The following is a 57,115-nucleotide window of genomic DNA, read 5'->3' as shown; positions in this document are numbered from 1 at the left end:
CGGGACGTTGCCTCACAGCTTCTTGCGCGACTTTTTCTGCTGCGTGACACTACGCACCATCTTGCCGAACGCTTTGTCCCGCGCGCGGGATTGAGCGATGGTTTCCGAGTTGCGCTGATCCTCGCGCCGCAACTTACGCCAACGCTCCAGCCGGGACGGGTCAAGCGTGCCGCTTTGGACCGCGACCTGAACCGCACAGCCGGGCTCGGTTTCGTGCTGGCAATCCGAGAAACGGCAATTCAGGCTCAGCTCCGTGAGGTCCGAGAAGACCTCATCGACTCCGTCCTGTGCATCCAGCAAACGCAGCGCCCGCATGCCGGGCGTATCGATCAGCCAGCCACCATTGCGCATCTGATGTAACGCGCGCGCGGTCGTGGTGTGCCGGCCCCGTGCGTCATCCTCGCGAATGCCCGCCGTGGCTTTTTCCTGCCCGGTCATGCCATTGGCCAGCGTGGTTTTACCCACTCCGGATGAGCCCAGCAGCGCACCGGTCTGACCCTTTGGGCACCACGAAAGAACCTGTTCGATCGCAGCCGGGTCCAGTGCATTGATCGCCAACACAGTCAGAAACGGATCGATGGCTTGCGCCTTTTTCACAAAGGTCTCGGGTGCATCGGAATTGTCGGCCTTGGTCAGCACGATCACCGGATAACACCCGGCCTGATGCGCAAGCGCCAGATAGCGTTCCAGCCGGGGCAGACTGAAATCGGCATTGCATGAGCTGACGATGAACAACACATCGACATTCGCGGCGATTAATTGTGCCGAAGCACCTGTGCCCGCAGCGCGACGCTGCAGCAGGCTGCGCCGGTCCAGCAGGTGGTGCACGCGTCTATCATTGTCTGCCAACACCCAGTCCCCAACCGCATAGTCGCCGGTGGGGTGGTTGGGGGTCAGCAACGGGATCTCGCCGTTGGGGCCAAGCCCGATCAACCGATCCCGATGAACGGCTGTGATGCGAAAGGGATTGCAGGTTGGGTCAGCCACGTGTTGCGCGGCAAAATGTGAGGACCATCCGAGGTCCGATAAAGAAAGAGACATTGGTCTGCCTGTTGTCAGAAACAGCGTGTCCGACAGATGGCGATCGCGCATCCGCTGGTCATGTGTTCAGGCAGTCAGAAGATCGTGTCGGATCAGAACCCGGCTGCCCGAAGGGTCATTGCTACAATCATAAAGCCCTCCTGTGGCTCAGGGGTTGATAAAGTGAGAGGCTGGACATCGACCCAAGCGGGACTCGTTGTGGCTGCTTCCTTCCGGACCTGACCAGGTTGGCGAGGCGCTCGCCCGCGCCAACCTCTCGACCCCCCATATAGGCCCGCTGCACCACATTGGCAACCCGTCAGAGGGTCAGTTGGATAGGCAGGAACCCGTCTTCGTCCAACGGCAGAACGCAGGGGTCATACTCGGCCAATTCATGCAGATAGGCACGGGCGGACGGGCCGGTGGTCAGAATTGCTCTGGCTCCGTTTGTCGGCCTTAGAATGAACGGGCGCGGCGCTTGCTCCAGCAGGTCATATGGCAGTTTGCTCGCCAGATAATCACGCAACACATCATGAATGAGCCACGCAGGCAGCGTGATCGGACAGGCATGTGGAATCGAAGGGAAATGCCCGCCGCCATTGGCGCGGTAATTGTTCGTTGCGACAATGAATTTCTGATCTGGAGTGATTGGATTGCCGCCCACCTTCAGTGAACGGATTCGGGAACAGGCCGGATTCGTCAGACGGCCAGCAGCGTCGAATCGTGCCGGTTGCGAGAGGTCGATCTCGTAAGTTGTGCCGTGCAGAACGTCGAAATTGAACCCTGCACGCTTCGGGTTGATCAGGTGCGAAGGCTGATCGGTCGAAAGCTGATTGAACACCCCAGCAGACATTTCTAGCCAGTCGCGCAGTTGCTCTCCTGTCACCTGCACCGCACGCAGCTCATTGGGAAAGACATGCAGATCGGCCACATGGCGGACCGAGATCTCGCCTGCGGGAACGTCGGTAAAATACTCCGGGCCTCCACGGCCTCCGGATTTGGCGGGTGCCGCGGCCGAGAGAATCGGAAGGCTCTCCCACTCGGTACTAGCCAGATGGAACCGTACGGCAGCAGCCTGAGCTGCCGCCAGCAACGCAAGCCCCCGATCTAAGGCGCAATAGGTGAAATAGCTGTGCAACGCCTTAGACACCGACCCCACGGGTTCAGAGACGCGTTTGCGCGCTTCCGCATGACCTATGGCAAAAAGTTGTTTCAATTCGGTGTCTTCCGGGATCGGCCCGGTTGCCGTTTTGATCGGGGTTGCACAGACCTGGCTTTCAACAATGCGCCAGCGGTGCTCAGCATCCTGTTTCAACTCAAGATCGATCACACCCAGATGCGAGCCCCCCCATCCCGGCATCACAACCGGTTTTCCATGTACCAGCCCTTGCTCGTGATCCACATGAGGCAAACCTTCATGCGCCTTGCCCGGCAGCGTCAGATGAGTGTGCCCGGCAATGAGCGCATCAATCCCCTCTATTGCGGCCAGCGGGATTACTGCGTTCTCCATCCCGGCTTCGGCTTCCACCTGATCCAACCCCGAATGGGCCAACGCCAGTACAAGATCACAGCCCTGGCAGCGGAGGTAAGATGCCGTCTGCGCCGCTGCTGTCAGAATGTCGGTGACCTCTGCCTGCTCCTGCAACATATGCGCCTCCCACCGAATGGTCTGCGGCGGCAGAACGGACAAAACACCAATACGGAGCGGAACGTCTTCGTCATCTACGGAAACCGTCCGCTGTAGGATCGCGTGAGGGACCCAGCGTTGAGGCGTGTGTGTTGTGCGCATATTGCTGCAAATCATCGGACAGGCGATCTGAGCAGCAATACGATTCACCAGATCCAGCCCGAATCCGAAATCGTGATTGCCCAACCCGATCGCGTCATATCCCAGAGCGTCGAATGCCTGTGAGAGCGGATGTATCTGGGTTGCGACGTCCGAGGCCCATTCTCCAAGCGAAGTGCCCTGCAACGAGTCACCATTGTCGAACAGTAATACCAGCGCGCCGTCGCACCGGGCCTGATCTCGGGCCGTTCGGATCAGGCTGGCGGTGCGGGTCAGGCCCCGGCTCGCCTCTGGAATGTCGGAATAATAGTCAAATGACGTCAAATGCATATGCAGGTCGGACGTGGCCAATATCCGAACCTTTGCGCAGGAATTACGCGTCTGCATTTGACGCGCCGAATTATCGTGTTTCAAAATTTCAACTTCTGACTGTCATCGTAACAGATTTTTCACCATGAGATGGACTTAGTGCAAATTCCGGGGCAATGCTGCGGTCTTTCGGCGGCAGATCAAAAATATTTTGTTTGTTCAAATTCCGTTGCACCGACAGCACAGACATGGCAGCCCTTGGCGCGGCAGGCGAGGACAACAGGCATGATACGCGCAGAACAGGTTACCTTTGGCGGCTCGGGCTTGAACCGGGCGGGACTGTTGCGGAGCGATCCAGAGAAGCTGGCGCTGGCCTACGATGATCCCAAGGCGCGTTGTTTGCTGCTGTGGCGTGGCAAGGTGCTGGTGCAGGGTGAAGCCCTGGACAAGCTGGCGCTGATCGCGATGGACCACGAGATTTTGCAAAATGGTTCGGACGGAGTGATCGAAAAGCCTATTCTGTTGGGTCTTTCGGACGATGCCGTACCTTTGTTCGCTATGGATATTTCCGGCTGGACGGCCGAAGGATTGGATTTGGCCGGTGTCGGAGAATTCGTGGATCGCAGTGAACAGCAGCACCCCGATCTGCCTGAGGGTCATGTCTTTGCCGAACTGCGTCGCATCATGACGCGCCTCAGCGCACGCGATGCAGAGCTCGCGGCGACGGCCAAGGCGGTGATCGGATGGCATGAGACGCATCGGTTCTGCGCTCGATGCGGTGCCGCCAGTGAGATCTCTCAGGGCGGATGGCAACGCAGTTGCCCCGCTTGCGGTGGCCAGCATTTCCCGCGCACCGACCCCGTGGTGATCATGCTGATCACACATGGCAATTCGGTTCTGATGGGGCGTTCTCCGGGCTGGCCGGAAGGGATGTATTCTCTGCTGGCCGGATTTGTTGAGCCCGGTGAAACACTTGAGGCGGCAGTGCGACGCGAGGTGATGGAAGAGGCCGGTGTTCCCGTCGGTGCAGTGCGTTATCTTGCCAGTCAACCCTGGCCGTTTCCCGCGTCCCTGATGTTTGGCTGCGCGGGTGAAGCTTTGTCGCCAGATATCCAGATTGACCCGGTTGAGATCGAAGACGCGATCTGGGTCAGCCGGACTGAAATGATGCAGGCTTTCGCGGGGGATCACCCGACCCTGTTACCGGCCCGCAAGGGCGCGATTGCGCATTTTTTGCTGCAACACTGGCTTGCAGACACGCTGGACTAACGAGAGACTGGCGGCGACGCGAGACAGAGAAGAACCGAGATGCAGTTTTCAGCACAGGAAGATATCGAAGTCCCGATCGACACGGTGTTTGCCATGGTGGCGGATTTCGAGCGTTTTGAGCGCATGGCCATACGCCGCGGGATCGACGTTCGGCGTACTTCCGGGTTTGCATCGCCGCATGCAGGTACGTCATGGGAGACGGTGCTGAAGATCCGCGGTAAGCCACGCCAGATTTCAATCGTGCTGAGCGAATGTGAAACGCCGTCGTTGATGCGATTTCAGGCCAGTAGCAAGGGTATGAACGGAGATACTCTTATTGAACTGCTGGCTCTGTCGCAGCGCCGGACACGGCTGAGCGTGATGACGTCGCTGAAAGCAAAGACACTGCCTGCCCGGCTACTGCTGCAATCCCTGAAACTGGGCCAGTCCCGGTTTCGCCGCCAGTTCCAGACACGTCTCAGCGACTTCGCGCGCGAGATGGAAGAACGTCACCTGCACGGGGTTTAAGGGAAAATCGATTGTATCAAACGGTGATCAGAGAGGCCCGGGAAAGCGATGCAGCGGGAATGTCAGCGGTCATGAAGGCTCGAAAAGAGCAGGAAAGCCTACTAAACCGAGTGATCCTGATTTCGCATTAAACCATTACATCAAGGCGTCAAATCGAATCCGTTGCTCGATTGCGGTGGGGAGAAATTCTGAAATTCTGGGGTTTCAGTCACTCAAATTCGCGACCGAAGGCAACCCATATGGAGCCACGGCGGGTTGGGGGATCATCGGTACTCATATCGATCCCGCTGCTGCGCGGCTCGGCATAGGGCGTGCTCTGTTCCAAGCCACTTTGGCCGCCGCGCGAGATTATGGAGTGGCAGCGATCGATGCCACGATCGGAGCCGAAAATACCGAAGGTTTGGCGTACTACGAGGCAATGGGGTTTCGCGAATACCGACGTATCGAGGGCGCTATCTGCAAAGCGTTCAGGTTGGTTTAGATAGTGGGATCTTACCCACGCGGTTGCGCCGCCGGGTATACGCCCAGCAGTTCAACATTGGTCGTGAAATGTTCCAACTCGTCCATCGCGAGTTTGACGTTATGGTCATCCGGATGACCTACGATATCGGCGTAAAACTGCGTCGCTGTGAAAGAACCATCGACCATATAGCTTTCGAGCTTGGTCATGTTGACGCCATTCGTCGCGAACCCACCCATCGCTTTGTAGAGTGCCGCCGGGATGTTGCGGACCTGGAACACGAAGCTCGTGATCATCCCGTGATTACCCCGGCGCGCAAGATCGACCTCGCGCGACATCACCAGGAACCGGGTTGTGTTGTCGCCATGATCCTCGATGTGGCGCGCCAGCACATTCAGGCCGTAGATCTCGCCGGCCAGTTCGCTGGCTAGCGCGGCCGAGTGAAGCTCACCTGCCTCTGCCACCTCGCGGGCAGCGCGGGCGTTGTCAGGGCTGACACGGCCTCGGATGTTGTGCTGTTTGAGGAACCCGGCGCATTGGGGCAGCAGAACCAGATGGGAATGGGCCTCGGTTATGTCTTCGAGCTTTGCGCCCGGAACCCCCAGCAGGTTGATATGCACCCGCACAAAGGCCTCATCTATGATGTGCAACCCGCTATGGGGTAGCAGCCGGTGGATATCCGCGACACGGCCATAAGTGGTGTTTTCGACCGGCAGCATCGCCAGATCGGCCTCGCCCGAGCGCACTGATTCGATCACATCTTCGAAAGTTCGGCAGGGCAGGGCGTCCATATCAGGGCGCGCGTTACGGCACGCCTCGTGGCTATAGGCGCCGGGTTCTCCCTGAAATGCAATGCGTTTGGTCATTTGGTCGTTTCCGTGCAACAAGTTCGCGAATTGGGCGTTTAGTCGCGGTGTCTATACCTTGCCTCTTCTCAGGGGAAGCCTTAGACACCCCCAAGACAGCTGAAATGGACACGCGATCAAAATGTTCGACACGATGACAGTTACCAAGGCCGCAGCAGGCCTGTTTGGCACCTTCCTGGTGCTTCTTCTGGCAAAATGGGGGGCGGACGTCCTCTATAGCTCTGATAGCCATTCTGCCGAAGCAGCTTACATTATCGAAACAGAAAGCGCGGGTGAAAGCGCTGACGGTGAAGAGGTCGTATTCGAAGACATGCTCGCCGCAGCCGATCCTGAGAAGGGCGCACGTGTGTTCCGCAAATGCACCGCCTGCCACAAGCTTGAGGACGGCGCCAACGGCACAGGTCCATACCTCTATGGTATCGTAGATCGCCCGGTCGCAACGGCCGAAGGCTTCACCGGCTATTCGGCTTCGATGCAGGCACATGGCGGCAACTGGACGCCGGAAGCTCTAGACGCGTTCCTCGAGCGTCCCAGCGCCTATATCTCGGGCACTTCGATGAGCTTTGCCGGCCTGAAAAAACCGCAAGAGCGCGCCGATCTGATTGCGTATCTGCAAACCATCGGCAATTGATCGACCGGTCAGAATTGAAGATTTCAAAGCCGCTGCCTGGTGCAGCGGCTTTAATTTTTTGTCTGACAAGAACTTCACAAAGCGTTCACGCATTCTAAACTTGCAACAGTAAGTGTTGGTCTTTTAGCTGGCCTGCACGACATTGAAGATCACAAATGACCCAGAGGACGAGCATAATGAAATCCCTTCTGACCGTACCGCGACCGCCAAAGTTTCAATCTTGGGCTGCGGTGCTTGGGATTTCGGCTACGGTCTTATTGTCTGGCGGAAATATTGCCGCTGCCAACGAAGAAGCAATAACGCGCAGTCATGGCTATTCTTACTTTGGCAATCTGGATTATCCGGTCGATTATCCGCACCTGAACTATGTAAATCCGGATGCGCCCAAAGGTGGTGAGCTATCGCTTGCCGGTTCGGGGACGTTCGATTCGCTGAACCCCTTCTCACGCAAGGGGCGCGCAGGCGCCCTGACGACGATCCAATATGACTCACTGATCGACAGCACTTCTGACAGTGTCGGGCAATATTATGGTCTTCTGGCCAACAGCATCGAGTATGATGAAGGCCGCAACTATGTGATCTTCCACATGCGGCCCGAGGCGACCTTCTGGGATGGAACTCCGGTCACGGCCGAGGATGTCGTCTATAGCCACCGTTTGTTCATCGAGCAGGGCCTGCCATCTTATGCCCAAGCCGTGGGGCGCATGGTCGAGAATGCCGAGGCGCTGGATGATCACACGGTGAAATTCACTTTCAACCCCGAAGTGACACGGCGCGGTCTGATCGAAACGGTAGGTTCAACGCCGGTCTTCTCAAAAGCTTGGTTCGAAGCGGATGAGAGCCGCCGTCTTGATGAACCCCGGCTGGAAGTGGCCGTGGGATCGGGCCCCTACAAGCTGGACAACTACGATATCAATCGCCGGATCGTGTACAAACGGCGTGATGACTACTGGGGTAAGGACCTGCCGATCAACGTGGGTCGGAACAACTACGATACCATCCGGATTGAATATTTTGCGGACCAGACCGCTGCGTTCGAAGGCTTCAAAGCGGGCGAATACACCATGCGCATCGAGAGCGATCCGAAGCTTTGGGCCTCCAGCTATGATTTTCCTAAGTTGAGCGAAGGCTCTGTCGTGCAGGATGAAATCGCTGACGGCAGCCCTCCGACGCCGTCGGGCTTTGTGTTCAACCTGGGCAAGCCGCAATTCGCTGACAAGAATGTGCGCAAGGCTATCGCGCTGGCATTCAACTTCGAGTGGGCCAATGAATCGCTGATGTTTGGCCTGAACTCCCCGCGCAGTTCCTTTGTGCAGGACACCCATCTTGAAGCAAAAGATGTGCCTGCAGGCGCAGAGCGTGCGTTCCTCGAAACTCTGGGCGATGTGGTGCCCGCCGCTGTTATGAACGAGCCTGCGCTGGTGGTACACGAATCCAATGCAGCCCGCCTGAATGATCGCCGTAACCTGCGCCAGGCGTCAAAGCTGCTGGATGAGGCCGGTTGGCCGGTGGGTGATGGCAATCTGCGCCGCAACGCTGAGGGGCAGACGCTGAAGGTCAATATTCCCTATGCTTCCAGCATTCCCACATCGACCGCAACGATGATTGAGACTTTTGTCCAGAACCTGCAATCCATTGGCGTAGATGCGACGGCGGAAAAGGTAGACCCGTCGCAGTTCACCCTGCGTCGGCGCGAGCGCGATTATGACATGGTGTATTCGACCCGTTACGGATCTTTCCTGTCCACGGGCGGCGGGCTGAGCCAGATGTATGGCTCGGAAGAGGCGGCGTTCAGCCTGTTTAACCCGGCGGGTCTTGCCAGCCCGCTTGTGGATGCCGTGATCGAAGCGTCATTCGACACCACAAATCAAGCCGAACAGGACGCGGCGCTTATGGCGCTGGATCGTGTGCTGCGCTATGAGTTCTTCATCATCCCGGATGGGTATGTGGCGGATTATTGGACAGCTTACTACGACATGTATGAATACCCGGAAAACCTGCCTCCGTTCACGCTGGGCTATCTCGACCTGTGGTGGGTCAACCCCGAGAAAGAGGCGGCACTGAAGGCGAAAGGCGCGCTGCGGTAACATGGGCGCCTATATTCTAAGACGTCTGTTGCTGGTCATACCGACCCTTCTGGGCATCATGATCGTCAACTTTACGCTGGTGCAGTTCGTCCCCGGCGGACCGATCGAACAGATCATCGCGCAGATCGAAGGTCAGGGTGATGTCTTTGCCGGCTTTGCAGGCGGCGGCGACGCCGGGGCAGGGGCCGAGCCCGCAGGCGGTGCCTTTGACGACAAATACGTCGGTGCCCGCGGTCTGCCGCCTGAGTTCATTGCTGAGCTTGAGAAAGAGTTCGGCTTCGACAAACCGCCACTCGAACGTTTTCTGGGCATGATGGGCAATTACCTGACACTGGATTTTGGCGAGAGCTATTTCCGCTCGATCAGCGTGATTGATCTGGTGCTGGAAAAGATGCCTGTGTCGATCTCACTGGGCTTGTGGTCGACGCTGATCGCCTATCTGGTCTCGATCCCGCTGGGTATTCGCAAGGCAATCAAGGACGGGTCGAGTTTTGATACCTGGACCAGCGGAGCCATCATTGTGGCCTATGCCATCCCCGGGTTCCTGTTTGCCATCCTTCTGCTGGTGCTCTTCGCGGGGGGCTCGTATTGGCAGATCTTCCCGCTGCGGGGGCTGACTTCGGACAATTGGGACAGCCTCAGCCTGTTCGGCAAGATCACTGACTATTTCTGGCATATCGCGCTGCCGATTATCGCGCTGACCATCTCGGCTTTTGCGACGCTAACGTTGCTGACCAAGAACTCATTTCTGGATGAGATCAAGAAGCAATACGTCATGACCGCCCGCGCCAAGGGCCTGAGCGAGGGCAAGGTCCTCTATGGCCATGTCTTCCGCAACGCGATGCTGATCGTGATCGCGGGCTTTCCGGCGGTGTTCATCGGGGTGTTCTTTGGCGGCTCGATCATCATCGAGACGATTTTCTCGCTGGATGGTCTGGGTCGATTGGGGTTCGAGGCCGCCGTGGCGCGCGACTATCCGGTGATCTTCGGCACGCTGTTCATCTTCGGTTTGATGGGGCTGGTCGTCGGAATCATCAGTGACCTGATGTATGTGCTGGTCGACCCGCGCATCGATTTCGAAAAGCGGGAGGGGTAAATGGCACTTTCTCCCCTCAACCAGCGCCGCTGGCGCAATTTCCGCCGCAACGGGCGGGCCTTCTGGTCGCTGATCATTTTCTCGATCCTGTTTGGCCTGTCGCTGTTTGCCGAGTTCATCGCCAACGACAAACCGATCCTGCTGAAATACCGGGGCGAATTCTATACACCGGTCTTCAACTTCTATGCCGAGACCGAATTCGGCGGCGATTTCCAGACCGAGGCGATCTATCGCGACCCTGAGGTTATGTGCCTGATCGACAGCGGGGGTCTGGATCAGTGTTTTGACGACCCCGAAGGGATTATTGACGAGATCAAGGCCGGCACATTCGAGGCCGAAGGCTTTGAACGCGGCTGGGCTATCTGGCCCCTGATCCCCTATTCCTTCAACACCAGCGTGGATCGTCCGGGCGCGGCACCGCTGCCGCCAAACGGCCAGAACCTGCTGGGCACGGATGACACCAAGCGCGATGTACTGGCCCGCGTGATCTATGGCTTCCGCCTGTCGATCCTGTTCACCTTGCTGGTGACCGGAGTGGCCAGTCTGATCGGGATTTTCGCCGGGGCCATTCAGGGCTTTTTCGGGGGCTGGCTGGACCTGATCTTCCAGCGCATCATCGAGATATGGTCGGCGACCCCGTCGCTATACGTCATCATCATCATGTTTGCGATTCTCGGGCGAAGTTTCTGGCTATTGGTGATTCTGATGATCCTGTTCAGTTGGACCGGGTTGGTGGGCGTTGTGCGCGCCGAATTCCTGCGGGCGCGCAATCTGGAATATGTCCGCGCCGCCCGCGCGCTAGGCGTGGGCAACATGACCATCATGTTCCGCCACATGCTGCCCAACGCGATGGTGGCCACGCTGACCTTCATGCCCTTCATCGTCACCGGCACCATCGGCGGTCTCGCTTCGCTGGACTTTCTGGGCTTTGGTCTGCCTTCGTCGGCCCCATCTTTGGGCGAGCTGACCCTGCAGGCGAAACAGAACCTGCAGGCCCCGTGGCTGGCCTTCACCGCCTTCTTCACCTTTGCCATCATGCTGTCGCTTCTGGTCTTCATCTTCGAAGGCGTGCGCGATGCGTTTGATCCTAGAAAGACCTTCTCATGAGCCTGCTGGATGTGAACAACCTCAAGGTCTCGTTCCGGCAGGATGGGCAGGTTTCGGCGGCGGTAAAAGGCGTTTCCTTCACCGTTGATCGGGGAGAAACGGTGGCGCTGGTGGGTGAATCCGGGTCAGGAAAATCCGTCACCGCGCTCAGCACCGTGTCGCTGCTGGGGGACAGCGCGATTGTCGAGGGCTCGGTCACGTATGACGGGCAAGAGATGATCGGCGCGTCCGAAGACAGGTTGATGGATGTGCGCGGCAACGACATCAGCTTCATCTTTCAGGAGCCGATGACCTCGCTCAACCCGCTGCACACGATCCAGAAACAGATGGCGGAATCGTTGGCGCTGCATCAGGGGGTGTCGGACAGCGACGCGCGGGACCGGATTGTGGAGCTGTTGACCAAGGTCGGTATCCGCGACCCGCAGGATCGTCTGGACAGCTATCCGCACCAACTGTCGGGCGGGCAGCGTCAACGTGTGATGATCGCAATGGCACTGGCCAACAAGCCGGATATCTTGATTGCGGACGAGCCTACGACAGCGCTGGACGTGACCATTCAGGCGCAGATTCTGGAGCTGCTGGCCGAACTGCAGAAATCCGAGAATATGGGGATGCTGTTCATCACCCATGACCTTGGCATCGTGCGCCGCATCGCCGACCGGGTATGCGTAATGAAGGATGGCGAGATTGTCGAAACCGGCGTGACCACCGAGATCTTCGACAATCCGCAACACCCGTATACACGCAAGCTTTTGGCCGCCGAGCCGTCGGGGCAACCCGATCCGGTGGCCTCGGATGCCGAAGAGGTCGCACGCACCGATCACCTGAAAGTCTGGTTCCCGATCCAGCGTGGCTTCCTGAAACGGACCGTGGGCTATGTGAAGGCCGTCAATGACGCGACGCTCAGCGTGCGCGCGGGTGAAACGCTTGGGATCGTGGGTGAGAGTGGGTCGGGCAAGACCACACTGGCGCTGGCGATCATGCGTTTGATCGCGTCCGAGGGTGGGATCACCTTCCGCGACCAGAACGTTCGCCGCTGGTCAACGCGCGAGTTGCGGCGGCTGCGCAAGGACATGCAGATCGTGTTTCAGGACCCGTTCGGTAGCCTCAGCCCCCGGATGACTTGCATGCAGATCATCGCCGAGGGGTTGGCCATTCACAAGATTGATCCCCACCGCGCCCCGCGAGATCTGGTGGCCGAAGTGATGACCGAGGTCGGGCTGGACCCCGCCGCGATGGACCGCTACCCGCATGAGTTTTCAGGCGGCCAACGCCAACGGATCGCCATCGCGCGCGCCATGGTGTTGCGGCCCAAGCTGCTGGTTCTGGACGAACCGACCAGCGCGCTGGATATGACCGTGCAGGTTCAGATCGTAGATCTGCTGCGCGACCTGCAGCGGAAGTATGGGCTGGCCTATCTGTTCATCAGTCACGACCTGAAGGTAGTGCGGGCGATGTCCCACAATGTCATCGTCATGCGCAACGGCGATGTGGTCGAAATGGGCGCTGCCGAGGATTTGTTCGAACATGCCCAAACCGACTACACCCGCGAACTGATTGCGGCGGCGGGCTGACGAGCAGCCCGCACCTTTGACCTCAGGCGATTTCCTTGTTCTTGGCTGACGCGGGAACGGGGCCGCGCAGCTCTTCATAGTGATCGAATTGCAGTTTCACCCAGCCGGTGCCACGGGTGGCGCTGGCGAGGGTGCGATGCAGCTCATCCTCGGCAACAGCCGGAAGTTGGGCGTTGAAGATTTCCCAGCCCGACGCGTTCGGATTGCCCTCGAAGCCCAGCACCTGACCCTGCAGGGAACTGATCGTCGGGACCAGATCGCCGACGAAGGCCGACGGCAGATGAATCTCGGCGTTCAGGATCGGTTGCAGGACAACCGGTTTTGCTTCCGGCAACGCTTCACGTACGGCGTTCTTGCCTGCCGTGCGGAAGGCATAATCAGAGCTGTCCACGTTATGGTGTTTGCCGTCACTCAGCGTCACCTTGACGTCCACGACAGGGAACCCCTCGGGGCCTTCGACCAGAGCATCCTTGGCCCCATGCTCCACCGAAGGGATATAGTTCCGCGGTACAGCTCCGCCTTTAACCACTTCTTCGAACTGGAACCCAGATCCACGTGGCAGCGGTGCGATGGATATAACGACATCGGCAAATTGCCCCGCACCACCGGATTGTTTGCGATGGCGATGGCGATGATCGACCTTCGTGCGGATGGTTTCGCGATAGGCGGTTCCGGCGGCCTCGGCCTCGATCTCGATACCGAAATCTTCGGCCAGCTTGGCGCTTACGCGCCGCATATGCTGCGGACCTTGCGAGCCCAGAATGGAATGACCGCTCAACTCGTCCTGTTCCAGATGCAGGCCGGGATCGATCTCGACCAACCGGGTCAGCGCGTTCGATAGACGTACATCATCACGCTCATGCGCGGGCGAGACGACCTGACGGTGCGCGGCAGGATGCGATGAAGCCCACTCCGGCAGCGGCGTCGCAGCCGCGCTGTCATAGATGAAACCTGGGTTGAGATGGTCGGACTTCACGGCCAACCCGATCTGCCCGGCCTCAAGAGCACTGATCTGGGTCTTGGCGTCCAAGGTGGTCAGGTTTCCGACGGTTTCGCCACCCAGAGATTCGTGTGCTTTCACCCCGTCACCCAGACCGCGCAACACGGTGATCTTGCCGATATGCTTTTTCACATCCGCAAAGCCTGCGATGGCACGGGCGTTCTCTTCAGCCTCATCCCGGTCCGCCGCGATGTTGAATTCCGGGGCCTCGTGACGCAATGCCTTCATCAGCCGGGTCAGGCCATTGCCATGGCTGGCCGCGCCCAGACAGGCGGGGATCAGCTGGTGATTCTGCAAAACCTGCGCGGCCAGTTCGTAGACCTCTTCGCTGGGCGGCTGTTTATCCTCGATCAGCTGCTCCAGAAGGTTGTCGTCGAAATCCGACAGGGTCTCCAGCAGTTCGGTGCGCGCTTCCTGTTCGCGGTCTTCTACCGATTGCGGCAACTCGATCAGGGCCGAGGGCTGGCCTTCCTGATACTTCCACGCGCGTTCCGAGATCAGGTCGACGGCACCGATGATGGTGTCCCCGTCGCGGATCGGAACCTGCCGCAGAGCGATGTGATGAGTGCAATAGGTCTGTAGTGCCGCAACGATGTCACGGATGCGGCCATTCGGGCTGTCCATGCGGTTGATGAACAGGAAACAGGGGATACCCGCTTCTTCCACCAGCCTGAGATACGGGGCGCACAGGACGGCGGCATCCGGATCAGGTGGCACGACGACCACGGCCGCATCCGAGATGGCCATGGCGGGGCCGACATAGGCCAGCGCATCGCCGCCTCCGTCCACGTCCACCGCGCACCAGGGTTCGTCCAAATAAGAAAAACCGTGCAGATGCACGGTTCCGGCGATATCGAATGTTGTGGGCCGCCCGTCGAGGCGGCTGATCGCTTCGACCAAGGTGGTTTTGCCCGATTGGCTGGGGCCGAGGACGGTGAAAACGCGCATGGGTGCTGTCCCTCTTTCAGTTGCAACTTGGCTGCACGAAAAGGGTTGCCCGACGCGAATGCGTCGGTACGGGTCTGTCTGATACTCAGCCTGCCTCAGGCGGCGGAGAGGAGTGGCTCTCCACCCCTCAAGTGTGGAGAAAACCAGAGGCGGGCGTCAAGCCCCTCATGCAGCTTCGAAAGGAACCGATCAGTCGGCTGACCGGTCCAAAAGGATCAAATCGCCGAGCTGTGACCCGCCTTGCTCAGGTCATAGGCGTCAAAATTCCGCGCGATCATGCGAGTCAACGCGCGCGCCTCCTCCGGGATGAACAGGCCCTTGTCGGTGATCTGCAACAGGTTTTCAAAGGCCGCGTTGGCCGATTGGTACATCTGATGCAGCTCACTGGCCGAGATATCGTGATCGCGCAGGATCTCGGCGGTGTCGATTTGGAAATCGCACATCAAGGCTTCGATCAGACGAGAGCGCAGCACATCCTGCCCCTTGAACAGATGTCCGCGCGCGGTCGAAAACTGACCATCACGAATGGCTTTGGTATGGGCCGACGTGGCCGAGGCATTCTGGGCGTAACCTTGCGGGAAGCGCGAGATTGAGCTTGCACCCACGCCGACCAAAACCTCGGCCTGATCATCGGTATAGCCTTGGAAGTTGCGCTTCAGCCGACCGGCGTTCAGCGCTTTTGTCAGGCCATCATCCTGCGTGGCGAAATGGTCGATGCCGATCTCTGCATAATTGTCCCACAGGAACAGGCGACGGGCGGTTTCGAACAATTCCAGCCGTTGTTCGGGTGTTGGCAGCGCGTCAGAAGGGATCATCTGTTGCCGCTTGGCCATCCACGGAACATGCGCATACCCGTAGAGCGCAACGCGGTCAGGTGACAACGACAACAGCTTCTGCACGCTTTCTGTCATCCGTGCTTTGGTCTGGTGCGGCAGGCCATAGAGGATATCGGCGTTCAGGCTGGTGATGCCGCGCGCGCGGATCATGTCGACGGCATTGCGGGTCACGTCATAGCCCTGAATGCGCCCGATGGTTTTCTGGATTTCGTCGTCGAAATCCTGCACCCCAATCGAAGCGCGGTTCATGCCCGCCTCGGCCAGTGCGTCCAGACGCGCCTCATCAATCTCGTTTGGATCGATCTCGACCGAGAACTCGGCGTCCGGGCCCAAAGGAACCACGTCGAGAGTACGCGCCGCTAGGTCACGCATCAGGTCGGGGTTCAGCAGGGTCGGCGTACCGCCCCCCCAATGCAGGCGCGACAGTTTTACACCTTCGGGTAGACGTGCCGCCAGCAGATCAAGCTCGGCCTTCAACACATCCACATAGGCAATGACCGGATTATCAGTTTGGGTGCCTTGCGTGCGGCAGGCGCAAAACCAGCACAGCCTGCGGCAGAAGGGGACGTGGACATATAGCGAAATGGAGCTTCCCGGAGCGATCCCGGAAATCCATTCACTGTATAGGTCGGACCCCACGTCATTATTGAAATGGGGGGCGGTTGGATAGCTTGTATAACGCGGTACCTTCGCGTCAAAAAGTCCAAGCCGTGCCAATTGAGCTTTGATTGTCATGACGCTACGGGTATAACGGGGAGGGCTTGCATACTTTGACCGAGATCAAGTGGACGCGCGAATGAACGTAAAAGCCATGTTTGAACACGGAAGCTGCGAGGATTGCCCGATCAGGCATCGCGCAGTATGCGCCCATTGCGAAGCTGATGAGCTCGAAGAGCTTGAAAGCATTAAATATTATCGCAGCTTTGAGGCTGGACAGAATGTAATCTGGTCCGGCGACCCGATGAATTTCGTGGGGTCGGTCGTTTCCGGAATCGCTTCGTTGACGCAAACGATGGAAGACGGTCGCACGCAGATGGTCGGGCTGCTATTGCCCAGCGATTTTGTTGGCCGCCCGGGGCGCGAATCTGCGCCATATGATGTGATTGCAACCACCGATCTGGTCATGTGCTGCTTCCGCAAGAAGCCATTCGAAGAAATGATGACGACCACGCCGCACATCGCGCAGCGCTTGCTTGAGATGACGCTGGACGAACTGGATGCGGCGCGCGAATGGATGCTGGTACTGGGGCGCAAGACCGCGCGAGAGAAGATCGCCAGCCTACTTTCGATCATTGCCCGCCGGGATGCGTCGATCCACAAGTCCGGCATGACGGGGCCGATCGTGTTCGATCTGCCGCTGACTCGTGAGGCGATGGCGGATTATCTGGGTCTGACGCTGGAAACGGTGAGCCGCCAGATGTCTGCGCTGAAAAAGGATCAGGTGATCTTGCTGGAAGGCAAGCGCCACGTAACCATCCCCGATATGGGGCGCCTTATGGAAGAGGCCGGCGACGATACGGATGGCGGTTTTCTGGTCTGACGCCAGACCCTGTCGGCGCGACCCTCACAATATCAGGAGTGAGCTATGGTATTCAGTAGCCTGTTGGCGATGTTGTTCATCGGTGCGATTGCCGGTTGGCTATCCGGCAAGATCATGGAAGGTCGCGGCTTTGGTCTGATCGGGAATATTATCGTCGGGGTTGTCGGTGCGTTTCTGGCAGGAACGATCTTTCCCGCGCTGGGCTTTGGGGTCGGTGGCGGCCTGTTCTCTTCGATCTTCTTTGCGACTGTGGGGGCGGTGATCCTGCTGTTCCTCATAGGGTTGATCCGAAAAGCGTAAAACGCTCAAAGCCGCCCGGATCAGGGGCGGCTTTGCATCTTGTTTCGCAAGCGGATCAATGGGCCAGGAAGACCGGCACGTTGGATTGCTCGAGCATATTGCGGGTCGCTCCGCCCAGAATTGCCTCGCGGAAGCGGGAATGCCCATAGGCCCCCATCACGATCATGTCCGCCTCGGTATCCGCTGCGTGGCGGTTGAGGATGTCCGAGACGCGGGTCATGGTCTTGCTCAGCACATCGATCTCACATCTCACCCCGTGCCGTGCCAGCATCTGCGACAGTAGTCCGCCGGGGTCGGACCGGTCGGGCCCATGCCGGGGCGGATCAATGACGACAATACGCGTCAACTCGGCCTGTTTCAGGAAGGGCAGGGCGCAGCGGATTGCCCGCATGGCCTCGATGCTCTCATTCCAGCCGATCATCACGGTTCCCGGCGAAGCAAGCGGTTTTGAATCGTCCGGCACCAGCAGAACCGGGGCGTGGCCTTCGAACATGGCAGCCTCCACGATCGGTTCGGCCTCGGCGTCCCGGTCTTTGCCGTAGGGTCGTGGCAAAATCACCAGATCCGAGAAACGCGCACGTCGCGCAACATGGCGTCCGATATCGGCGATCTGCGCAACGCCATTCTCGGCAGACCAGCGGATGCCGGACTTGCCCAGATAGTCCTGAGCATAGGCGAGTATTTCATCGGCCTCGGCATTGGCGCGGCTCAGGGTTTCCTGCAAAATCAGCGCGTTGGCACCTGCGTAATAATAACCCGTCTGACTGCGGTCGACCCCAAGACACAGCGCCTCGGCATGGGCGTCCTGTGCCTCAGCCAGTGCTACCATCTGCGCCAGAGCAGATTGTGACAGCTTGGTTTCCGTCATGACCGTCAATAGGGATTTATATGCCATGTCGCCCTCGTGATTTCGGCGCGGCCATTGTGCGGTCCGCGCATCGGTTTCTTGAGGAAAACCTGTCACATTAAACAGGGGCTTGTCTTGACACAGATCAAAGCGGAAAACGTGGCCTCGCTGCATTACAGCATGCAGTCAAAAAGGTTTCGCGCGGCATGAAGAATCGCGCGGGGCATGGCAAAGGGACGCAATATGTCAAATTACATCAAGCTGATCGTGCTTGGGCTGGTCGTGGTGTTCGCCGCGATTGGGTCCAACTATGCACGCGATTTGGCGTATCAGGTGCATGCGATTCTGGTGATGTTGATCGCCGGTGGTTTGTTCATCTGGACGCTTAGAAAAACGGACGAGCCAGATATTCTCGTAGACCGCTCGGGCGAATACATGGATGACGTGATCCGCTATGGCGTGATCGCGACCGCCTTTTGGGGTGTGGTCGGGTTTCTGGCGGGAACCTTCATTGCGTTCCAGTTGGCCTTTCCGGCGCTGAACTTCGAATGGGCGCAGGGCTACGCCAACTTCGGCCGGTTGCGTCCGTTGCATACTTCGGCGGTGATCTTCGCCTTTGGCGGCAACGCGCTGATTGCAACTTCGTTCTACGTCGTACAGCGCACCAGCGCCGCGCGGCTTTGGGGCGGTAATCTGGCCTGGTTCGTGTTCTGGGGCTATCAGCTGTTCATCGTTCTGGCCGCCACCGGCTATCTGCTGGGCGGAACCCAGTCGAAAGAATATGCCGAGCCTGAATGGTACGTAGACCTGTGGCTGACCGTTGTCTGGGTCGCTTATCTGGCCGTCTACCTAGGCACGATCATCAAGCGGAAAGAGCCCCACATCTATGTGGCCAACTGGTTCTACCTCGCGTTCATCGTCACCGTCGCCATGCTGCACCTGGTCAACAACATGACCATCCCCGTCAGCATCTGGGGCTCGAAATCGGTTATCGTCTGGTCGGGCGTTCAGGACGCTATGATCCAGTGGTGGTACGGCCACAACGCCGTGGGCTTCTTCCTGACCGCGGGCTTCCTGGGCATGATGTACTACTTCATCCCGAAGCAGGCCGAGCGTCCGGTATTCTCGTACAAGCTGTCGATCATCCACTTCTGGGCGCTGATCTTCCTGTATATCTGGGCGGGTCCGCACCACCTGCACTATACCGCGCTGCCTGACTGGGCTTCGACGCTGGGTATGGTGTTCTCGATCATCCTGTGGATGCCTTCGTGGGGGGGTATGATCAACGGACTGATGACTCTGTCGGGTGCATGGGACAAGCTGCGCACCGATCCGATCATCCGTATGATGGTCATCTCGGTCGGCTTCTACGGTATGTCCACATTCGAAGGACCGATGATGTCGATCCGCGCTGTGAACTCGCTCAGCCACTATACTGACTGGACCATTGGTCACGTGCACTCGGGCGCGCTGGGCTGGAATGGCATGATCACCTTTGGTGCGCTGTACTTCCTGGTTCCCGTCCTGTGGAAGCGCGAGCGTCTGTACTCGCTGCAGATGGTCAGCTGGCACTTCTGGCTCGCCACCATTGGCATCGTGCTCTACGCCGCGTCGATGTGGGTCACCGGTATCATGGAAGGCCTGATGTGGCGCGAAGTGGATGCCAACGGCTTCCTGGTGAACTCGTTCGCTGACACCGTGGCCGCCAAGTTCCCGATGTACGTGGTGCGTGGTCTGGGTGGGGTTCTGTTCCTCGCTGGCGCAGTGATCATGTGCTACAACCTGTGGATGACTGTGCGGAAAGCGCCGGCCAAAGAGGCCAGCCTGACCGTCGCGGTCCCGGCTGAATAAGGAGGGCCGGAGCAATGGCAATTCTCGACAAACATAAGATCCTCGAGACCAACGCGACCCTCCTGCTGATCTTCAGCTTTCTGGTCGTAACCATCGGTGGCATCGTTCAGATCACCCCGCTGTTCTATCTTGAGAACACCATCGAGAAGGTGGAGGGCATGCGCCCTTACACCCCTCTCGAAATGGCCGGGCGTGAGATCTACATCCGCGAAGGCTGCTATGTCTGCCACAGCCAGATGATCCGCCCGATGCGGGATGAGGTCGAACGCTATGGTCACTACTCGCTGGCGGCTGAATCGATGTATGACCACCCCTTCCAGTGGGGCTCCAAGCGCACGGGGCCTGATCTGGCCCGTGTTGGTGGCCGCTACTCGGACCAGTGGCAAGTCGATCACCTGCGGGACCCGCAGTCTGTTGTGCCTGAATCGGTGATGCCCAAGTATGGCTTCCTCGAACACCGCAAGATCGACGGCAAGTATATCGGTGACATCATGGCGGCAAACGCTCTGGTCGGCACCCCATATACCGAAGAGATGCTGGAGAACGCGCAAGCCGACTTCCGCGCTCAGGCCGATCCGGACAGCGACTATGACGGTCTGCTGGAACGCTATGGCGACAAGGTCAACGTGCGTAACTTTGACGGCCAGCCTGAGCTGACCGAAGCGGACGCGCTGGTTGCCTATCTACAAATGCTGGGCACGTTGGTCGACTTCTCGACCTTCACGCCTGACGCAAACCGCTAAGGAGGGTGTGATGGAAGAATACACAATCCTCAGACAGTTTGCGGATAGCTGGATGTTGCTGCTGTTGTTCGCCTTTTTCCTGGGCATCGTGATCTGGGTTTTCCGCCCCGGTGCCAGCAAGGAATACAAGGACACGGCCAACATTCCGTTCCGGCATGAAGATAAACCCGCCACATCCAAGGAGGCGCGGCAATGAGCAAGACACCTGAAAAACAGCCGGGTGATCCGAATACAACCGGTCACAGCTGGGACGGTATCGAAGAGTTCGACAACCCGATGCCGCGCTGGTGGCTGTGGACCTTCTACGCCACCATCTTCTGGGGTGTGATCTATACGATCATGTATCCCGCATGGCCTCTGGTCCAATCGGCAACCGCCGGTGTGCTGGGCTGGTCCTCGCGCGAGCTGGTGCAGCAGGAAATGGTTGCCTTCGAAGAAGCGAATGCGCCGTGGAATGCGAAGCTGGTTGAAACTCCGCTCGAGGAGATCTCGGCCGATGCAGAGCTGCAGCAATACGCCGTGAATTCGGGCGGTGCCGTATTCCGCACATGGTGTGCGCAATGCCACGGCTCGGGTGCGCAAGGTGCGCCGGGTTTCCCGAACCTGCTGGACGATGCCTGGCTTTGGGGCGGTACGCTTGAGGATATCGAGTACACCATCGCCTATGGTATCCGGAATGAGGAAAGTGACGATGCGCGCTATTCCGAAATGCCGGCCTTTGGCGAGATCCTCGAGCATGACGAGATCACGCAGGTGGTTCAGTATGTCATGTCGCTGACCAACGCTCAGACCGACGATGCAGCAGCGCAGGCGGGCAAGGTTGTCTTTGAAGATAACTGCGCGGCTTGCCATGGCGAAGATGGCAAAGGCGATGTCTTCCAGGGCGCGCCGAACCTGACGGATGCGATCTGGCTTTACGGTGGTAGCGAAGAAGCGCTGACCGAGACGGTCACCAACAGCCGGTTCGGCGTCATGCCATCCTGGGAAAACCGCCTGACTGACGCGCAGATCCGTGCTGTATCGGCTTATGTCCACCAGCTGGGTGGCGGTCAGTAAGAGCTAAAAGAACACCTCCGGGCGGTTTCCCGCCCGAAGGCTGAGGCACCGGCTGTTCCATCTGTTCGCGCGTTTCCAGAACAGCCGGTGCCGAATTTTCCAAGAATAAGCCCTTGTTGTGTCTCGGTCCAGAACCGGGATTCAGGCTGGTTCAGCGATCGTCCAGATCTGTTGCGCGCGGATGTTCCTTCCACCAATGATGTTCGGGCAACCAACGCGCCTTGCGGCGGCTTGGTTTTGGTGTGTCCTGAATATGGGGCGTGTCGACCCGTGTCGCAGTCATGAAAGATCGGGCAAAAACGTTCAGCATGGCGTTTCTCCTAAGCGAAAAAGTTCCTGCCTAAAAGATTGACCTTTGGGGCGCCAAATGCGACTCAATAACCATTCCTCTGTGTAAGTGTGAATTACATATGGACTGGCTGAACCTTCCGCCGCTTGCTGCGCTCAGGGCCTTTGCGGCCTTTGCTGAGAAGCGTAATGTAGTCGATGCCGGTCTGGAGCTTAATGTCAGCCACGCTGCCATCAGCCAGCAGTTGCGTGCGCTGGAAAAGCACTTGGGCGTTGCGCTGCTCGACCGGTCCGGCAAGGCACTGACCTTAACCGGGGACGGAGAGCATCTGGCGCGTGCCTTGCATCTGGGCTTTGGCGCGATTGAGGCGGCGGTTGGTGATCTGGCCCGTTCGGGTCAGGACCGGCCGGTTCATGTCTCGCTGACCTCGTCCTTTGCCGCATCGTGGCTGATGCCGCGTCTGCCAAGTTTTCGCGCCACCCACCCGGAGGTCAATCTGATCCTCGATCCAACCTTCGAGGTGGTCGAGCTACGCCCAGGTGGGGTCGATGTCGCCATCCGCTATGGTGCCGGAGGCTGGCCGGGGGTGGATTGTGAGATGCTGCTGCAAACACCGATGGTTATCGTGGCCTCACCCACTCTGTTGGGGGGCAAAACGGACTGGTCGCCAGCCGAGCTTGCGCAACTGCCGTGGCTGGAAGAAATCGGCACGACAGAAGCAACAACATGGCTGACCGAACGCGGCGTTGGCCCCGAACGCGGTGCGGGGCGCACGCAACTCCCAGGTAATCTGCTGCTGGATGGCCTGAGGTCCGGACAAGGGGTCACGGTCACCGTGCGACAATTCGTCGAGACTGATATCGAGGCGGGCCGCATTGTCGAGCTTTATGCCGAACCCGATGCGCGCGGATATCATATTTTGACGCAAAAATCAGCACTTAGACCTTCGGTGAAGACGTTTATCAGCTGGCTGAAACGCGAGGCACGCAACGCGCGGTAACATTGGCGCGAAAAGATGTCTGTACGATGCGCGTTTTGACCCATGTCAAAGTCTCTCGTCCCGTGATCTGGAACAAGACACACTCAGAAAAGCCAGTTGTGGAGCCAGCCTGTGAGCGATTCCAACCCCACCCCCAGTCTCTATGCCGCCAGAGAGCCGATTTTCCCAAGGCGGGTGTCCGGCCCGTTCCGCAATCTCAAGTGGATCATCATGGCGGTGACGCTGGGCATCTACTATGTGACGCCGTGGATCAGATGGGACCGGGGTCCAAGCCTGCCGGATCAGGCGGTGCTGCTGGATCTGGCCAACCGGCGCTTTTACTTCTTCTGGATCGAAATCTGGCCGCATGAGTTCTACTTCGTCGCAGGCCTTCTGATCATGGCCGGGCTGGGACTGTTCCTGTTCACCTCGGCTCTGGGACGGGTCTGGTGCGGCTATGCCTGCCCGCAGACTGTATGGACCGATCTCTATATCTTGGTCGAGCGCTGGATCGAGGGGGATCGCAACGCGCGTCTGCGTCTGCATCGACAGAAGAAGCTGGATTTTCGCAAGGCACGATTGCGTCTGACGAAATGGGCGGTCTGGTTCCTGATCGGCCTCGCCACGGGCGGGGCTTGGGTGTTCTATTTCGCGGATGCGCCGACGTTGGCCCGCGATCTGGTGACCGGCAACGCACATCCTGTGGCTTACACGACCATGCTGATCCTTACCGCCACTACCTTCTTCTTCGGTGGCTTCGCGCGTGAGCAGATCTGTATCTATGCCTGCCCCTGGCCGCGGATTCAGGCGGCGATGATGGATGAGGATACTCTGGTCGTCGGATATCGCGAATGGCGGGGTGAGCCGCGTGGAAAGGGCAAACGCACTGCCGATTCTGATCTGGGTGATTGCATTGACTGCATGGCCTGCGTCAATGTCTGCCCTGTGGGGATCGATATACGGGACGGGCAGCAGCTGGAGTGTATCACCTGCGCTTTGTGTATCGATGCCTGTGATGACATGATGGCCAAGATCGGCAAACCGCGCGGCCTGATCGACTATATGGCGCTCAGCGATGAGGTGCACGAGCGCGAAGGTCAGCCGCCCAAGAACATCTGGAAACACATCCTGCGGCCCCGCACGATCCTTTATACGACCTTGTGGTCGCTGGTCGGCTTTGCCCTGCTCTTTGCGCTGTTTATCCGTTCGGATATCGACCTGACCGTTGCGCCGGTGCGGAACCCGACCTTCGTCACCTTGTCGGATGGCACGATCCGCAACACCTATGACGTGCGCCTGCGCAACAAGCATGGGGAAGAGAGGTCCTTCCAACTGACGCTGGCGGGCGATCCGTCGCTGCAGGTCGAAATTGAGGGCATCGAAGGGAATGCTGTCAATGTCGCAGCAGATACGGCACAATTGACGCGGGTCTACATTACTGCGGCTCAGGGCACCGGTCCGGCCGCTGTGGACAGCACTTCGGTCCGCATCTGGGTGGAAGATCTTGGAAGTGGCGAGCGGGCCTATAAAGACACCACGTTCAACGGACGAGGAAACTGAGAATGGCAAAGCGTCAATTTACCGGAAAGCATGCGCTTGCCGTGTTTGTTGCAGCCTTTGGTGTGATCATCGCGGTGAATCTTGTGCTGGCCTACAGTGCGGTGAAGACGTTTCCGGGACTTGAGGTCAAGAACTCCTATGTCGCCAGCCAGGAGTTCAACGAACGTCTCAAAGAACAGCAGGCGCTGGGCTGGGAGATCAAGGCCGAGGTGACCGGCGGATTGCTTGTGCTGCGCATCACCGATCAGACGGGTGCCCCCGTCGAGGTGGCTGAGCTGCAGGCGGTTGTTGGTCGTGCGACCCACGTGAAAGACGACTTCTCGCCGGATTTCACCTTTGATGGTCTGGCCTACGCGGCTCCCGCCGCACTGGGCAAGGGGAACTGGAATATCCGTCTGGTCGCCAAGGCCAAGGACGGTGCCGAATTCGCGCAGCGCGTGCCGCTGTATGTGAAAGGGTGATGGGATGACCGCACAGGCCCCAACCGGTACAGCGGCTTGTCCGGGCTGCCTCGCAGCCCCGGCCGAGCCAGCGCGTGCGGCGCCCAAGGACGCGCAGATCGCGCTGTCGCTACCGGGGATTCACTGCTCGGCCTGTATTGCGACGGTTGAGCGGGAATTGAACGCCCATCCCGGCGTCTTGGACGCGCGGGTCAACCTGACGCTCAAACGCGCCATGATCAAAGCCGCTCCGGACATGCGTGCCGTCGACCTGATCCCGGTGCTGGAACGCGCGGGCTATGAAGCGCATGAGCTTGACCCCGGAGCGTTGTCGGCCACGCAATCTGACAAGGCAGGTCGTGATCTGCTGATGCGGCTGGCCGTGGCCGGGTTTGCGTCGATGAACGTGATGCTGCTGTCGGTGTCGGTTTGGTCCGGCGCAAGTGATGCGACTCGGGACATGTTCCACTGGATTTCGGCGGCCATTGCGTTGCCTGCGATTGCATTCTCGGCCCAGCCATTCTTTGCCAACGCCTGGAGCGCCCTGCGTGTGCGTCGCCTGAACATGGACGTGCCGATCGTGCTGGCCATCCTGCTGGCGCTGGTCACTTCGCTCTGGGAAACCGCGCTTAGCGGCAAGCACGCCTATTTTGACGCCGCCCTGACGCTGACCTTCTTTCTGCTCGCCGGGCGGTATCTGGATTACCGCACCCGCGCCGTTGCCCGCTCCGCGGCTGAAGAACTGACCGCGTTGGAGGTGCCACGCGCCACCCGTCTGGTGGATGGCGCTGAGGAAGAGATCGCAGTTTCCTCTCTGAATGTCGGCGACCTGATCCTTGTCCGGCCCGGCGGTCGGATGCCAGTGGATGGAGAGATTGTCTCGGGTCAGTCCGAACTCGACCGCTCCCTGCTGACCGGGGAAACCCTCCCTGTATTCGCGCAGGAAGGGCTGGCGGTCAGCGCTGGTGAGGTCAACCTGACCGGACCTCTGACCATCCGTGCGACGGCGGTGGGTGAGGATACTTCGCTGCATCGGATGGCCGATCTGGTGGCCATCGCTGAATCGGGTCGGTCGCGGTACACGTCGCTGGCTGACAAGGCGGCCAAGCTATACGCGCCGGGTGTGCACATCCTGTCGGCGCTCAGCTTTCTGGGCTGGTACATCTATTCCGGCGATGTCCGTACGGCGCTGAACATCGCGGCAGCGGTTCTGATCATCACCTGCCCCTGTGCGCTTGGCCTTGCGGTTCCGGCGGTGACAACTGCCGCCTCCGGTCGGCTGTTCCGCAGCGGGATGCTGATCAAACATGCCACGGCGCTGGAGCGTTTGGCCGAGGTTGATACGGTTGTGTTTGACAAAACCGGCACGCTGACCTCGGGTACACCCGAGCTGACCAATCTGGGCGACCATTCCCGTGCCGATCTGGAAGTGGCTCTGGCACTGGCCGAGGCCTCCTCGCATCCCTTGTCGCTTGCGCTCGCTAAAGCAGCACGTGAGGCCGGGATCAAACCCGCCACCCTGCGCGATGTGGTCGAAGTGCCGGGCTATGGCACCGAGGGCCTCTATCGGGATCAGCGTGTCAGGTTGGGCCGCGCCGCCTGGGTCGGTGGCGAGGACGGGGCGCAGACTTCTGCATGGCTGGCCATCGGATCGCACACGCCCCAGCGTTTTACATTCACGGACAGCCTGCGCGCTGGTGCGGCTGAGGCCGTCGCCGCCTTCCGCAAAGCGGGCAAAGAGGTCATCCTGATCTCGGGCGACACCAAAGGGGCTGTTGAGGCGCTGGCAGATAAACTGGGCATCGAAACCTGGATTGCCCAAGCCTTGCCCGAGGACAAAGCCGCCAAGGTGCAAGCGTTGAGCGATCAGGGCCATCGCGTCCTGATGGTGGGCGATGGGTTGAACGATACGGCAGCGCTTGCGGCGGCACATGTCTCGATCTCTCCCGCCTCAGCACTGGACGCGGCGCGGGTGGCGTCGGATATCGTGCTGCTGGGCAATGACCTGTCACCGATCTCGGATGCCTGCGATACGGCCATCAAGGCGACCAAACGGATTCGCGAGAACTTCCGCATCGCTACCGTCTACAATGTGATCGCGGTGCCTCTGGCCGTTGTGGGCCTCGCAACACCGTTGATCGCGGCGCTGGCGATGTCGACCTCGTCGATCACTGTGTCCCTGAATGCATTGCGGCTAAGGTAATACGATGGAAGTTCTGGCCTATCTCATTCCGATTTCACTGCTTTTGGGCGGTGTTGGGCTGGTTGCGTTCATCTATACGGTCCGGTCCAACCAGTATGACGACCCCGAGGGCGACTCGCGCCGCATCCTAAGCGACGAATGGGACGACAAGCCCAAGCCCTGACCGCCCTTGAAATTGCCGCAATGCCCGGTTATGTCCGGCCCATCCGCTAGCAGAGAGATACGCCTCATGGCCACCACAAACCCGATCCAGTTCATTCAGCAGGTCCGTGCCGAAGTCGCAAAGGTCGTCTGGCCGACGCGCCGCGAGGTTCTGTTGACCACGGTCATGGTGTTCATCATGGCGGCGCTGACGGCTGTGTTCTTTGCATTGGTCGATCTGGGCATTCGCGGCGGGTTGCAACTGATCCTCGGCGCGTTCGGCTAAGGCGGTTGGGGCGGGCGTAAACGCGACTGCCCCCTTGCACAGCGTGCGCTGTCAGAGTAGGTGACATGACTATTCGGAATGGGCGTGCGGCGAATCGGGCTGCGCGCCGCTTTTTATTCCGGGTGACGCATTTGGATTTTAACGAGGGGTGCGCTCAGCCGCGGCCCGAAGGCAAACAAGGACGACAGGTTCATGGCGAAACGGTGGTACTCGGTCAGCGTTCTTTCGAATTTCGAAAAGAAGATCGCAGAGCAGATCCGCACGTCGGTGGCTGAACAGGGCCTTGAGGACGATATCGACGAAGTTCTGGTGCCCACCGAAGAGGTGATCGAAGTGCGCCGGGGCAAGAAAGTCACCACCGAGCGCCGCTTCATGCCGGGCTACGTGCTGGTGCATATGGAAATGTCGGATCAGGGCTATCACCTGATCAATTCGATCAACCGCGTTACCGGCTTCCTGGGTCCGCAAGGCCGCCCGATGCCGATGCGTGACGCCGAAGTGAACCAGATCCTCAACCGCGTTCAGGAAGGTGAAGAAGCGCCGAAGCTGATGATCACCTTCGAGGTCGGCGAGAAGGTCAAGGTCAACGACGGCCCGTTCGAGGATTTCGACGGCATGGTCGAAGGCGTGGACGACGAGAACCAGAAGCTGAAGGTTTCGGTTTCGATCTTCGGTCGGGAAACCCCGGTCGAGCTGGACTTCACGCAGGTTACGAAGCAGAGCTAAAAGGCACCTTGGTGAGTTTTGGAACGCCGTGATGCACTGAGCATCGCGGCGTTTTTCATGCTAGTCGCTCAAGTTAAAATGTGGGGTTTGCTATCGTGTGATGATGAGCAGTGTCGACGAATTCTGATTTGACACTTCGATAGCTCCATTACCGAAGTCTGATGATTTTAGCGCGAACAGCCGCCGCGAGAAGTATCAGAACTAAAAGTTGAAACAACGGATGCGACAGGTAGAAACCCTTAGGCGTGTAAGGCGAAAAAAATCCGTGCTCAGGCCAATAGGAATCCCAGCTAAAGAAGCGAACGATCCCATATGAAGAGAGCATGGAAACCACGACTAGCCAGACAGCAGCACCCGAACGTAGCCAAAGAGCCAGTGCGATACCAATTGGCATTGCGAGGCTTCCGATTTTGAACAGGGTTTGATTTGCATTTAGCTCTCTTGACGACACGACTGTCCACAATACACGGGAAATCAGCTCACTTGTTGGGTTCAGAGCCAAAATGGTGAACCAAGCCGTCAAAATCCAATAGATCGCTTCAAACCTCACTGATCGCTTCACAGACAAGGTTGAGGATTGGAGATCTTGTATGATCCTGCGATTGATCCGTATCTGTATTATGCAAAAAATTGAAATAAAACCGAGTGCGAACCATACCCACTGTATCCATTCGGAGGCGATCCAATCAAATCCTGAGTAATAGTCGTACCTTAATACAACCAGCTGCCGACCAGATCCGGCAAAAATTGGGGGAGTCATGACGCTAATTGCGAGTAAGCCAAACAAAGGCGGAGCCAAGCGACTGTCTTTCGCAAAGGTGTAGACGAACGCGATAGCGAGTATAAACAAAAGGAATGACACCAGTAAGGTGTGCTGCACATGTACGCTAACACCGATACCGTATTCCAAAACTACCTGTGATTGGCGCCAGAAGGACCATATTGAAAGGCTTCCAACCCAGATTGCCAAGACGTTGGGAAAAATCGAGTAAAATTCGTCGTTCATCGAACTGCTCATTGAATTTTAGGATTACTTCTCAAAACTCATATGCGTCGAAAAATAACAAATTAGAAACTGCAATTATAAGGTATTGTCTCGCTGGAAGGCACAACCAAGAATAGTACTAATTTGATTGTCGTTGGACATCTGTTGTTTCAGCGTCGCACTGACCCGCACGGCATCAAAACTGGTGTTTTGTACGATCCTCGCGCCCGAAACGGCCCTTGCATTGTGCTAAGCATGATTGAACGTACAGCGCCTGGCGTGATAGGGTAGGGCTCTTAATCAGAGTTGCAGATTGTAGCAACGCCCACCTGCCAACCCCCGCATTCCTCAACAAACGCCGCCACGATTGTCTTCGGGCGAGAATCTCACGTGGAAGATCGTTGTGATCGCGATCCTAGTTCGAACCAAATGAGATAAACCGGGTAGGACGCATCCGAAACAGCTGCGGCAATCGCTTGAGAAGCACTGTTCCAGTTGGATTTCGCTCAGCATGCCGCGCTGAACTGAGAAAACGCGCCGCGAAATCTGAAAACGCCGCAGTGCATTGGGCGCTGCGGCGTTCATTGTGTCAGACTTACCTTGGTCGATTTGGATTAGTGAGTCGGCCTCACTGCGACTGAACCATAGCCGCGCGCAAGAGCTGTGGGCGGTCTGTCTGGGACGGCAGGAACACAGCCTGTGATCCGGCGTCCAGCGCCGACAGGCTCGCATCATACCATTGCATTGCAAGGTCGCGGCGCTCCTGCACTCCGAAGCCCTCGCGCAGATGGTGGCCGATCAGCTCTCCATAGGCGGGCTCACCCATCGCGACAAGCATCAGCGCAGAACCAACTGCGGCGTCCATGTTGTCCTGACGGTAGCCCATTGCCAGGCAAACCTTGCTTGTTGCGGCAAGATCTGCGGGGCTCAGCCCTGAATCTAACGCCAGCTTGCGAACCTGGGTTTCAGCCTCTGCTTTTGGGCTAAGCGACAGGGCATCAACTTGCGATGCCAACATCTCACCATACGAGTCGCATTGCGCGCTGATCTGATCTGGGGTCAGCCCCTGGATGTCCTGCATCAGGTCCTCACCACGCGCCATTGCATAGCTGCGTGCCAGACAGAACTGCTCGCTAAGCGCAAAGTCAGGATCGGTCATGTTGGACAGGGTCGTATAACCGCCATTGGTCGATGTCTGCAGCATCACCCCACTGCAACGATTGGCGAGCGAGGGGCCCCCGGTGCCGCCGGAAAACAGGCTCGGCAGACTACTGGATGCGGTTTCAGTTGGCGCGGGTGCAGGGGTGGCTTCTGGCTGTGGTGCCGCGGCCGTCTGGGGCTGTGTCACAATCGGGATGGCCGGGGCCGGTACGGGTGCTTGCGGAGCGGCAGTCAGCGTTGATCCCGTTTGTAGCTGCCGACGATACTCCATCAACAGCGGCTGCCCTGCAAGTCGGGTCGAGGCCTGTCCACCGCTGGTCGCCCAGTAGTAGGCCTGCATCAGGAAGTCACGCTGATAGGGCTGGAAATCATGGCCGTTCACAGGATAGCCCATCGAGACTTGATAGCGTTCGATCGCCGAGCGTGTGCCACGCCCGACCTGACCATCGACCCTGCCGGCATTGTATCCGAAGTAATTGAGCGCGGTCTGGGTCTGCGCGCCTTGCGTGGTCGATGGGATGCCCGGCCGATAGGTCCGGGTGGTTCTCGTCCGGGCGTTTTGTTTCTTCTGCTGCTCTCGACCGATCGCGTATCCGATGACACCACCAACAACAGCGCCGCCCAGGATTTCACCTGCGTCTGCGCGTGCAGTCTGAGGTGTGGTTGTCGCAAAAGAAATCACGATGCCCAGTGTTATTATTAAACGAATAATCATAGTTAACCTCCACTAACCAATCTATTTTCAAAGACTATAGCACAGCCACAAGTGTTAATGTGAGACAAAGGCCAAGACCAGCTCAACTCACCGACTTATCCAAGTATTTCCGGGCCTTGCCGGGTTGTCCGCAGCTTGCATTTCCTTGTCTTTTGCGCTCTGCTGTCGGCGAGCTGGATAGAATCCGCCAGGGCTCGATTCGATTGCGTGACATTCGAGTGGGCCAGCCCCTTGCCAACCCCCGGATTCCCCTTTAAATGCCGCCTCTATCGTCTTCGGGCGAGATTCTCTCGTGGGAGATTGCCGGGATCGCGATCCCGCATCGGACCACGCAACATAATCTGGGTGAGACGCGTCTCATCTAAGTTGAAAGGAAAACCAAATGGCCAAGAAGCTTGCTGGTACAATGAAGCTGCAGGTTCCTGCAGGTCAGGCGAACCCGTCGCCGCCAGTTGGTCCGGCGCTGGGTCAGCGCGGCATCAACATCATGGAATTCTGCAAAGCGTTCAACGCCAAGACCGCAGACATGGAGCAAGGCGCACCTTGCCCGACCGTGATCACCTATTATCAGGACAAGTCCTTCACCATGGACATCAAGACGCCGCCCGCGTCTTACTACCTGAAAAAAGCGGCAGGCCTGAAGCCGGTTGGCAAGCGTAACCGTCCCCGTGGCGCGGAAAACCCTGGTCGTGAGACCGTGGCAACCGTGACTTCGAAGCAGGTTCGTGAAATCGCCGAAGCCAAAATGAAAGATCTGAACGCCAACGACGTCGAAGGCGCAATGCAGATCATCCTGGGCTCGGCCCGCTCTATGGGCATCGAGGTGAAGTAAGATGGCAAAACTCGGTAAACGTACCCGCGCTGCGCGCGAAGCTGTCGCTGGCAAGGAAAACCTGTCGGTAGACGAAGCAGTTGCCCTGGTCAAAGCCAACGCAACCTCGAAATTCGACGAGACCATCGAGATCGCTCTGAACCTGGGCGTTGACACCCGTCACGCAGACCAGATGGTTCGCGGCGTTGTCGGCCTGCCGAACGGCACCGGCAAAGCGATGCGCGTTGCTGTGTTCGCCCGTGGCCCCAAGGCTGACGAAGCGAAAGACGCTGGCGCGGATATCGTCGGTGCAGAAGACCTGATGGAAACCATTCAGGGCGGCACCATCGAATTCGATCGCTGCATCGCAACCCCGGACATGATGCCGATCGTCGGTCGTCTGGGTAAGGTTCTGGGCCCCCGCAACCTGATGCCGAACCCGAAGGTCGGCACCGTGACCATGGACGTGAAAGCGGCCGTGGAAGCAGCCAAAGGTGGTGAAGTTCAGTTCAAGGCGGAAAAAGGCGGCGTCGTGCATGCCGGTGTTGGCAAAGCGTCGTTTGACGAAGCCAAGCTGGCCGAAAACGTCCGCGCTTTCGTCTCGGCCGTGGCCAAGGCCAAGCCGTCGGGCGCCAAAGGCACCTACATGAAGAAAATCGCGCTGAGCTCAACCATGGGCCCTGGCGTGACCGTCGATGTTGCGGAAGCATCCGGCGAATAAGCCCGAGCGCAGAACTACAAAGAATTGGTCCCGAGTGGTGTGAACTGCCCGGGACTTTTTCTTATCTTCGATCAAAAGCCATCATCGCTCGGACCAACTCGTCGAAACAACACTGGGTCTCGTTAGTTGCCATTAGACAAACAAGCTAACTGAACCCATGTCGTCAGTAATCCGATCGCTAATCCCAGATTGGCTATTCAACGGATTCCCACTTCATCTCGTTCATCAGCACCTTTGGATGTGAGACCAGCATATGCCAGACCACAGCCTGAAAGCTCTCTACCTGAGCGGTGACATCCCCCAAACTCGGGATTACCAGAACGGCATCACCCACCTCGGCTGCATACCCGCCGTCTCGACCGACAACGCCCATGACCGAAGCGCCTACGTCCTTGGCAAGTTGCATGGCTTCAACAAGGTTCATAGAGATATTCTTTTCCTTGCTACCGCCGCCTACGGAGAACACAAAAACAGCGTCCTCTTTGCGAATTCGGCTGACTTTGAGCCAGTTGGCGTAAGAACTGTCCCAGCCGTCATCGTTAATCCGTGCCGTTAGCTCGGAAACATTATCGGTTGGCGTATAGCATTCGATTCCAGCAATCTTTCGGAAATCGTTGACCGCGTGACTGGCATGACCTGCGCCACCACCCGAGCCGACAAAAAACAACCGCCCGCCACGCGCACGCACCTGCACAATCAGATCGACCATGTCAGCGCAGGTCTTTCGATCAAGCGTTGCGATGATGTCGGAGGCATTCTTAAAAAATTCGTCAATTGCGTCCATGAAACAGTCCTTTCTGCTATGTGATCGTGTCGAGGGCGATATCTACGGCCCCCAACAACGTGTCCGCGTGGTGGTCAGCCTCGACCCCGTTATTGTAAGAGGTATGAATCAGAATAGTGATCATTCCGGCGGCAGTTCCCGCCAGCATATCCTTGGCAGTATCACCGATCAAAACACTGCGACCCAGGTCGATCTGCCATTTGTCTGCTAGGGCAAGAAAAGCACCGGGTTTCGGCTTTCGGCAATTGCAATTGTCCGCGTCATCATGGGTACAGCAATATATCTGATCGGGGGCAAGCACGGCCTCGATCCTTGCGTTCATCTCGCCCAAGGTATCTTCGGTCAGTTTCCCGCGGGCAACATCGGGTTGATTGCTGACAACGAGCACTGGGAATTCACGTGAATGCAACCGGTCTGCGACCTTGGACAACCCATCGGAGAGCCGAAAGTCGTCTAGGGTGCGCGGCGAATACCAACCACCATCACGCGAGACGACTTCGTTCAGAACGCCATCGCGATCGAAGAACAACGCCGGTCGTTTCACGAAACCTTCTCCAGCCGTACCGGAATGTCTGTCTCGGATGACTCATATATCGCTTTCAAAGTTCGCATGACGCCGACACCTTCAGCGGAATCCCCCCAGATTGGATTTCCCGTTTGGATTCCCGACAGGAAATCCTGCCATTCCAAATCCCAACTTTCGTCAGCACCTTCATACGAAAGGGTTTCCATATCCGGTACACCACCTTCAGGCCTGCGGATCGCTTGAGTCAGCGTCTCAGTCCCATAGCTGCGCCCCAACCCTTCGATCACAAGGGATCCCAAAGTGCCAAAAACCTCGAAAGAGAACAGGTTCTTCCATTGCGTCCAGGCGGTGTGAAAACTGGCAATCCGCCCGTCCTGCCATCGCAAAAGGGCAAAACCATTGTCTTCGAGGTCGCCCAAAGGCCAAACTGCGGTCTGAAGGCATCCGTAGGCCGAGTTTGGCTCTGCCTTCATGAACCAGTGAATCAAGTCGATGATATGGACGCCTTGATCCGTCAACTCTCCGCCACCAGCCATTTCACGATTTCCGCGCCATTCCTTTTCGTAGCCTGGACGCCCACCATGGCCATAGCGGGCGCGAATATGGATAATGTCGCCGATCACTCCGTCAGTCATCCTGCGATGTGCCTCGGTCAGGGCAGGGTGATAGCGATGGTTGAACCCGATCTTCAGTCGCCGTCCAGTGGCCTCAGCCGCTTTCTGCATTGCAAGCGCCTCGGACAGGTTTCTGCCCATCGGCTTTTCCACCAGCACATGACACCCGGCTTCCAGCGCTGCCACGGAGATCTCGGCCAGCCCCGCATTGGGTGTTGCCACGCAAACAATATCTACGCCCGGCGCTGCGATGGCGTCGCGCCAATCCGTGAATGCTTTGGCGCGGTGTTCGGCGGCCAGTTCCTGAGCGGTCGTTTCGAAAACATCCGCAACGGCCACAAGTCGCGTTTTAGGATGTCGCGCGGCCACGTCCGCCCGACGTTTGCCGATCAGACCACATCCGATGACTGCTACGCCTAAGGTTCCATCCAGTTCCGCCATGTCCGCACCTTAACGACCGCGTATATTTGCGACTGTCGTCGAGCCGTCGAAATCGATGCCGTATTGGATGCGTGGCATTCCACGCGCGGCCATATACGCCTCGAGCTTTGCGGGATTTTTGGCGCAATAAAGCATCAAAAAGCCACCACCTCCTGCCCCGATGATCTTGCCCCCCAAGACATTGTAGTCGGCGCGCACTTCGTCGTAGAGCTGGTCCCAGCCATCAGAGGAAATCTTTGAAGACATCCGCCGTTTGTTCATCCAATGCTCGTGCAGCGACAAGCCGAATTCGTCGAATTCCTGCGATTTGATCTGATCCAGAATTCGATAGCCAAGATCCTTGATCGCATCGAGACTGTTCTGAACCTGATTTGATCCACCACCCCCGCTCGCCTTGGGGGCAACTTTTTTCATTGCTTCGTCTTGATCTTTCAGCACCGCTTCGGCACCGCGTCGTGTGCCGGTATAGTAGATATGCGTATTGCCCGTCAGGTCGGCGAGCGCGGATTCACCGAGATCAACTTCTGTAACCTTGACGGTGCCGTCTTTTGCGATGTCGAGTTGTGTTAGACCACCAAAGGCAGCCATATACTGGTCCTGCTTCCCAATACCCTTGTTGAGAACATTGAGTTCGATATCGCAGGCCTCTTCCGCAACCTCCTGGATCGATACAAAGTCGCGTTTTTGAGCGCGCAGCGCTGTCAGGAGCCCGACAAGATAGCAACTGGACGATCCCACACCGGTGCCTGCCGGTATGTCGGCGAGCGACGAAATCTCAATCCGCTCATCGAAGCCATGGCGCAAGAGGGCTTCGCGCGCCAGTTCATGTTTCAAATCTCGTGCGTTATCGACCTCTTCGGCCTGCGTGTAGTTTATTCTGACCTTGGTATCTACAACTTGCCGGTTCACACAGACATACATGTACTTGTTCAGGCACATGGCAAAGATGAAGCCGCCATCCTTCTCATAATATGATGGCAGATCTGTACCGCCGCCGCCCAAAGTGACTCGAAACGGTGTACGCGTGATTATCATGACAAAATGACCTTTCCAGATTGAACAAGATCTTCGGCAGTGGAAAAAGACTCGGGCGTATCAATGCCCAGGCAATAGCCGGAAACTGGCGCTGCATAGACAGATTGATTTTCTGCCAACAGCGCTGGAAATACATCTTTCCCGAAATCAAAAAAGCTTGCAGACGGAATTGTTTCGAGAACGCACGGTTCCAACACGTAGATACCTGCGTTGACGAGCGAAGAAATTTCGTCGCCGGCGCCTTCGACGAATTCTACAATTCGGCCTGCATCATCCACCGCGACTCTACCCCCGGCAATACCGGTATGAGGGTGGACGTTGCGGTCAAAGACCGCAACTGTAGCGATCGCACCAGTTGCTTCGTGTTTTTCCAGCAGCGCCTTCAGGTCGGTATTAAGCAGGTTGTCGCCGTAGACCACCAGAAAGCGACCGCCGAATTTATCGCCAATCTGCTTTGCGGCGCCCGCTGTACCCCGTATTTCAGGCTCATGCGAATATGAGACCGAGAGGCCGAATTGCTGTCCATCACCGACAAAGGCAGTTATGTCTTCGGGGCGATGGTGAAGATTGATGAATACCTCTTTCACGCCTTCACGTGCGAGCCAGCGCAAGTTACGTGCCAAAATCGCGTCGCCGCCAATTTGCAACAACGGCTTTGGACGCCCACCCGAGATCGGTTCGATCCGCGTGCTCTTACCGGCGGCCAGGACAAGGGCTTTGGGCATCAGGGTCACAGACGGATCAACCCTTCTTTGGCCAGATAGTCGATCATGGTCTTGAGACCGGCATCCAGCCCTATCTGCGGCCTCCAACCAAGCCCGCGCGCGCGGGAGATATCGGCAAGCGTCTCTTCAGCCTCACCCGGCAGATCAGGCTTGTGTTCGGGCGGATAATCCTTGCCCATCAAAGCGGCAACGTGATCGTATATATCGCGCACGGAATAGTTTTCGCCGGCGCCCAGATTGTAGACTTGGCCATTGGTTCGCTGATCTGTAATGCACAACTCGTGAAAGCGGTTTACGTCGTCCACATGGATGAAATCCCGGCGCTTTCCACCCGTTCCAAATATTGTTGGTGCCTTCCCCTCGGCCAATCGCATAATAAAGGCACTCATAACCGGTGGGATCGACCGTCTATAGTCCTGCTTCGGGCCATAAACGCAAAAATAGCGGAGCGCGGTCGTCGCAACGCCATGATATTCCGAATAGGCGTCAGCGAACGCCATCGAAGCCGCCTTCGAAATGGCATAGAAACTTCTGGGATGCAGTTCTTCCTCGGGCGTCGGAAGTACCTGCGATCCTTCATACAAGGCTGAGCTTTCAGCGTAGATTACCTTCGCCGCTTTCTTCAGCCGTGCCGCTTCAAAAACATTGACCGAGCCGGCCACGTTGATTGATGCCGTCTCCACCGGGTCGTCCTGGCAGTCCGCAATACAATTTTTGGCAGCAAGGTGGAAAATCACATCGCCTGCTTGTATCACGTCAATCAATTGCGGATCACGTATATCGATCTCGTGAAACGTACAATCGTCCGGTATCTGGCTCTTCAGGCCATAGGCAAGATTATCGATGCCGACGACATGATATCCTTTGCTCAGCAGGTAATCCGCCAGATTGCTGCCGACAAAGCCGGCAACACCTGTAATAACAATACGTGGTTTGTTCACAATGTGTATCCGGCCGCAGTCGCGTCGTCATAGAACATCTGCACAGTCTCAAGCGAGTATTCAGCCAGATCCTTGCCAAAAGTTCCGGTCGCCTTAATCAAATCCGGAGTGATGGTGATGATATGACACCCAGTCTCCTGCGCCTGGATAATGTTCAGCGCTTCCCGTGGACTTGCCCAAAGAACCTCGGCGGCAGGATAGCGAGCAGCCATAGCGACAGCAGCTTTCATTACCGGCATCGGGTCAATGCCCGCGTTGGCAATACGCCCGGCAAAAATCGAGATCACGCTGGGGGTCTCGGGGCTCAACGACTGCAGCACGTCATTGACTTGCTCAAGGGTAAAAATTGCGGTGACGTTCAGCTTCACCCCATCAGCGCTGAGGCTTTTGAGAATTGGGCCGGTGAATTCACCCTTTGTGTTTGTCACCGGAATCTTGACATAGACATTGTCGCCCCAACTGTCGATCAGGCGCGCCTGACGCTCCATCTCAGGCAGATCATCTGAAAACACTTCGAACGAAATGGGCGCGTCGGTGATCTTGTTTAATACGTCTTTGGCGAAAGAGGCGTAGTCCGTAATCCCGGCCTTCTTCATAAGTGTCGGGTTGGTCGTAAATCCCGAAACCTTCCCGCTTGCCTTGGCTTCAAGCATATCATTGATATCTGCACCATCGGCATAGAGTTTAATCGTCAATTCCATAGTAAAATCCCAAATGGTTAACCGTTACACATCAATTCACTGACCGGGAAACCAACTCTTATTACAACTGAATAACAAAAAGTCGTCACCCGAGAGGCTCTAGACAGGTTAAAGACCTAGCTTATCACTTCTTGTAAAGATAGCTCTTTATAGAGAATTTTAGCAGGTCATTGACTAACCGGAGGGGCAAATGTCACGGAGTGTAGTGGTTTTTGGGGGTGCACGTGGCATCGGTGCGACGGTAGCCAAAACCTTCGCAGAAATTGGGGATAATGTTGTAATTTCTGCCCGAAATCCAGAAGAGGTCGCAACCACCGCCAGAGCAATCGGAGCCAAAGGGCAGGTGTGTGATATTACTGATACGGCGGCTGTCCGGGCGGTGCTGGCCACTGCGGGACAACCTGACATTGTAATCAACACAGCGGCAATTCAGGGCGGTCGTGGCGCAATTGGCCCCATTTGGGAAACAGACCCGGAAGCGGTTGCAGCGACGATCAGAATCAATCTGATCGGTGCCGTCAATGTCATTCGCGAATCGCTGCGGGTCATGCGGCCAGTCGACAACGGAGTCCTGATACAGTTTTCAGGCGGCGGCTCTACCGCGCCCCGTGCGGGTTTTGCGGCATACGGTGTCAGTAAGACCGGGGTACTCCGTTTGGTCGAGACCGCCCAAATGGAGCTGGAGGCGGAGGGGTCGAAAATTCGCTTATTTGCCCTTGCGCCGGGCGCAGTTGCAACGGCAATGACCCGTGAAGTACTGGAAAATGAAGATCGGGTTCCCGAAGAGGCCAAAGAGGCAGGCGATATCGCGGGCGGTCGCGCCGGAGTGTCCCCTGATCTTGCCGCCGAGCTTTGCCAGTTTCTGGCCAGCGACCAGGCAACGCCACTATGCGGTCGGTTGATCCACGTGCTCGAGAAGTATCGAGACTATGTTGGATTCGATCTTGGGCCCAATGACGGAAGACTGAGGCGTGTGGATTATACCTCTGCTTGATTCTTAATTCGTCGATCGCTAGCCTCGCCTGCGTGCAACGCTATTTCTTCGGGTAATTTTATGTCTTCAAGACGATTTGGTGTGTTTTCTAATGTGTTAGCGATCAAGCGCGCCAACGGAAAATTTGTTCTCGCGGGTCGTCAGATCAGCGGCATGGTGGCACATGGGAGGCACTGGAATGGCCCGCTGACCTGCGTCTGTGAGCCCGCACCGGAAGCTCGATTGCAAGAAGATGTCGACCGATTGCTGGGCGGTGATAATCTTGAAGTAGATCAAGCCGATCTGCCCTTTGATCTGGTTGTTGCGGATTTTGAAAGCGACGAAGCGCGTCAAGCGCTTTCAAGCATGACCGCTGCAGTTGCGGGTATCGGTTACCGCGCCACTCATCTTTCACGCTGGGGGCAAGAATTGGGCGTGCCCGTTGTTTATGGCAGCGAGTATTCCCTACGCACCAGATTGCAGATTGTTCATGCGGAAACCAGCAACCCAATTAAAAGATTGCGGCGCACGATCTGGGAACGAAACCTTGAGAGACGGCAGCAAGCCGCCATACGCATCGCCGCCGGAGTACAATGCAACGGAACTCCAACTTATGACGCCTATAGGCGGATTAATGACCATGCCATGCTGTTTTTTGATGGTCGTTTGGGCGATGAAATGCTGGTTGGCGAAGACAAGCAAGACGCACGTCATGCTCGTCTGACATCAGAAGAGCCACTTAGGCTTGCCTGGTCAGGGCGGATCAATAGAATGAAAGGTGCCCACCATATTCCCAAAATTGCACAAGAAATTCGAAAAACGGGTGTCCCGTTTACATTTGATGTATTTGGCGACGGTGTCCTGCTCGACGATCTAAGGGCGGAAACTGCTGCCATGGGTCTTGACGACATTCTTACGTTCCACGGATTTGTGGATTACTATAAAGAGCTTACTCCATTCATGCAGCGCGAAGTCGATATCTGGGTCTGCCCGCACGTGCAGGGAGACCCGGCAGGCGCCTACATGGAAGCTTTAGGCAACGGCACCCCGATATTGGGTTTTGACAACGAGGCACTGAATGGGCTGCTGGCGAGAGTGGACGCTGGTTGCATCGTCCCCATTGGGGATGCCACAGCGCTTGCGCAAGAAGTGGCGCTTGCCCATAGAAACCGAGACCGCATCAAGTCTTGGTCGGACACGGGAAGAAGTTACGCTGCTGAACACACCTTCGAAAAGAGCTTTGCCCGGCGAATGGAACACATTGATAGCTTGCTTATCCAAAACTCAGCGCGCCCGGCAGCAGCGCGCTAACAGTCTTTTTGGGTGGGGTTCTTTTCTTTTTGAGGAACCCAGAGAGTTTGCAAAATAAGGACGGTCAACCGAAACACTTGTTTGGATGAAACCAGTTAGCATCGAATAGTGTTCTTCTGCCGAGGGCAGATATCATTGCTGCTACATTCACATTCGAACCTAATGAGCAATTGACCGTCAAACTTCATGCATTCAATCGGTTCACACCGGGCAATTAACCTACGGCTTATCGACCTGCACCATCAGTTTTTCGCCTAATTTAGCGAAATCCGGAGTGGTCACTGTATCTTGGCGTAGCATCCGATTCAAACCGCGAATGTCGCTGTGAGGTGCCGTATGTATGTGTATTTGGATAACCCGTTATCAGCTAGGCGGGTGTGGTAAATTGCAAGCTGTTCAAAAGTAGAGCATGAGTGGCTGATCGCACCATTTTACCCCTTGGAAATCCCGCACATCTGTCCTAAGTAAAGCCACGGAATAAAGCGTGCGATTCGTCGTGCGCTTTATTTTGTTTCGTCCAAGACGGTGGGTGGTGCCATACGGCCCCTTAATTCCCTGCCTGAGACGGGTAAGACCAAAGAATTCTGAGGGTCACGATCCTCGGGCGCATTTTGGCCAATCCCGTAACAACGGACCTGAACGCCGGAGGCTTGCCTTCGGCAAATATGAGCCGGGGTGAGTGATCGCCCCAAACTTGGAGAGAACTGTGGATAGAGCCCAGAAAGAGAAAGTGGTCGAGGAACTCGGCCAAATCTTCGAAAGCTCTGGCGTCGTAGTGGTATCGCACTACGCCGGTCTGACAGTTGCCGAGATGCAGGACCTTCGCGCACGTGCTCGTGACGCGGGTGGTGCCGTGCGTGTTGCCAAGAACAGGCTCGCCAAAATCGCCCTTGAGGGTAAGCCGTGTGAAAGCATGGCCGACCTGCTGACAGGGATGACCGTTCTGACCTATTCCGAGGACCCTGTGGCAGCAGCCAAGGTGGCCGAGGACTTCGCCAAGGATAACAAGAATTTTGAGATCCTCGGCGGTGCTATGGGCGAGAACGCTCTGGACCGCAAAGGCGTCGAAACAGTTTCGAAAATGCCGTCTCGTGAAGAGCTTATTGCTTCGATCGTGGGCTGCATTGGCGCACCTGCTTCGAACATCGCCGGCGCGATTGGCGCACCTGCAAGCAACATCGCAAGCATCCTTTCCACCATCGAAGAGAAGGCGGAAGCTGCGTAAGCGGTTGGCACTGAATGATCTGCGTAGGGGAAATCCCCTGACGTTGGAACACACACTGTAAACGGAAAGAGCTGATAAAATGGCTGATCTGAAAGCACTCGCAGAAAGCATCGTGGGTCTGACCCTGCTGGAAGCACAAGAACTGAAAACCATCCTCAAAGACGAATACGGCATCGAGCCCGCAGCTGGCGGCGCCGTAATGGTTGCAGCTGGTGGCGACGCCGGTGGCGCAGCTGAGGAAGAAAAAACCGAATTCGACGTCGTTCTGAAGAACGCCGGCGCATCGAAAATCAACGTCATCAAAGAAGTTCGCGGCATCACCGGCCTGGGCCTGAAAGAAGCCAAGGAACTGGTCGAAGCCGGCGGCAAGATCAAAGAAGGCGTGGACAAAGCAGAAGCAGAAGACATCAAAGGCAAGCTGGAAGCAGCTGGCGCCGAAGTCGAGCTGGCCTAAGCTTAGTCTCTGGTGCATCGCTGATGCATCGCAAAATTTGGCTGGGTCCGGAGAAATCCGGGTCCAGCCGAACCTGTCTTAGAAAGGGCCTCAATATCCGGGGCGTTTTCTAAGACACGGTTTTCGGATCGGGAGGCTGCCTTCGGGACGGTGGCCATGAATTGATCCGGACGTGTTGTCTCGATTGTGCAAGATGCCGGGGCCCGACGGTGTCTTTGCCCGCTGAGAACATCGAAAGGTGACATCTGACATGGCTCAAACGTTCCTTGGCCAGAAACGTCTTCGTAAATATTACGGCAAAATCCGCGAAGTGCTGGAGATGCCGAACCTCATTGAGGTCCAGAAATCTTCTTATGATCTTTTCCTGCGCTCCGGCGATGCAGAACAGCCCACAGACGGCGAAGGCATCAAAGGCGTGTTCCAGTCGGTTTTCCCGATCAAGGATTTCAACGAAACCTCCGTTCTGGAGTTCGTGAAATACGATCTGGAAAAACCCAAATACGACGTCGAAGAGTGCATGCAGCGCGATATGACCTACAGCGCGCCGCTGAAGGTCACTCTGCGTCTAATCGTGTTTGATGTCGATGAGGACACCGGCGCGAAATCGGTCAAAGACATCAAAGAACAGGACGTGTTCATGGGCGATATGCCCCTGATGACACCGAACGGAACGTTCATCGTGAACGGCACCGAGCGTGTGATCGTGTCCCAGATGCACCGCTCGCCCGGTGTGTTCTTTGACCACGACAAGGGCAAAACCCATTCCTCGGGCAAGCTGCTGTTTGCCTGCCGCATCATCCCGTATCGCGGCAGCTGGCTGGACTTTGAGTTCGACGCCAAGGACATCGTGTTCGCCCGTATCGACCGTCGCCGCAAACTGCCTGTGACCACCCTGCTCTATGCGCTGGGTCTGGATCAGGAAGCGATCATGGACGCGTATTACAACACCGTGTCCTACAAATTGGACAAGAAGAAGGGTTGGGTCACACCGTTCTTCCCCGAGCGTGTGCGCGGCACCCGTCCGACCTATGATCTGATCGACGCGAAATCCGGTGAAGTGATTGCCGAAGCTGGCAAGAAAGTCACCCCGCGCGCGGTCAAGAAGCTGATCGACGAAGGCAACGTCACCGACCTGCTGGTTCCGTTCGATAACATCGTCGGCAAGTACGTCGCCAAGGACATCATCAACGAAGAAAACGGCGCGATCTATGTCGAAGCCGGTGATGAGCTGACGCTGGAATACGACAAGGACGGCGACCTGATCGGTGGCACCGTTAAGGACCTGATGGATGCGGGCATCACCGACATTCCGGTTCTGGACATCGACAACGTCAACGTCGGCCCCTACATGCGCAACACCATGGCTCAGGACAAGAACCTGAACCGTGAAAGCGCGCTCATGGACATCTACCGCGTCATGCGTCCGGGTGAGCCGCCCACCGTCGAGGCTGCGTCGGCCCTGTTCGACACCCTGTTCTTCGACAGCGAGCGTTACGACCTGTCCGCCGTTGGTCGCGTGAAGATGAACATGCGCCTGGCTCTGGACGCGCCGGATACCCTGCGCACCTTGCGCCGCGAAGACATCGTGGCCTGCATCAAGGCGCTGGTTGAACTGCGCGACGGCAAAGGCGACGTGGACGATATCGACCACCTCGGCAACCGTCGTGTGCGTTCGGTTGGCGAGCTGATGGAAAACCAGTACCGTGTTGGCCTGCTGCGCATGGAGCGCGCGATCAAAGAGCGTATGTCGTCGGTCGAGATCGACACCGTCATGCCTCAGGATCTGATCAACGCGAAACCTGCCGCCGCCGCCGTCCGCGAGTTCTTTGGCTCGTCGCAACTGTCGCAGTTCATGGACCAGACCAACCCGCTGTCGGAAGTTACCCACAAACGCCGCCTCTCGGCGCTTGGCCCCGGTGGTCTGACACGCGAACGTGCGGGCTTCGAAGTTCGCGACGTGCACCCGACCCACTATGGCCGGATGTGCCCGATTGAAACGCCGGAAGGTCCGAACATCGGTCTGATCAACTCGCTGGCCACCTTTGCCCGCGTGAACAAGTATGGCTTCATCGAAACACCGTACCGCGTCGTCAAAGACGCCGAGGTGACCGATGAGGTTCACTACATGTCCGCGACCGAGGAAATGCGTCACACCGTGGCGCAGGCGAACGCGACTCTGGATGCGGATGGCAAGTTCATCAACGATCTGGTTTCGACCCGTCAGGCTGGTGACTACACGCTTGCCCCGCGCGAGAATGTGGACCTAATCGACGTGTCGCCGAAGCAGCTGGTTTCAGTCGCTGCATCGCTGATCCCGTTCCTTGAAAATGACGACGCCAACCGCGCTCTGATGGGCTCGAACATGCAACGTCAGGCGGTTCCGCTGCTGCGGGCCGAGGCACCGCTGGTCGGTACCGGGATCGAGGAAAAGGTTGCGATCGACTCGGGTGCTGCGATTCAGGCGAAACGCGCCGGTATCATCGACCAGGTCGATGCCCAGCGTATCGTTATCCGCGCCACCGAGGATCTGGAACTGGGCGACGCTGGCGTTGACATCTACCGTCTGCGCAAGTTCCAGCGTTCGAACCAGAACACCTGCATCAACCAGCGTCCTCTGATCAAGGTGGGTGACACCGTCCAGAAGGGCGAGGTTATTGCCGATGGTCCGTCGACCGATATGGGTGAACTGGCCCTTGGTAAGAACGTGGTCGTCGCGTTCATGCCGTGGAACGGTTACAACTACGAAGACTCGATCCTGATTTCGGAACGTATCGCGCGTGATGACGTCTTTACTTCGGTTCACATTGAGGAATTCGAAGTCGCCGCCCGTGATACCAAGCTGGGCCCGGAAGAGATCACCCGCGACATTCCGAACGTCGGTGAAGAAGCGCTGCGCAACCTCGACGAGGCGGGCATCGTCTACATCGGCGCGGATGTTGAGCCGGGTGATATTCTGGTCGGCAAGATCACTCCGAAGGGCGAAAGCCCGATGACCCCGGAAGAAAAGCTGCTGCGCGCTATCTTTGGCGAAAAAGCATCTGACGTGCGCGATACTTCGCTGCGCGTGAAGCCGGGCGATTACGGTACGGTCGTGGAAGTCCGTGTCTTCAACCGTCACGGCGTCGAGAAAGACGAACGTGCGCTGCAGATCGAGCGTGAGGAAGTCGAACGTCTGGCCCGTGACCGGGACGACGAGCTGGCGATCCTTGACCGCAACATCTATGCGCGTCTGCAAGGCCTGATCTTTGGTAAAACCGCTGTCAAAGGCCCGAAAGGCGTCAAGCCGGGCTCGGTTATCACCGAGGAGTTGCTGGAAACCCTGACCCGTGGTCAGTGGTGGCAGCTGGCGCTGGAAGGCGAGCAGGACGCACAGATCGTTGAGGCTCTGAACGAGCAATACGAAGTGCAAAAGCGTGCTCTGGACGCCCGTTTCGAGGACAAGGTCGAGAAAGTCCGCCGTGGCGACGACCTGCCGCCGGGTGTGATGAAGATGGTCAAAGTCTTCATCGCCGTGAAGCGTAAGCTGCAGCCGGGCGACAAGATGGCCGGTCGTCACGGGAACAAGGGTGTGATCTCCAAGGTTGTTCCGATGGAAGACATGCCGTTCCTGGCCGATGGTACGCCGGTTGACTTCTGTCTGAACCCGCTGGGTGTGCCTTCGCGTATGAACGTTGGTCAGATCCTTGAAACCCACATGGGTTGGGCCGCACGCGGTCTGGGTCTGAACATCGACGACGCTCTGGGTGAATACCGCCGTTCCGGCGACCTGACCCCGGTGCGCGAAGCGATGAAGCTGGCTTATGGCGAGAACGTCTACGAAGAAGGCATCACCGGTCTGGACGAGGATGGCCTGATCGAGGCTGCGGGCAATGTGACCCGTGGTGTTCCGATCGCAACCCCGGTCTTCGACGGTGCCAAGGAAGCAGACGTCAACGACGCGCTGGTGCGTGCGGGCTTCTCGGAAAGCGGTCAGTCGGTTCTGTTCGACGGTCGTACGGGTGAGCAATTTGCACGTCCGGTGACCGTGGGCATCAAGTACCTGCTGAAGCTGCATCACCTGGTGGACGACAAAATCCACGCGCGTTCGACCGGGCCGTACAGCCTGGTTACCCAGCAGCCGCTGGGTGGTAAGGCGCAGTTCGGTGGTCAGCGCTTTGGTGAGATGGAGGTCTGGGCTCTGGAAGCTTACGGCGCCGCCTACACCCTGCAGGAAATGCTCACCGTGAAATCGGATGACGTCGCCGGCCGGACCAAGGTCTATGAGTCGATCGTCAAGGGCGAGGATAACTTTGAAGCGGGCGTACCGGAATCGTTCAACGTTCTGGTTAAAGAAGTCCGTGGCCTCGGCCTGAATATGGAACTCCTGGATGCGGAGGTTGAGGAGTAAGGGCGTTGCCCTTTCTCCCGTCCCCCCTTCCGCAAGATTTGAGGTAACAAATGAACCAGGAAATCACCAACAACCCGTTCAACCCGCTGACGCCCCCGAAGGTCTTTGACGAGATCAAGGTCTCGTTGGCGTCGCCCGAGCGGATCCTGTCTTGGTCCTATGGCGAGATCAAGAAACCCGAAACCATCAACTACCGGACGTTCAAGCCCGAGCGTGACGGTCTGTTCTGCGCGCGTATCTTTGGCCCGATCAAAGACTACGAATGTCTGTGTGGCAAATATAAGCGGATGAAGTATCGCGGCGTTGTCTGCGAGAAATGCGGTGTGGAAGTCACCCTGCAGAAAGTCCGCCGCGAGCGTATGGGCCATATCGAGCTGGCCGCGCCAGTCGCACATATCTGGTTCCTGAAATCGCTGCCGTCCCGCATCGGTCTGATGCTGGACATGACGCTGCGTGATCTGGAACGCGTTCTGTACTTTGAAAACTATGTCGTCATCGAGCCCGGTCTGACCGACCTGACCTACGGCCAGATGCTGACCGAAGAAGAGTACATGGATGCGCAGGATGCATACGGCATGGACGCGTTCACCGCCAATATCGGTGCCGAAGCCATCCGTGAGATGCTGGCCCAGATCGATCTGGAAGCCGAAGCCGAGCAGCTGCGCGCTGATCTGGCCGAAGCAACCGGCGAGCTGAAGCCCAAGAAGATCATCAAGCGTCTGAAGGTTGTTGAATCCTTCCTCGAGTCGGGCAACCGGCCTGAGTGGATGGTGATGACCGTGATCCCGGTCATTCCGCCGGAACTGCGTCCGCTGGTTCCCCTGGATGGTGGCCGTTTCGCGACTTCGGATCTGAACGATCTGTATCGCCGCGTCATCAACCGGAACAACCGTCTGAAGCGTTTGATTGAGCTGCGCGCACCTGACATCATCGTCCGCAACGAAAAGCGGATGCTGCAGGAATCCGTGGATGCTCTGTTCGACAACGGCCGTCGTGGCCGCGTGATCACCGGTGCCAACAAGCGTCCGCTGAAATCGCTGTCGGACATGCTGAAGGGTAAGCAGGGTCGCTTCCGTCAGAACCTTCTGGGTAAGCGCGTCGACTTCTCGGGCCGTTCGGTCATTGTAACCGGTCCGGAACTCAAGCTGCACCAGTGTGGTCTGCCCAAGAAGATGGCGCTGGAGCTGTTCAAGCCGTTCATCTATTCGCGCCTTGAAGCCAAGGGTCTGTCTTCGACCGTGAAACAGGCGAAGAAACTGGTCGAGAAAGAACGCCCCGAAGTGTGGGATATCCTCGACGAGGTGATCCGCGAACACCCTGTCATGCTGAACCGTGCGCCCACGCTGCACCGTCTTGGCATTCAGGCGTTCGAGCCGGTTCTGATCGAAGGTAAAGCCATCCAGCTGCACCCGCTGGTCTGCTCGGCCTTTAACGCTGACTTCGACGGGGACCAGATGGCCGTTCACGTCCCGCTGAGCCTTGAGGCGCAGTTGGAAGCCCGTGTTCTGATGATGTCGACGAACAACGTTCTGTCGCCTGCAAACGGCGCACCGATCATCGTTCCGTCGCAGGATATGATCCTGGGTCTCTACTACGTGACCCTGGAACGCGAAGGCATGCCGGGCGAAGGCAAGGTGTTCGGGTCGATCGACGAAGTTCAGCACGCTCTGGATTCCGGCGAAGTGCATTTGCACTCGAAAATCACCGCGCGGATCACGCAGATCGACGACGAAGGCAACGAAGTTCAGAAGCGCTATGAGACCACTCCGGGCCGTCTACGCCTGGGTGCTCTGCTGCCGATGAACAACAAAGCGCCGTTCGATCTGGTCAACCGCCTGCTGCGGAAGAAAGAAGTGCAGCAGGTGATCGACACCGTCTACCGTTACTGCGGTCAGAAAGAGTCGGTCATCTTCTGTGACCAGATCATGTCGATGGGCTTCAAAGAAGCCTTCAAGGCGGGCATCTCGTTCGGCAAGGACGACATGGTCATTCCGGACGACAAGTGGGGCATCGTTGATGATACCCGCGGTCAGGTGAAGGACTTTGAACAACAGTACATGGACGGCCTGATCACTCAGGGCGAAAAGTACAACAAAGTTGTCGATGCCTGGTCGAAGTGTAACGACCGCGTCACCGAGGCCATGATGTCGACGATCTCGTCGTCGGATCGGGCTGAGGACGGCTCCGAGCAGGAACCGAACTCGGTCTACATGATGGCCCACTCCGGTGCGCGTGGCTCGGTCACTCAGATGAAACAGCTGGGCGGTATGCGCGGCCTGATGGCCAAGCCGAACGGTGACATCATCGAGACGCCGATCATCTCGAACTTTAAAGAAGGTCTGACCGTTCTCGAGTACTTCAACTCGACCCACGGTGCCCGTAAGGGTCTGTCGGATACCGCTCTGAAGACGGCGAACTCGGGTTACCTGACCCGTCGTCTGGTGGACGTGGCACAAGACTGCATCGTTCGTGAGATTGACTGTGGCACCGAGCGTGCGATCACTGCCGAAGCTGCAGTGAACGACGGTGAGGTTGTTGCCTCGCTGGCTGAACGTGTGCTGGGTCGTGTGGCAGCTGACGATGTTCTGCGTCCGGGCACCGATGAGGTAATCGTGGCCGCAGGTCAGTTGATCGACGAACGCATGGCGGACACCATCGACGAAGCCGGCGTTGCCTCGATGCGCATCCGCTCGCCTCTGACCTGTGAGTCCGAGGAAGGCGTCTGCGCCACCTGCTACGGTCGTGACCTTGCACGCGGCACCATGGTGAACACAGGTGAGGCTGTCGGCATCATCGCCGCCCAGTCCATCGGTGAACCCGGTACGCAGCTGACGATGCGGACCTTCCACATCGGTGGTGTTGCGCAAGGTGGTCAGCAGTCGTTCCAGGAAGCCAGCCAGGAAGGCGTCGTTTCCTTCGAGAACCCGCAGATTCTGGTCAATGCCGCAGGCGAAAGCCTCGTTATGGGCCGGAACATGAAGCTGGTGATCAGCGACGAACACGGCGAAGAGCGTGCCAGCCACAAGCTGGGCTACGGCTCCAAGCTGTTCGTCAAGGACGGCACCAAGGTGGCCCGTGGCGACAAGCTGTTCGAATGGGACCCGTACACCCTGCCGATCATCGCCGAGAAAGCCGGTACCGCGAAATATGTCGACCTTGTTTCGGGCCTCGCTGTCCGTGACGAGACCGACGATGCAACCGGCATGACCCAGAAGATCGTGATCGACTGGCGCGCCGCCCCCAAAGGCAGCGACCTCAAGCCCGAGATCATTCTGGTCGGCGAAGATGGCGAGCCGGTCCGCAACGATGCGGGCAACCCGGTTCACTATCCGATGTCGGTGGATGCGATCCTGTCGGTTGAAGATGGCCAGACCATCGAAGCCGGTGACGTCGTTGCGCGTATCCCGCGTGAAGGTGCCAAGACCAAGGACATCACCGGTGGTCTGCCGCGTGTGGCCGAACTGTTCGAAGCCCGCCGTCCGAAAGATCACGCGATCATCGCAGAAGCCGATGGTTACGTGCGCTTTGGCCGCGACTACAAGAACAAGCGCCGCATCAGCATCGAACCGGCTGACGAGTCCATGGAGACCATCGAGTACATGGTGCCCAAGGGCAAGCACATCCCGGTCGCCGAAGGGGACTTCATCCAGAAGGGTGAATACCTGATGGACGGTAACCCGGCTCCGCATGACATCCTGTCCATCATGGGTGTCGAAGCGCTGGCGGATTACATGATCGACGAGGTGCAGGACGTCTATCGTCTGCAGGGCGTGAAGATCAACGACAAGCACATCGAGGTCATCGTGCGCCAGATGCTGCAGAAGTGGGAGATCCTGGATTCAGGCGACACCACCCTGTTGAAAGGCGAGCATGTCGACAAGCAGGAGTTCGACGCAGCCAACGAGAAAACCATCTCGCGCGGTGGTCGCCCGGCTCAGGGCGAGCCGATCCTTCTGGGGATCACCAAAGCCTCGCTGCAGACGCGTTCGTTCATCTCGGCGGCCTCGTTCCAGGAAACCACGCGCGTTCTGACCGAAGCCTCGGTTCAGGGCAAGAAGGACAAGCTGGTTGGCCTGAAAGAGAACGTCATCGTTGGTCGTCTGATCCCCGCCGGTACCGGTGGAGCGACTCAGGCCGTCCGCCACATCGCGCAGTCGCGTGACAACGTGGTGATCGAAGCCCGCCGGGAAGAGGCCGAAGCGGCCGCTGCTCTGGCTGCGCCGATGATCGACGACGATATGGTCGGTGACGAGTTGGATGTACTGGTGGAAACACCGGAAAGCCGCGAGTAAGTGCACTGAAAAGCTAAAAAAGGCCCTGCAGCAATGTGGGGCCTTTTTCTTTGGTTGATCCGCCTCGTGCGCGGCCAGACCGCCACTGATTTCAATCTTCGGCGTACCGTATCAAGCGCTCTTGCAGCGTGCCGCTGTGCAGTTCAAACATATGGTTGTCGTGGTCATAGAAATAGATCGACTGACCTTCCCCCGGAACCCGCGCCCGGCCTTCCCGCAGTTCGAGGCCAAGCGATCGGATGCGCTGCAGCCTGTCCTCGTACTCATCCGCACCCATTTTAAAGGCGACGTGGTTATAGGTTTTCTGGGTTAACGGGTCGCCTTCCATTGCCGCGACCCAGACACCACCGATGTCGAAGAAGCGCTCTTTCGAGAGCGAGAAAGTCTTGTCGCCGCTGTCATAGACCTTACGCGCATCCAGAACTGTCGTCAGGATTTCTTCCATCTTGTCGAGGTCGGCTGTGATGAATGTTATGTGGCTCAGACCTTCGATCACGGTGCACCTTTTTGCTATCGTTGGGTTTCAGCATAACAGGGCGCAGGTCAAAGTCAGCGGGTTCTGTGAGCGCGGTCAATGATGAGTTGACATTGCAGCAGGCGGCCCGGCCAATGGTCGCAATAATTTAGGACCGGACCAAACCAGGATGACCCCAAATGTCAAAGGCGCGCTGTTGATGATGGGCAGCATGGCCGCCTTCACCGTGAATGACACGCTGGTCAAAGTCGCATTGCAGGATTTGCCGTTGTTTCAGATGATTGCGATCCGGGGCGCGGTGGCGACTGCTCTGGTCTATCTGCTCGCGCGCCATCTGGGGGCGTTAAATCTGGATTTTCCGCGCCACGATAAATGGCTGGTCGCGCTGCGGTGCGTCAGCGAGTTAAGCGCCACGTTTTTCTTTCTGACAGCGCTGAAGCATATGCCGCTGGCGAACGTAACGGCAGTGCTTCAGGCCTTGCCTTTGACGGTGACGCTTGGGGCGGCGCTGATCTTTGGTGAGCGGATCGGCTGGCGGCGCATCGTGGCAATCGCACTTGGGTTTTCCGGTATGCTGCTGATCGTCCGACCCGGCCCCGATGGGTTCAGCCTCTATGCATTCTATGCTCTGGTTGCAGTGGTATCGGTGACCGCGCGGGACCTGATCACCCGGCGCATGTCGGCCGAGGTCCCCTCGATGGTGGTTACGCTGGCCACCTCGCTGACGATCACGGTGACCGCAGCGGTGGTTTCGGTCTTTGAAGGCTGGGTGCCGATACCTCTGGCAGCAGGCACCCTGACCGTTTCTGCGGCGGTGTTCGTGCTCGGGGGCTACCTGTTCAGCGTGATGGTCATGCGCGTGGGCGAGGTCGGCTTTGTCGCGCCGTTCCGCTATTCCAGCCTGATCTGGGCTTTGGTGCTGGGCTGGCTGGTTTTTGGCGACTGGCCCGATCCAGTGACGATGCTGGGGGCCACACTTGTGGTTGGCGCAGGGTTGTTCACCCTGTTCCGTGAAAGATCCACTCAAGCTGCCGAGTGAACCTGCCGGACCAGGTTTTGGTCGATCGCAAACCGCGCGATGAACTCACCTTCAAGCTCAGATGTCAGTTCCGAGAGCTCATCCTTGTTGTTGCACGCGCGTTTGGAATCGTTGAAGCCGTTCAGCGTGCGCACCCACATCGGCGCATCCGAATAGCTGAGTACCGGCATGAAACGTCCGACGCGGTGGTGAGTGAAATTCATGATCGAATGGCTACAGCCACCCGCGATATACATGCCCAGCCCGACCCCCAACAGAGGTTTATAGACCTCCGAGGCCCGCACACCACCCGGGCCAAATCGGGCGAGGAACCCGAGGCTATAGTCAATTCCGACCATTTGGTTGCTCGCCATCAGCCCGGCCCCTTCCTGCGCCGCGATGCGTAGGCGTTCAACGAAATCAACGGACACCGCGTCATCGTCGTCATGTCGGAACTGGATGCAGGGTTGCTCGGGGTTGGCGCGGGCCGCGTTCAGGATCTCTTTCATGATCTGCCGGGGGCCGATCTGCGTGTCGGCAGATTTCTGAATGATCCGAACCTGCCGCAACCCGGCAGTCAGGTCGTGCAGCCGGTCAAAGGCCGGTTTAGGCAGGCAATCCCCGATTACGATCAGGAATTCGAAATCCTCATCGGTCTGTTCGCGAAAACAGGGCAGGGTGGTGGCCTCGAATAGGCGAAAACGCTCTTCCAGACGGGCAGGGTCATAAAGATAGCGGCGGCGTTCTTCGACGGTTTCATGTTCGATCTGAAACCCGCCGAGGGCGGGGTAGGAAAAGCGGCACAAGCCGATGATTTGCATGATTCACCCGTCAGGAATGGCTTGGTCAAACTATGCCTTTGCGCTTTCCGGCCTGCAACCGGGCCAAAGGGCTGGAATGGCGCAAGATACGCTGATAAATCAGCGCAATCCGGCGTCAGGGGCGTCCAGACCCGCGCGCTGTTGACACTTGGCTCGACTCCCCCTATTACGCGCGTCATCTCGGTACCGGGGGCCGCCCCATAACCGATTTCAGTAATGAACTGGTCAAGGCCCGGACACTTTTATCGTTCGCGCCCTCTGATAACAAACCGCGACGTTCACCTCGGAATGGGAACGCTCGCGGGTTTTGCGCTTGTGGACGCATGAGTGCAGCGAATTTAACCGCACGCAACGCGCGTGCATGTCATGTGTGTTGCAAAACGGGGAAGAAACCGGAATGCCAACTATTCAACAGCTGATCCGCAAGCCGCGGCAGCCGAAAGTAAAACGCTCGAAGTCCATGCACCTGGAGCAGTGCCCGCAGAAACGCGGCGTCTGCACCCGCGTGTACACCACCACACCGAAGAAGCCGAACTCGGCTATGCGTAAGGTTGCCAAGGTGCGCCTGACCAACGGGTTCGAGGTGATCTCGTACATCCCCGGTGAAAGCCACAACCTGCAGGAACACTCGGTTGTTCTGATCCGTGGCGGCCGTGTGAAAGACCTTCCCGGTGTGCGTTACCACATCCTGCGCGGTGTTCTGGATACTCAGGGCGTCAAAGACCGTAAGCAACGCCGTTCGAAATACGGCGCGAAGCGTCCCAAGTAAGAAGGAGAGGCTGATATGTCACGTCGTCACGCCGCCGAAAAACGCGAAGTCCTGCCTGACGCCAAATTTGGCGACAAGGTACTGACCAAATTCATGAACAACCTGATGATCGACGGCAAGAAGTCGGTCGCAGAGCGCATCGTTTACAACGCGTTTGACCGCGTTGAGACCAAGATCAAGCGCGCGCCTGTCGAAGTGTTCCACGAAGCGCTCGACAACATCAAACCGTCGGTCGAGGTTCGCTCGCGCCGGGTTGGTGGTGCAACCTACCAGGTTCCGGTCGAAGTGCGCCCCGAGCGTCGCGAAGCACTGGCCATCCGCTGGCTGATCACTGCTGCGCGCGGCCGCAATGAAAACACCATGGAAGAGCGCCTTGCAGGCGAGCTGCTGGACGCCGTTCAGTCCCGCGGTACCGCCGTCAAGAAACGCGAAGACACCCACAAGATGGCCGAGGCGAACAAAGCCTTCAGCCATTATCGTTGGTAATCCGAGAGGCTTAGACCAATGGCACGCGAATATCCGCTGGAACTGTACCGTAACTTCGGTATCATGGCGCACATCGACGCAGGTAAGACCACCTGCTCCGAGCGTATTCTGTATTACACTGGTAAATCCCACAACATCGGTGAGGTGCACGATGGTGCAGCCACCATGGACTGGATGGAGCAGGAGCAGGAACGCGGCATCACCATCACTTCGGCTGCGACCACCACTTTCTGGGAGCGCACCGAGGACGGCCAGACTGCCGAAACCCCAAAGCACCGCCTGAACATCATCGACACCCCCGGCCACGTTGACTTCACCATCGAAGTTGAACGCTCGCTGGCGGTTCTCGACGGTGCCGTCTGCGTTCTGGACGCAAACGCCGGTGTTGAACCCCAGACCGAAACCGTGTGGCGTCAGGCTGACCGCTACAAGGTTCCGCGTATGGTTTTCGTCAACAAGATGGACAAGATCGGCGCAGACTTCTTCAACTGCGTTCGCATGATCGAAGACCGTACCGGCGCACGCGCTGTTCCGGTTGGTATCCCGATCGGCGCCGAGTCCGAGCTGGAAGGTCTGATCGACCTGGTCACCATGGAAGAGTGGCTGTGGCAGGGCGAAGATCTGGGCGCAAGCTGGATCAAAGCTCCGATCCGCGACAGCCTGAAAGACATGGCTGACGAATGGCGCGGCAAGATGATCGAAGCGGCTGTCGAAATGGACGACGACGCGATGATGGAATACCTGGAAGGCAATGAGCCCGACGTTCCGACCCTGCGCGCCCTGCTGCGCAAAGGGACCCTGGACATCGCGTTTGTTCCGGTTCTGGGTGGTTCGGCGTTCAAGAACAAAGGCGTTCAGCCGCTGCTCAACGCTGTGATCGACTATCTGCCCAGCCCGCTGGACGTTGTTGATTACATGGGCTTCAAACCCGGCGACGAGGAAGAAGTTCGTGACATCGCGCGTCGTGCTGACGACAACATGGCCTTCTCGGGTCTGGCGTTCAAAATCATGAACGACCCCTTCGTTGGCTCGCTGACATTCACCCGCATCTACTCGGGCGTCATGAACAAGGGCGACTCGATCCTGAACTCGACCAAAGGAAAGAAAGAGCGCATCGGTCGTATGATGATGATGCACTCGAACAACCGGGAAGAGATCGAAGAAGCGTTTGCAGGCGACATCATCGCGCTGGCGGGTCTGAAAGACACCACCACCGGTGACACCCTGTGTGACGCGAAGGATCCGGTGGTTCTTGAAACCATGACCTTCCCCGATCCGGTGATCGAGATCGCGGTTGAGCCCAAAACCAAGGGCGACCAAGAGAAGATGTCTCAGGGTCTGGCCCGTCTGGCCGCCGAAGACCCGTCCTTCCGCGTGGAAACCGACCTGGAATCCGGTCAGACCATCATGAAAGGCATGGGCGAACTTCACCTGGACATCCTGGTTGACCGTCTGAAGCGCGAGTTCAAGGTTGAAGCGAACATTGGTGCACCGCAGGTGGCCTATCGTGAAACCATCTCGATGCCGGTTGAGCACACCTACACCCACAAGAAACAGTCGGGTGGTTCGGGTCAGTTCGGCGAAGTTAAGTTGGAAATCCAGCCCACAGAGCCGGGCGAAGGTTACTCGTTCGAAAGCCGCATCGTTGGTGGTGCCGTTCCGAAGGAATACATCCCGGGTGTCGAAAAAGGCATCAACTCGGTTATGGACAGCGGCCCGCTGGCTGGCTTCCCTGTGATCGACTTCAAGGTTGCCCTGCTGGACGGTAAGTTCCACGACGTTGACTCGAGCGTTCTGGCGTTCGAAATCGCGGCCCGTATGTGTATGCGTGAAGGCATGCGCAAAGCTGGCGCGAAACTGCTGGAACCGATCATGAAGGTCGAAGTGATCACCCCGGAAGAATATACCGGCGGTATCATCGGCGACCTGACCTCGCGTCGTGGCCAGGTCTCTGGTCAGGAACCGCGCGGCAACGCAATCGCGATCGACGCGTTTGTTCCGCTGGCGAACATGTTCGGCTACATCAACACCCTGCGTTCGATGTCGTCGGGCCGTGCCCAGTTCACCATGCAGTTCGATCACTACGATCCGGTTCCGCAGAACATCTCGGACGAGATCCAGGCGAAATACGCATAAGCGAAGATTTGAGGGAGCTCCGGCTAGGGGCTCCCTTCATTACCGAAAAAGGAGGCCATCATGGCAAAGGAAAAGTTTGAGCGTACAAAACCGCACGTCAACATCGGCACGATTGGCCACGTTGACCACGGCAAGACGACGCTGACCGCAG

At 57.7% G+C, this 57,115-nt stretch carries 52 protein-coding genes and 1 other RNA gene; 34 read left to right on the top strand and 19 right to left on the bottom strand.

What is annotated here, in order from left to right:
• Nucleotides 1-12: 12 nt before the first annotated feature.
• The 3 genes from rsgA to ACR0IV_RS16530 form a co-directional block, all read right to left on the bottom strand.
• A complete protein-coding gene (gene rsgA, locus ACR0IV_RS16540) occupies nucleotides 13-1,092 on the bottom strand; it encodes a ribosome small subunit-dependent GTPase A (protein ID WP_480659742.1) in 1,080 nt (359 codons plus the stop codon).
• 109 nt (nucleotides 1,093-1,201) lie between these two features.
• Nucleotides 1,202-1,300, bottom strand: an RNA gene (gene ffs / locus ACR0IV_RS16535) — signal recognition particle sRNA small type.
• A 39-nt stretch (nucleotides 1,301-1,339) separates the two neighbouring features.
• Nucleotides 1,340-3,193, bottom strand: a complete 1,854-nt coding sequence (locus tag ACR0IV_RS16530) for a bifunctional 2',3'-cyclic-nucleotide 2'-phosphodiesterase/3'-nucleotidase (RefSeq protein ID WP_480659741.1) — start codon at nucleotides 3,191-3,193, stop codon at nucleotides 1,340-1,342.
• Nucleotides 3,194-3,400: 207 nt separating this feature from the next.
• Between ACR0IV_RS16530 and nudC the strand changes: the two genes are divergently transcribed.
• From nudC to ACR0IV_RS16515, 3 genes are read left to right on the top strand one after another with little or no spacing between them, the layout of a single operon-like run.
• On the top strand, nucleotides 3,401-4,384 hold the full coding sequence (gene nudC, locus ACR0IV_RS16525; protein WP_480659740.1) for an NAD(+) diphosphatase: 984 nt from the start codon (nucleotides 3,401-3,403) through the stop codon (nucleotides 4,382-4,384).
• 39 nt (nucleotides 4,385-4,423) lie between these two features.
• Nucleotides 4,424-4,891, top strand: a complete 468-nt coding sequence (locus ACR0IV_RS16520) for an SRPBCC family protein (RefSeq protein ID WP_480659739.1) — start codon at nucleotides 4,424-4,426, stop codon at nucleotides 4,889-4,891.
• Between the two features lie 10 nt (nucleotides 4,892-4,901).
• Nucleotides 4,902-5,372 carry an N-acetyltransferase family protein gene (locus ACR0IV_RS16515; RefSeq protein WP_480659866.1) on the top strand — a complete coding sequence of 157 codons (471 nt, stop codon included), beginning with the start codon at nucleotides 4,902-4,904 and terminating at the stop codon, nucleotides 5,370-5,372.
• A gap of 11 nt (nucleotides 5,373-5,383) precedes the next feature.
• On the opposite strand, the gene ACR0IV_RS16510 is transcribed toward ACR0IV_RS16515, so the two are convergent.
• Nucleotides 5,384-6,217, bottom strand: coding sequence for a prephenate dehydratase (locus tag ACR0IV_RS16510; RefSeq protein WP_480659738.1), 834 nt, complete (start codon nucleotides 6,215-6,217; stop codon nucleotides 5,384-5,386).
• Between the two features lie 121 nt (nucleotides 6,218-6,338).
• Here ACR0IV_RS16510 and ACR0IV_RS16505 point away from each other — a divergent pair, with 121 nt between their 5' ends.
• The 5 genes from ACR0IV_RS16505 to ACR0IV_RS16485 all read left to right on the top strand — a co-directional run bounded on the left by ACR0IV_RS16505 (nucleotide 6,339) and on the right by ACR0IV_RS16485 (nucleotide 12,712).
• Nucleotides 6,339-6,848 carry a c-type cytochrome gene (locus ACR0IV_RS16505; protein WP_480471790.1) on the top strand — a complete coding sequence of 170 codons (510 nt, stop codon included), beginning with the start codon at nucleotides 6,339-6,341 and terminating at the stop codon, nucleotides 6,846-6,848.
• A gap of 176 nt (nucleotides 6,849-7,024) precedes the next feature.
• The gene (locus ACR0IV_RS16500; protein WP_480659737.1) at nucleotides 7,025-8,935 is read left to right on the top strand and encodes an extracellular solute-binding protein; all 1,911 of its coding nucleotides are present in this window, start codon (nucleotides 7,025-7,027) and stop codon (nucleotides 8,933-8,935) included.
• A 1-nt stretch (nucleotide 8,936) separates the two neighbouring features.
• Nucleotides 8,937-10,031: a microcin C ABC transporter permease YejB gene (locus ACR0IV_RS16495; RefSeq protein WP_480471792.1), complete on the top strand. Its 1,095-nt coding sequence runs from the start codon at nucleotides 8,937-8,939 to the stop codon at nucleotides 10,029-10,031.
• Nucleotides 10,032-11,138, top strand: a complete 1,107-nt coding sequence (locus ACR0IV_RS16490) for an ABC transporter permease (protein WP_480534208.1) — start codon at nucleotides 10,032-10,034, stop codon at nucleotides 11,136-11,138.
• Nucleotides 11,135-12,712: an ABC transporter ATP-binding protein gene (locus tag ACR0IV_RS16485; RefSeq protein WP_480659736.1), complete on the top strand. Its 1,578-nt coding sequence runs from the start codon at nucleotides 11,135-11,137 to the stop codon at nucleotides 12,710-12,712. The genes ACR0IV_RS16490 and ACR0IV_RS16485 overlap by 4 nt, the downstream gene beginning before the upstream one ends.
• A gap of 22 nt (nucleotides 12,713-12,734) precedes the next feature.
• On the opposite strand, the gene ACR0IV_RS16480 is transcribed toward ACR0IV_RS16485, so the two are convergent.
• Nucleotides 12,735-14,660: an elongation factor G gene (locus ACR0IV_RS16480; protein WP_480659735.1), complete on the bottom strand. Its 1,926-nt coding sequence runs from the start codon at nucleotides 14,658-14,660 to the stop codon at nucleotides 12,735-12,737.
• Nucleotides 14,661-14,875: 215 nt separating this feature from the next.
• A complete protein-coding gene (hemN, locus tag ACR0IV_RS16475) occupies nucleotides 14,876-16,231 on the bottom strand; it encodes an oxygen-independent coproporphyrinogen III oxidase (RefSeq protein WP_480659734.1) in 1,356 nt (451 codons plus the stop codon).
• A 61-nt stretch (nucleotides 16,232-16,292) separates the two neighbouring features.
• Here hemN and fnrL point away from each other — a divergent pair, with 61 nt between their 5' ends.
• Nucleotides 16,293-17,036 (top strand): transcriptional regulator FnrL, encoded by a 744-nt coding sequence (fnrL, locus tag ACR0IV_RS16470; protein WP_480471797.1) that lies wholly within the window; start codon nucleotides 16,293-16,295, stop codon nucleotides 17,034-17,036.
• Nucleotides 17,037-17,081: 45 nt separating this feature from the next.
• On the top strand, nucleotides 17,082-17,336 hold the full coding sequence (locus ACR0IV_RS16465; protein WP_480471798.1) for a GlsB/YeaQ/YmgE family stress response membrane protein: 255 nt from the start codon (nucleotides 17,082-17,084) through the stop codon (nucleotides 17,334-17,336).
• Nucleotides 17,337-17,391: 55 nt separating this feature from the next.
• On the opposite strand, the gene ACR0IV_RS16460 is transcribed toward ACR0IV_RS16465, so the two are convergent.
• Nucleotides 17,392-18,231 (bottom strand): universal stress protein, encoded by an 840-nt coding sequence (locus ACR0IV_RS16460; protein WP_480471799.1) that lies wholly within the window; start codon nucleotides 18,229-18,231, stop codon nucleotides 17,392-17,394.
• A gap of 195 nt (nucleotides 18,232-18,426) precedes the next feature.
• Between ACR0IV_RS16460 and ccoN the strand changes: the two genes are divergently transcribed.
• From ccoN to ccoP, 4 genes are read left to right on the top strand one after another with little or no spacing between them, the layout of a single operon-like run.
• A complete protein-coding gene (gene ccoN, locus ACR0IV_RS16455) occupies nucleotides 18,427-20,034 on the top strand; it encodes a cytochrome-c oxidase, cbb3-type subunit I (RefSeq protein ID WP_480659865.1) in 1,608 nt (535 codons plus the stop codon).
• A 14-nt stretch (nucleotides 20,035-20,048) separates the two neighbouring features.
• Complete coding sequence (ccoO, locus tag ACR0IV_RS16450) at nucleotides 20,049-20,777, top strand: cytochrome-c oxidase, cbb3-type subunit II (protein WP_480471801.1); 729 nt, start codon at nucleotides 20,049-20,051, stop codon at nucleotides 20,775-20,777.
• A gap of 10 nt (nucleotides 20,778-20,787) precedes the next feature.
• Nucleotides 20,788-20,973: a cbb3-type cytochrome c oxidase subunit 3 gene (locus tag ACR0IV_RS16445; RefSeq protein WP_480471802.1), complete on the top strand. Its 186-nt coding sequence runs from the start codon at nucleotides 20,788-20,790 to the stop codon at nucleotides 20,971-20,973.
• Nucleotides 20,970-21,833, top strand: a complete 864-nt coding sequence (gene ccoP, locus ACR0IV_RS16440; protein ID WP_480471803.1) for a cytochrome-c oxidase, cbb3-type subunit III — start codon at nucleotides 20,970-20,972, stop codon at nucleotides 21,831-21,833. Before ACR0IV_RS16445 ends, ccoP begins: the two co-directional genes overlap by 4 nt.
• A 151-nt stretch (nucleotides 21,834-21,984) precedes the next feature.
• Here ccoP and ACR0IV_RS16435 read toward each other — a convergent pair whose 3' ends face one another.
• Nucleotides 21,985-22,143, bottom strand: coding sequence for a hypothetical protein (locus tag ACR0IV_RS16435; protein ID WP_480471804.1), 159 nt, complete (start codon nucleotides 22,141-22,143; stop codon nucleotides 21,985-21,987).
• A 100-nt stretch (nucleotides 22,144-22,243) separates the two neighbouring features.
• Here ACR0IV_RS16435 and ACR0IV_RS16430 point away from each other — a divergent pair, with 100 nt between their 5' ends.
• The 7 genes from ACR0IV_RS16430 (at nucleotide 22,244) to nusG (ending at nucleotide 28,457) form a co-directional block, all read left to right on the top strand.
• On the top strand, nucleotides 22,244-23,122 hold the full coding sequence (locus ACR0IV_RS16430) for a LysR family transcriptional regulator (RefSeq protein WP_480659733.1): 879 nt from the start codon (nucleotides 22,244-22,246) through the stop codon (nucleotides 23,120-23,122).
• Between the two features lie 111 nt (nucleotides 23,123-23,233).
• Nucleotides 23,234-24,661 (top strand): cytochrome c oxidase accessory protein CcoG, encoded by a 1,428-nt coding sequence (ccoG, locus tag ACR0IV_RS16425; RefSeq protein WP_480471806.1) that lies wholly within the window; start codon nucleotides 23,234-23,236, stop codon nucleotides 24,659-24,661.
• Between the two features lie 2 nt (nucleotides 24,662-24,663).
• Nucleotides 24,664-25,122: a FixH family protein gene (locus ACR0IV_RS16420; protein ID WP_480471807.1), complete on the top strand. Its 459-nt coding sequence runs from the start codon at nucleotides 24,664-24,666 to the stop codon at nucleotides 25,120-25,122.
• Nucleotides 25,123-25,126: 4 nt separating this feature from the next.
• Nucleotides 25,127-27,304, top strand: a complete 2,178-nt coding sequence (locus ACR0IV_RS16415) for a heavy metal translocating P-type ATPase (protein ID WP_480471808.1) — start codon at nucleotides 25,127-25,129, stop codon at nucleotides 27,302-27,304.
• A 4-nt stretch (nucleotides 27,305-27,308) separates the two neighbouring features.
• On the top strand, nucleotides 27,309-27,467 hold the full coding sequence (ccoS, locus tag ACR0IV_RS16410) for a cbb3-type cytochrome oxidase assembly protein CcoS (RefSeq protein ID WP_424831576.1): 159 nt from the start codon (nucleotides 27,309-27,311) through the stop codon (nucleotides 27,465-27,467).
• Between the two features lie 66 nt (nucleotides 27,468-27,533).
• Nucleotides 27,534-27,731 carry a preprotein translocase subunit SecE gene (secE, locus tag ACR0IV_RS16405; protein WP_171124314.1) on the top strand — a complete coding sequence of 66 codons (198 nt, stop codon included), beginning with the start codon at nucleotides 27,534-27,536 and terminating at the stop codon, nucleotides 27,729-27,731.
• Between the two features lie 192 nt (nucleotides 27,732-27,923).
• Nucleotides 27,924-28,457: a transcription termination/antitermination protein NusG gene (gene nusG / locus ACR0IV_RS16400; protein WP_039539910.1), complete on the top strand. Its 534-nt coding sequence runs from the start codon at nucleotides 27,924-27,926 to the stop codon at nucleotides 28,455-28,457.
• Nucleotides 28,458-28,605: 148 nt separating this feature from the next.
• On the opposite strand, the gene ACR0IV_RS16395 is transcribed toward nusG, so the two are convergent.
• Together ACR0IV_RS16395 and ACR0IV_RS16390 are read right to left on the bottom strand one after the other, a co-directional pair.
• A complete protein-coding gene (locus ACR0IV_RS16395; RefSeq protein WP_480659732.1) occupies nucleotides 28,606-29,463 on the bottom strand; it encodes a hypothetical protein in 858 nt (285 codons plus the stop codon).
• A gap of 607 nt (nucleotides 29,464-30,070) precedes the next feature.
• Nucleotides 30,071-31,318, bottom strand: a complete 1,248-nt coding sequence (locus ACR0IV_RS16390) for a peptidoglycan-binding domain-containing protein (protein ID WP_480659731.1) — start codon at nucleotides 31,316-31,318, stop codon at nucleotides 30,071-30,073.
• 382 nt (nucleotides 31,319-31,700) lie between these two features.
• Between ACR0IV_RS16390 and rplK the strand changes: the two genes are divergently transcribed.
• Complete coding sequence (gene rplK, locus ACR0IV_RS16385; protein WP_037314971.1) at nucleotides 31,701-32,150, top strand: 50S ribosomal protein L11; 450 nt, start codon at nucleotides 31,701-31,703, stop codon at nucleotides 32,148-32,150.
• A 1-nt stretch (nucleotide 32,151) separates the two neighbouring features.
• Nucleotides 32,152-32,850: a 50S ribosomal protein L1 gene (gene rplA / locus ACR0IV_RS16380; RefSeq protein WP_480659730.1), complete on the top strand. Its 699-nt coding sequence runs from the start codon at nucleotides 32,152-32,154 to the stop codon at nucleotides 32,848-32,850.
• Nucleotides 32,851-33,043: 193 nt separating this feature from the next.
• Here rplA and ACR0IV_RS16375 read toward each other — a convergent pair whose 3' ends face one another.
• Genes ACR0IV_RS16375 through ACR0IV_RS16345 form a run of 7 tightly spaced genes read right to left on the bottom strand, consistent with a single transcriptional unit; the run spans nucleotide 33,044 to nucleotide 38,617 of the window.
• Nucleotides 33,044-33,634 carry an SIS domain-containing protein gene (locus tag ACR0IV_RS16375; protein ID WP_480471811.1) on the bottom strand — a complete coding sequence of 197 codons (591 nt, stop codon included), beginning with the start codon at nucleotides 33,632-33,634 and terminating at the stop codon, nucleotides 33,044-33,046.
• Nucleotides 33,635-33,650: 16 nt separating this feature from the next.
• Nucleotides 33,651-34,178: a D-glycero-alpha-D-manno-heptose-1,7-bisphosphate 7-phosphatase gene (locus ACR0IV_RS16370; RefSeq protein ID WP_480659729.1), complete on the bottom strand. Its 528-nt coding sequence runs from the start codon at nucleotides 34,176-34,178 to the stop codon at nucleotides 33,651-33,653.
• Nucleotides 34,175-35,215, bottom strand: a complete 1,041-nt coding sequence (locus ACR0IV_RS16365) for a Gfo/Idh/MocA family protein (protein WP_480659728.1) — start codon at nucleotides 35,213-35,215, stop codon at nucleotides 34,175-34,177. Before ACR0IV_RS16365 ends, ACR0IV_RS16370 begins: the two co-directional genes overlap by 4 nt.
• 9 nt (nucleotides 35,216-35,224) lie before the next feature.
• Nucleotides 35,225-36,250: a GHMP family kinase ATP-binding protein gene (locus ACR0IV_RS16360; protein WP_480471814.1), complete on the bottom strand. Its 1,026-nt coding sequence runs from the start codon at nucleotides 36,248-36,250 to the stop codon at nucleotides 35,225-35,227.
• Entirely contained in the window at nucleotides 36,247-36,975 is a 729-nt protein-coding gene (locus tag ACR0IV_RS16355) for a nucleotidyltransferase family protein (protein ID WP_480659727.1), read from the bottom strand. Before ACR0IV_RS16355 ends, ACR0IV_RS16360 begins: the two co-directional genes overlap by 4 nt.
• 5 nt (nucleotides 36,976-36,980) lie before the next feature.
• Nucleotides 36,981-37,916, bottom strand: coding sequence for an NAD-dependent epimerase/dehydratase family protein (locus ACR0IV_RS16350; RefSeq protein WP_480659726.1), 936 nt, complete (start codon nucleotides 37,914-37,916; stop codon nucleotides 36,981-36,983).
• Nucleotides 37,913-38,617 (bottom strand): transaldolase, encoded by a 705-nt coding sequence (locus ACR0IV_RS16345; RefSeq protein WP_480471817.1) that lies wholly within the window; start codon nucleotides 38,615-38,617, stop codon nucleotides 37,913-37,915. The genes ACR0IV_RS16350 and ACR0IV_RS16345 overlap by 4 nt, the downstream gene beginning before the upstream one ends.
• A gap of 190 nt (nucleotides 38,618-38,807) precedes the next feature.
• On the opposite strand from ACR0IV_RS16345, the gene ACR0IV_RS16340 reads away from it, so the two are divergent.
• The 6 genes from ACR0IV_RS16340 to rpoC all read left to right on the top strand — a co-directional run bounded on the left by ACR0IV_RS16340 (nucleotide 38,808) and on the right by rpoC (nucleotide 51,259).
• A complete protein-coding gene (locus tag ACR0IV_RS16340) occupies nucleotides 38,808-39,611 on the top strand; it encodes an SDR family NAD(P)-dependent oxidoreductase (RefSeq protein ID WP_480659725.1) in 804 nt (267 codons plus the stop codon).
• A 60-nt stretch (nucleotides 39,612-39,671) separates the two neighbouring features.
• Nucleotides 39,672-40,901 carry a glycosyltransferase gene (locus ACR0IV_RS16335; protein ID WP_480659724.1) on the top strand — a complete coding sequence of 410 codons (1,230 nt, stop codon included), beginning with the start codon at nucleotides 39,672-39,674 and terminating at the stop codon, nucleotides 40,899-40,901.
• A gap of 706 nt (nucleotides 40,902-41,607) precedes the next feature.
• Complete coding sequence (gene rplJ / locus ACR0IV_RS16330; protein ID WP_010441181.1) at nucleotides 41,608-42,126, top strand: 50S ribosomal protein L10; 519 nt, start codon at nucleotides 41,608-41,610, stop codon at nucleotides 42,124-42,126.
• A gap of 79 nt (nucleotides 42,127-42,205) precedes the next feature.
• Nucleotides 42,206-42,580: a 50S ribosomal protein L7/L12 gene (rplL, locus tag ACR0IV_RS16325; RefSeq protein WP_155142436.1), complete on the top strand. Its 375-nt coding sequence runs from the start codon at nucleotides 42,206-42,208 to the stop codon at nucleotides 42,578-42,580.
• Between the two features lie 250 nt (nucleotides 42,581-42,830).
• Nucleotides 42,831-46,967, top strand: coding sequence for a DNA-directed RNA polymerase subunit beta (gene rpoB, locus ACR0IV_RS16320; RefSeq protein ID WP_480659723.1), 4,137 nt, complete (start codon nucleotides 42,831-42,833; stop codon nucleotides 46,965-46,967).
• A 50-nt stretch (nucleotides 46,968-47,017) separates the two neighbouring features.
• Entirely contained in the window at nucleotides 47,018-51,259 is a 4,242-nt protein-coding gene (gene rpoC, locus ACR0IV_RS16315; protein ID WP_480659722.1) for a DNA-directed RNA polymerase subunit beta', read from the top strand.
• A 91-nt stretch (nucleotides 51,260-51,350) separates the two neighbouring features.
• On the opposite strand, the gene fosX is transcribed toward rpoC, so the two are convergent.
• On the bottom strand, nucleotides 51,351-51,755 hold the full coding sequence (gene fosX, locus ACR0IV_RS16310; RefSeq protein WP_480471822.1) for a FosX/FosE/FosI family fosfomycin resistance hydrolase: 405 nt from the start codon (nucleotides 51,753-51,755) through the stop codon (nucleotides 51,351-51,353).
• Between the two features lie 148 nt (nucleotides 51,756-51,903).
• Between fosX and ACR0IV_RS16305 the strand changes: the two genes are divergently transcribed.
• Entirely contained in the window at nucleotides 51,904-52,773 is an 870-nt protein-coding gene (locus ACR0IV_RS16305) for a DMT family transporter (RefSeq protein WP_480471823.1), read from the top strand.
• Here ACR0IV_RS16305 and ACR0IV_RS16300 read toward each other — a convergent pair.
• A complete protein-coding gene (locus ACR0IV_RS16300) occupies nucleotides 52,758-53,573 on the bottom strand; it encodes a putative rhamnosyl transferase (protein ID WP_480659721.1) in 816 nt (271 codons plus the stop codon). The genes ACR0IV_RS16305 and ACR0IV_RS16300 overlap by 16 nt on opposite strands.
• A gap of 397 nt (nucleotides 53,574-53,970) precedes the next feature.
• On the opposite strand from ACR0IV_RS16300, the gene rpsL reads away from it, so the two are divergent.
• The 4 genes from rpsL to ACR0IV_RS16280 all read left to right on the top strand — a co-directional run.
• Nucleotides 53,971-54,342: a 30S ribosomal protein S12 gene (gene rpsL / locus ACR0IV_RS16295; protein ID WP_005621086.1), complete on the top strand. Its 372-nt coding sequence runs from the start codon at nucleotides 53,971-53,973 to the stop codon at nucleotides 54,340-54,342.
• A 15-nt stretch (nucleotides 54,343-54,357) separates the two neighbouring features.
• The gene (gene rpsG / locus ACR0IV_RS16290) at nucleotides 54,358-54,828 is read left to right on the top strand and encodes a 30S ribosomal protein S7 (RefSeq protein ID WP_170446863.1); all 471 of its coding nucleotides are present in this window, start codon (nucleotides 54,358-54,360) and stop codon (nucleotides 54,826-54,828) included.
• Between the two features lie 18 nt (nucleotides 54,829-54,846).
• Complete coding sequence (fusA, locus tag ACR0IV_RS16285; protein ID WP_480659720.1) at nucleotides 54,847-56,964, top strand: elongation factor G; 2,118 nt, start codon at nucleotides 54,847-54,849, stop codon at nucleotides 56,962-56,964.
• A 60-nt stretch (nucleotides 56,965-57,024) separates the two neighbouring features.
• Nucleotides 57,025-57,115: GTP-binding protein (locus ACR0IV_RS16280; RefSeq protein WP_215675807.1), on the top strand; the 91-nt coding region annotated here is incomplete at its 3' end.

It is taken from the genome of Ruegeria sp. C2, from assembly GCF_056537765.1.
Note: the sequence above shows the minus strand (reverse complement) of the source record. Positions and strands in the feature narration are given on the sequence as shown.

Bases quoted from the DNA above. Each gene is read 5' to 3' on its own strand.
- rsgA (WP_480659742.1), bottom strand. From the start codon at position 1,092: ATGCGCGATCGCCATCTGTCGGACACGCTGTTTCTGACAACAGGCAGA.
- ACR0IV_RS16530 (WP_480659741.1), bottom strand. From the start codon at position 3,193: ATGCAGACGCGTAATTCCTGCGCAAAGGTTCGGATATTGGCCACGTCC.
- nudC (WP_480659740.1), top strand. From the start codon at position 3,401: ATGATACGCGCAGAACAGGTTACCTTTGGCGGCTCGGGCTTGAACCGG.
- ACR0IV_RS16520 (WP_480659739.1), top strand. From the start codon at position 4,424: ATGCAGTTTTCAGCACAGGAAGATATCGAAGTCCCGATCGACACGGTG.
- ACR0IV_RS16510 (WP_480659738.1), bottom strand. From the start codon at position 6,217: ATGACCAAACGCATTGCATTTCAGGGAGAACCCGGCGCCTATAGCCAC.
- ACR0IV_RS16505 (WP_480471790.1), top strand. From the start codon at position 6,339: ATGTTCGACACGATGACAGTTACCAAGGCCGCAGCAGGCCTGTTTGGC.
- ACR0IV_RS16500 (WP_480659737.1), top strand. From the start codon at position 7,025: ATGAAATCCCTTCTGACCGTACCGCGACCGCCAAAGTTTCAATCTTGG.
- ACR0IV_RS16495 (WP_480471792.1), top strand. From the start codon at position 8,937: ATGGGCGCCTATATTCTAAGACGTCTGTTGCTGGTCATACCGACCCTT.
- ACR0IV_RS16490 (WP_480534208.1), top strand. From the start codon at position 10,032: ATGGCACTTTCTCCCCTCAACCAGCGCCGCTGGCGCAATTTCCGCCGC.
- ACR0IV_RS16485 (WP_480659736.1), top strand. From the start codon at position 11,135: ATGAGCCTGCTGGATGTGAACAACCTCAAGGTCTCGTTCCGGCAGGAT.
- ACR0IV_RS16480 (WP_480659735.1), bottom strand. From the start codon at position 14,660: ATGCGCGTTTTCACCGTCCTCGGCCCCAGCCAATCGGGCAAAACCACC.
- hemN (WP_480659734.1), bottom strand. From the start codon at position 16,231: ATGACAATCAAAGCTCAATTGGCACGGCTTGGACTTTTTGACGCGAAG.
- fnrL (WP_480471797.1), top strand. From the start codon at position 16,293: ATGAACGTAAAAGCCATGTTTGAACACGGAAGCTGCGAGGATTGCCCG.
- ACR0IV_RS16465 (WP_480471798.1), top strand. From the start codon at position 17,082: ATGGTATTCAGTAGCCTGTTGGCGATGTTGTTCATCGGTGCGATTGCC.
- ACR0IV_RS16460 (WP_480471799.1), bottom strand. From the start codon at position 18,231: ATGGCATATAAATCCCTATTGACGGTCATGACGGAAACCAAGCTGTCA.
- ccoN (WP_480659865.1), top strand. From the start codon at position 18,427: ATGTCAAATTACATCAAGCTGATCGTGCTTGGGCTGGTCGTGGTGTTC.
- ccoO (WP_480471801.1), top strand. From the start codon at position 20,049: ATGGCAATTCTCGACAAACATAAGATCCTCGAGACCAACGCGACCCTC.
- ACR0IV_RS16445 (WP_480471802.1), top strand. From the start codon at position 20,788: ATGGAAGAATACACAATCCTCAGACAGTTTGCGGATAGCTGGATGTTG.
- ccoP (WP_480471803.1), top strand. From the start codon at position 20,970: ATGAGCAAGACACCTGAAAAACAGCCGGGTGATCCGAATACAACCGGT.
- ACR0IV_RS16435 (WP_480471804.1), bottom strand. From the start codon at position 22,143: ATGCTGAACGTTTTTGCCCGATCTTTCATGACTGCGACACGGGTCGAC.
- ACR0IV_RS16430 (WP_480659733.1), top strand. From the start codon at position 22,244: ATGGACTGGCTGAACCTTCCGCCGCTTGCTGCGCTCAGGGCCTTTGCG.
- ACR0IV_RS16420 (WP_480471807.1), top strand. From the start codon at position 24,664: ATGGCAAAGCGTCAATTTACCGGAAAGCATGCGCTTGCCGTGTTTGTT.
- ACR0IV_RS16415 (WP_480471808.1), top strand. From the start codon at position 25,127: ATGACCGCACAGGCCCCAACCGGTACAGCGGCTTGTCCGGGCTGCCTC.
- ccoS (WP_424831576.1), top strand. From the start codon at position 27,309: ATGGAAGTTCTGGCCTATCTCATTCCGATTTCACTGCTTTTGGGCGGT.
- secE (WP_171124314.1), top strand. From the start codon at position 27,534: ATGGCCACCACAAACCCGATCCAGTTCATTCAGCAGGTCCGTGCCGAA.
- nusG (WP_039539910.1), top strand. From the start codon at position 27,924: ATGGCGAAACGGTGGTACTCGGTCAGCGTTCTTTCGAATTTCGAAAAG.
- ACR0IV_RS16395 (WP_480659732.1), bottom strand. From the start codon at position 29,463: ATGAACGACGAATTTTACTCGATTTTTCCCAACGTCTTGGCAATCTGG.
- ACR0IV_RS16390 (WP_480659731.1), bottom strand. From the start codon at position 31,318: ATGATTATTCGTTTAATAATAACACTGGGCATCGTGATTTCTTTTGCG.
- rplK (WP_037314971.1), top strand. From the start codon at position 31,701: ATGGCCAAGAAGCTTGCTGGTACAATGAAGCTGCAGGTTCCTGCAGGT.
- rplA (WP_480659730.1), top strand. From the start codon at position 32,152: ATGGCAAAACTCGGTAAACGTACCCGCGCTGCGCGCGAAGCTGTCGCT.
- ACR0IV_RS16375 (WP_480471811.1), bottom strand. From the start codon at position 33,634: ATGGACGCAATTGACGAATTTTTTAAGAATGCCTCCGACATCATCGCA.
- ACR0IV_RS16365 (WP_480659728.1), bottom strand. From the start codon at position 35,215: ATGGCGGAACTGGATGGAACCTTAGGCGTAGCAGTCATCGGATGTGGT.
- ACR0IV_RS16360 (WP_480471814.1), bottom strand. From the start codon at position 36,250: ATGATAATCACGCGTACACCGTTTCGAGTCACTTTGGGCGGCGGCGGT.
- ACR0IV_RS16355 (WP_480659727.1), bottom strand. From the start codon at position 36,975: ATGCCCAAAGCCCTTGTCCTGGCCGCCGGTAAGAGCACGCGGATCGAA.
- ACR0IV_RS16345 (WP_480471817.1), bottom strand. From the start codon at position 38,617: ATGGAATTGACGATTAAACTCTATGCCGATGGTGCAGATATCAATGAT.
- ACR0IV_RS16340 (WP_480659725.1), top strand. From the start codon at position 38,808: ATGTCACGGAGTGTAGTGGTTTTTGGGGGTGCACGTGGCATCGGTGCG.
- ACR0IV_RS16335 (WP_480659724.1), top strand. From the start codon at position 39,672: ATGTCTTCAAGACGATTTGGTGTGTTTTCTAATGTGTTAGCGATCAAG.
- rplL (WP_155142436.1), top strand. From the start codon at position 42,206: ATGGCTGATCTGAAAGCACTCGCAGAAAGCATCGTGGGTCTGACCCTG.
- rpoB (WP_480659723.1), top strand. From the start codon at position 42,831: ATGGCTCAAACGTTCCTTGGCCAGAAACGTCTTCGTAAATATTACGGC.
- rpoC (WP_480659722.1), top strand. From the start codon at position 47,018: ATGAACCAGGAAATCACCAACAACCCGTTCAACCCGCTGACGCCCCCG.
- ACR0IV_RS16305 (WP_480471823.1), top strand. From the start codon at position 51,904: ATGACCCCAAATGTCAAAGGCGCGCTGTTGATGATGGGCAGCATGGCC.
- ACR0IV_RS16300 (WP_480659721.1), bottom strand. From the start codon at position 53,573: ATGCAAATCATCGGCTTGTGCCGCTTTTCCTACCCCGCCCTCGGCGGG.
- rpsL (WP_005621086.1), top strand. From the start codon at position 53,971: ATGCCAACTATTCAACAGCTGATCCGCAAGCCGCGGCAGCCGAAAGTA.
- rpsG (WP_170446863.1), top strand. From the start codon at position 54,358: ATGTCACGTCGTCACGCCGCCGAAAAACGCGAAGTCCTGCCTGACGCC.
- fusA (WP_480659720.1), top strand. From the start codon at position 54,847: ATGGCACGCGAATATCCGCTGGAACTGTACCGTAACTTCGGTATCATG.